Origin of the sequence: Nonomuraea sp. AD125B, assembly GCF_041402765.1 — a bacterium.
Taxonomy (GTDB): Bacteria; Actinomycetota; Actinomycetes; order Streptosporangiales; family Streptosporangiaceae; genus Nonomuraea; species Nonomuraea bangladeshensis.
On sequence record NZ_JBGLOU010000003.1, the window covers coordinates 221,442 to 279,112 of the forward strand.

At 73.1% G+C, this 57,671-nt stretch carries 21 protein-coding genes (2 of these 21 cut by a window edge); 5 read left to right on the top strand and 16 right to left on the bottom strand.

What is annotated here, in order from left to right:
- The 4 genes from ACBR40_RS10285 to ACBR40_RS10300 all read right to left on the bottom strand — a co-directional run.
- On the bottom strand, nucleotides 1–5,268 hold the 5' portion of the coding sequence (locus tag ACBR40_RS10285; protein WP_371248494.1) for an SDR family NAD(P)-dependent oxidoreductase. 696 nt of this gene lie to the left of the window's left edge; the window shows 5,268 of its 5,964 coding nt (coding positions 1–5,268); the start codon lies at nucleotides 5,266–5,268; its stop codon lies off the left edge, out of view.
- A 4-nt stretch (nucleotides 5,269–5,272) separates the two neighbouring features.
- Nucleotides 5,273–20,602 (bottom strand): SDR family NAD(P)-dependent oxidoreductase, encoded by a 15,330-nt coding sequence (locus tag ACBR40_RS10290; protein ID WP_371248495.1) that lies wholly within the window; start codon nucleotides 20,600–20,602, stop codon nucleotides 5,273–5,275.
- An 18-nt stretch (nucleotides 20,603–20,620) separates the two neighbouring features.
- Nucleotides 20,621–32,311, bottom strand: coding sequence for an SDR family NAD(P)-dependent oxidoreductase (locus ACBR40_RS10295; protein ID WP_371248496.1), 11,691 nt, complete (start codon nucleotides 32,309–32,311; stop codon nucleotides 20,621–20,623).
- A gap of 116 nt (nucleotides 32,312–32,427) precedes the next feature.
- Nucleotides 32,428–33,981, bottom strand: a complete 1,554-nt coding sequence (locus ACBR40_RS10300; protein WP_371248497.1) for an AMP-binding protein — start codon at nucleotides 33,979–33,981, stop codon at nucleotides 32,428–32,430.
- Between the two features lie 42 nt (nucleotides 33,982–34,023).
- Between ACBR40_RS10300 and ACBR40_RS10305 the strand changes: the two genes are divergently transcribed.
- A complete protein-coding gene (locus ACBR40_RS10305) occupies nucleotides 34,024–34,269 on the top strand; it encodes an acyl carrier protein (protein ID WP_344206833.1) in 246 nt (81 codons plus the stop codon).
- A gap of 10 nt (nucleotides 34,270–34,279) precedes the next feature.
- Here ACBR40_RS10305 and ACBR40_RS10310 read toward each other — a convergent pair whose 3' ends face one another.
- From ACBR40_RS10310 to ACBR40_RS10340, 7 genes are all read right to left on the bottom strand, one after another.
- Nucleotides 34,280–35,284, bottom strand: coding sequence for an ACP S-malonyltransferase (locus tag ACBR40_RS10310; protein ID WP_371248498.1), 1,005 nt, complete (start codon nucleotides 35,282–35,284; stop codon nucleotides 34,280–34,282).
- 39 nt (nucleotides 35,285–35,323) lie between these two features.
- Nucleotides 35,324–36,616 (bottom strand): methylaspartate mutase, encoded by a 1,293-nt coding sequence (locus ACBR40_RS10315; RefSeq protein WP_371248499.1) that lies wholly within the window; start codon nucleotides 36,614–36,616, stop codon nucleotides 35,324–35,326.
- Between the two features lie 7 nt (nucleotides 36,617–36,623).
- Nucleotides 36,624–37,121: a cobalamin-dependent protein gene (locus tag ACBR40_RS10320; RefSeq protein ID WP_344206830.1), complete on the bottom strand. Its 498-nt coding sequence runs from the start codon at nucleotides 37,119–37,121 to the stop codon at nucleotides 36,624–36,626.
- Between the two features lies 1 nt (nucleotide 37,122).
- A complete protein-coding gene (locus ACBR40_RS10325; RefSeq protein WP_344206829.1) occupies nucleotides 37,123–38,076 on the bottom strand; it encodes a proline iminopeptidase-family hydrolase in 954 nt (317 codons plus the stop codon).
- The gene (locus ACBR40_RS10330) at nucleotides 38,069–39,322 is read right to left on the bottom strand and encodes an activator-dependent family glycosyltransferase (RefSeq protein ID WP_371248500.1); all 1,254 of its coding nucleotides are present in this window, start codon (nucleotides 39,320–39,322) and stop codon (nucleotides 38,069–38,071) included. The genes ACBR40_RS10325 and ACBR40_RS10330 overlap by 8 nt, the downstream gene beginning before the upstream one ends.
- Nucleotides 39,322–40,530 carry a P450-derived glycosyltransferase activator gene (locus ACBR40_RS10335; protein WP_371248501.1) on the bottom strand — a complete coding sequence of 403 codons (1,209 nt, stop codon included), beginning with the start codon at nucleotides 40,528–40,530 and terminating at the stop codon, nucleotides 39,322–39,324. The genes ACBR40_RS10330 and ACBR40_RS10335 overlap by 1 nt, the downstream gene beginning before the upstream one ends.
- Before the next feature lie 150 nt (nucleotides 40,531–40,680).
- A complete protein-coding gene (locus tag ACBR40_RS10340) occupies nucleotides 40,681–42,231 on the bottom strand; it encodes an MFS transporter (RefSeq protein WP_371248502.1) in 1,551 nt (516 codons plus the stop codon).
- A gap of 61 nt (nucleotides 42,232–42,292) precedes the next feature.
- Between ACBR40_RS10340 and ACBR40_RS10345 the strand changes: the two genes are divergently transcribed.
- Nucleotides 42,293–42,931: a TetR/AcrR family transcriptional regulator gene (locus tag ACBR40_RS10345; protein ID WP_371248503.1), complete on the top strand. Its 639-nt coding sequence runs from the start codon at nucleotides 42,293–42,295 to the stop codon at nucleotides 42,929–42,931.
- Nucleotides 42,932–42,961: 30 nt separating this feature from the next.
- Nucleotides 42,962–43,282, top strand: coding sequence for a hypothetical protein (locus tag ACBR40_RS10350; RefSeq protein WP_344206824.1), 321 nt, complete (start codon nucleotides 42,962–42,964; stop codon nucleotides 43,280–43,282).
- Here the strand turns inward: ACBR40_RS10350 and ACBR40_RS10355 are convergent, their stop codons facing one another.
- Together ACBR40_RS10355 and ACBR40_RS10360 are read right to left on the bottom strand one after the other, a co-directional pair.
- Entirely contained in the window at nucleotides 43,283–46,114 is a 2,832-nt protein-coding gene (locus tag ACBR40_RS10355) for an AAA family ATPase (protein WP_371248504.1), read from the bottom strand.
- Nucleotides 46,115–46,849: 735 nt separating this feature from the next.
- Nucleotides 46,850–47,533 (bottom strand): F0F1 ATP synthase subunit A, encoded by a 684-nt coding sequence (locus tag ACBR40_RS10360; protein WP_371248505.1) that lies wholly within the window; start codon nucleotides 47,531–47,533, stop codon nucleotides 46,850–46,852.
- A 521-nt stretch (nucleotides 47,534–48,054) separates the two neighbouring features.
- Here ACBR40_RS10360 and ACBR40_RS10365 point away from each other — a divergent pair.
- Nucleotides 48,055–48,999, top strand: a complete 945-nt coding sequence (locus tag ACBR40_RS10365; protein ID WP_371248506.1) for an acyltransferase domain-containing protein — start codon at nucleotides 48,055–48,057, stop codon at nucleotides 48,997–48,999.
- A 218-nt stretch (nucleotides 49,000–49,217) separates the two neighbouring features.
- Nucleotides 49,218–51,614, top strand: a complete 2,397-nt coding sequence (locus ACBR40_RS10370; protein WP_371248507.1) for a hypothetical protein — start codon at nucleotides 49,218–49,220, stop codon at nucleotides 51,612–51,614.
- Nucleotides 51,615–51,957: 343 nt separating this feature from the next.
- On the opposite strand, the gene ACBR40_RS10375 is transcribed toward ACBR40_RS10370, so the two are convergent.
- From ACBR40_RS10375 to ACBR40_RS10385, 3 genes are all read right to left on the bottom strand, one after another.
- Nucleotides 51,958–52,431: a DUF4189 domain-containing protein gene (locus ACBR40_RS10375; protein ID WP_371248508.1), complete on the bottom strand. Its 474-nt coding sequence runs from the start codon at nucleotides 52,429–52,431 to the stop codon at nucleotides 51,958–51,960.
- 148 nt (nucleotides 52,432–52,579) lie between these two features.
- Nucleotides 52,580–54,691: an FtsX-like permease family protein gene (locus ACBR40_RS10380; protein ID WP_371248509.1), complete on the bottom strand. Its 2,112-nt coding sequence runs from the start codon at nucleotides 54,689–54,691 to the stop codon at nucleotides 52,580–52,582.
- A protein-coding gene (locus tag ACBR40_RS10385; protein WP_371248510.1) for an FtsX-like permease family protein crosses the window boundary here: on the bottom strand, nucleotides 54,688–57,671 show its 3' portion. Its footprint extends 187 nt past the window's final position; 2,984 of the gene's 3,171 nt are visible here — the last part of the coding sequence; the start codon falls outside the window, past its right edge; it ends in the stop codon at nucleotides 54,688–54,690. Before ACBR40_RS10385 ends, ACBR40_RS10380 begins: the two co-directional genes overlap by 4 nt.

Genomic DNA, 57,671 nt, shown 5'->3' on the forward strand with positions numbered 1-57,671 from the left:
GGCGCGGGCCGGAACGTCGGCCGCGCCGTACTGGGGACGGACCGCGGCGGCGGCGTGCAGCAGCAGCATCCCCTCCTCGATCTTGCCGGCGGCGACCGCCGCGCGGAACAGGCCGCTCAACGTCTCCGTCGCGCCCTGCAGGTCCGGTGCGGGGGGTGCGTCGCCGTGGGCCGTGGCCGGTACGGCGGCCGGAGCCATCTCCTCGTCCAGCAGCCGGGCCAGCGCCCTGACCGACGGGTAGTCGAAGGCCGCGGTGGCCGGCAGGCGGACGCCGGTGGCCGAGTTGAGCGCGTTGCGCAGCTCCATGGCGGCCAGCGAGTCCAGGCCCAGCCCGACCAGGTCGGCGTCCGGTTCGACGGGCTCCGGGTCCGCGTGTCCGAGCACCTGGGCCGCCCGTTTGCGTACCAGCTCGACCAGGCGCTCCAGGCGCTCCTCCGGGGGCAGCGCGGCCAGCGGTTCCAGCTCGTTCCCGCCCTGCGCGGCCTTCTGCCGTACGGCGGGTGCCAGGTCCTCAAGCAGCGCGGGGACGCCGTCCGCGCGGGCGCGCACGGCGGCCGGGTCCAGCCGGATCGGCGCCAGCACGGCGGCGTCCGACCGCCGCGCCGCGTCGAACAACGCCAGCCCCGCGTCCACCGGCAGCGGCAGCATGCCCCAGCGGCGGATCCTGGCCAGGTCGTCGTCACGCAGCAGGCTCTGCATGCCCGCCTCGCCGCCCCACAGGCCCCAGGCCAGCGTCCGCGCCGGCAGCCCCGCCGCCCGGCGCTGCTCGGCCAGCGCGTTGAGGAAGGCGTTCGCCGCCGCGTAGTTCCCCTGGCCGGGGTTGTCCACGAGCGATGCCGACGACGAGAACAGCACGAACTCGGCCAGGTCGTGCTTCTGGGTGAGCTCGTGCAGGTGCCAGGCGGCGTCCGCCTTGGGGCCGGCCACCTGGTCGACCAGCTCGGGCGTGAGGTCGGCGAGGACCGCGTTCGCGCTCGTCCCCGCGGTGTGCACCACGGCGCGCAGGTCGGGGATGCCCTCCAGCAGTGCGGTGAGGGCGTCCCGGTCGGCCACGTCACAGGCGGCGATGGTGACCTCGGCGCCCTGTTCGGTGAGTTCGTCGCGGAGCTCGGCGGCTCCGGGGGCGTCCAGGCCGCGCCGGGAGACCAGCAGCAGGTGCCGTACGCCGTGCTCGGCGACCAGGTGCCGGGCCGTCAGGGCGCCCAGGCCGCCGGTGCCGCCGGTGATCAGCGTGGTTCCGTCGGTCGGCCAGGGCGCCTCCGGCTCGTCGCCGAGGCGGGCCCGCTCCAGGCGCGGCGCCCAGAGGCGGTCGCCGCGCAACGCCGCCTGGGGCTCCCCGCTCCGTAGTGCTGCGGCCGACGCGCTGTCGGCTGTCTGCGCGTCTGTTTGGTCGGGGTCCAGGTCGATCAGGGTGATTCGGCCGGGTTCCTCTGACTGGGCGGCCCGTACCAGGCCCCAGACCGCTGCCTGGGCCGGGTCGGGCGTCTCCGCGCCGGTCACGGCGACGGCGCCGCGGGTCACCACCACCAGCGGTCGCGTTTCCCCGTTCGTCAGCCAGGTCTGGAGCTCGTCCAGCGCTTGGCCGACAGTTCGCCGTACGCGCACCGGCTCTGTGCTTTCGGCTCCTGTCGAAGGAGCGACATTCAGCACCTCGGGAGTAACCCCTACGGTCTCGGCACCGCGCTCGCCCACCGGCCGCCAGGCCACCTCGTACAGCCATTGGGCCGGGACCCCGCCGCTCAACTGGCCGGGAGCAAGCGGTCGCGCGGTCAGCTCCTCCACCGACACCACCGGGCGGCCGGACCCATCGGCCACGTCCAGCCGGGTGACGGCGTCGCCGTCCAGGCGGCGCAGGCGTACTCGTAGGGTGTCGGCGCCGGCGGCGTGCAGGGTGACGCCGTTCCAGTTGAACGGGATCAGCGGGCCGCTCTCCCCCGCTCCCTGTGCGGCCAGCATGCCCACGTGCATCGCCGCGTCGAGCAGCGCCGGGTGCACGCCGTAGCCCGCGGGATCTGCGACGTCGGTCGGTAGTGAGACCTCGGCGTAGAGGTCGTCGCCGTGTTCCCAGGCGCGGGTGAGGCCGTGGAAGGCGGGGCCGTAGCCGTAGCCGTGATCGACCAGGCGGTCGTACAGGCCGGTGACGTCCAGCGGCTGGGCGTCCGGCGGCGGCCAGGCGTGGCGCAGGTCGGCGGGGATGGCTGGGGTGGGGGTGAGGGTTCCGGTGGCGTGCCGGGTCCAGTTCCCGTGGTCGTCCTTGGAGTGGATGCCGATCTGGTGCCGGCCGTCCTCGTCGGGTGGGCTCAGGATGATCTGGAGAGTGATGCCGTCGGAGTCGGGGATGGGCAGCGGGGCGTGCAGGGTGAGCTCGTCGATGGCCGGGCAGCCCACCTGGTCGCCGGCGCGCAGGGCGAGCTCGACGAAGGCGGTGCCGGGCAGGATCGCGGTGCCGTTGATGACGTGATCGGCCAGCCACGGCTGGGCGGCGACCGACAACCGGCCGGTCAGGATGGCGCCGCCGTCGGGCTGCTCCACCACCGCACCCAGGATCGAATGATCGACGGAGGTCTGGCCGAGCGCGACCGGGTCACCGGTCGAAGGCAGCTGCAGCCAGAAGCGGCGGTGCTGGAAAGGGTAGGTGGGCAGTTCCAGGTGGCTGCTGCGGGCACCGGTGGTCCAGTCCACGTGGGTGCCGCACGTCCAGGCCCTGCCCAGTCCGGCGATCAGTTGGGTGGTCTCGTCGCGGTCGCGGCGCAGCAGGGCCACCGCCGAGGGCTCTTCGTCGATGAGGGTTTGCTCGATCATGGGGGTGAGCTGCGCGTCGGGGCCGGCCTCCAGGAAGTGGGTGACCCCGCGCTGCCGCATGACGTGGACGCCGTCGGCGAACCGGACCGGCCGCCTGACGTGCTCGACCCAGTAGCCGGGCTTGGTGATCTCCTCGCCGGCCAGCTCGCCCGAGACGTTCGACACCAGCGCCAGCTCCGGTCGCCGCAGCGTCAGTCCGGCCACGACCTGTTCGAACTCGGCCAGCATCGGCTCCATGAGCGGCGAGTGGAACGCGTGCGACACCCGCAACGGCCGGGTGCGGTGACCCTGCTGCCGTGCCCATTCGATGACCTGTTCCACCTGGTCGGCGGCGCCGGAGACCACTACCGCGCCGGGCGCGTTCACCGCCGCGATAGCCACTTGGTCGTGCCCGGACAGCACGGGGGCGATCTCGTCTTCGCCGCAGCCGATCGCGGCCATCGCTCCGCCGGTCGGCAGTGCCTGCATCAGCCGGCCGCGAGCGGCCACCAGCCGACACGCGTCCGCCAGATCCAGCACCCCGGCCACATGCGCCGCGCTGATCTCACCCAGCGAATGCCCGGCCACGAAATCCGGCCGGACCCCGAACGACTCCAGCAACCGGTACAGCGCCGTCTCGAAGGCGAACAGCCCGGCCTGCGCGAACACCGTCTGATCGAGCACCCCATCGGCGCCACGCTCGCCGAGGATGATCTCCCGCAGGTTCCCTGCGGCATCGAGTTCGGCCTCCAGGAGCGCACACGCTTCGTCGAAGGCGCGAGCGAACACCGGGAAAGCCGCATACAAGCCGCGGCCCATCCCAGGCCGCTGAGCACCCTGACCGGAGAACAGCACCGCCACCCCGCCCGGCCGCGCCCGGCCCACGACCGCAGCCGCAGGCTCACCGGCGGCCAGCGCTCGCAGCTCGGCCAGCAGACCCTCTCGGTCCGTCGCCGGCAGCGCGGCCCGGTACTCCAGGGCGGCCCGGCGCGTCAGCCCGGCCGCCACCTCTGCCGGAGCGGCGTCGTCGTGCTCGGCCATGAAAGCGGCCAGTTGGTCGGCCTGCGCCCGCAGCGCGGCCTCGCTCTTGGCCGACAGCAGCACCGGAAGCGTGTCCGGCGCGCTCGCCGGCGACGGCTCCTCAGCGGGCGGCTCTTCCACGATCACATGAGCATTGGTGCCGGAGATGCCGAACGACGACACACCCGCCCGGCGCGGCCGACCCTCGATCTGGGGCCAGGGCTGCGGTTCGGTCAGCAGCTCCACCGCCCCGCCGGACCAGTCCACTTTCGACGACGGCGCGTCCACGTGCAGCGTCTTGGGCAGCAATCCATGCCGCATCGCCAGGATCATCTTGATGATGCCGGCGACTCCAGCCGCTGCCTGGGTGTGGCCGAGGTTCGACTTCACCGACCCCAGCCACAACGGCGACTGCCTGTCCTGACCATAGGCGGCCAGCAGCGCCTGCGCCTCGATCGGGTCGCCCAGCGCCGTCCCCGTACCATGCGCCTCGACCACGTCCACATCACCCGGCGCGAGCCCGGCAGCCGCCAACGCCTGAGCGATCACCCGCTCCTGAGAAGGACCGTTCGGCGCCGTAAGCCCGTTGGAAGCCCCATCCTGGTTGACCGCGCTACCGCGCAGCACCGCCAGGACCTGGTGCCCGTTGCGGCGGGCGTCGGACAACCGCTCCACCACCAACACGCCCACGCCTTCGCCCCAGCCGACACCATCAGCCGCCTCGGCGAACGACTTGCACCGACCATCAGCAGCCAGACCCCGCTGCCGCGAGAACTCCACGAACGCATCCGGCGTGGCCATCACCGTCACGCCACCGGCCAGCGCCAGATCACACTCACCCGAACGCAACGCCTGCGCCGCCAGGTGCAACGCCACCAGCGACGACGAACACGCCGTGTCCACCGACACCGCAGGCCCTTCCAGGCCCAACGTGTACGCCACGCGGCCCGAGATCGTGGCCCCGCCCGTGCCCGACGGCGCATAGTCGTGATACATCACCCCGGCGAACACCCCGGCACTGCTCTCCCGCAGCGACGTCGGATCAATCCCCGCCCGCTCCAGCCCCGCCCAGCACACCTCCAGAAACTGCCGCTCCTGCGGATCCATCTCCGCCGCCTCACGCGGACTGATCCCGAAGAACGCCGGATCAAACTCCGCCGCCCCGTACAGGAACCCACCCTCCCGCGCATAACTACGCCCCGGCTTCCCCGGCTCCGGATCGTAAAGACCGGCGACATCCCAGCCACGATCACCCGGGAAGCCACCCACCGCGTCGACACCATCGACCAGCAACCGCCACAACCGCTCCGGGTCATCCACCCCACCCGGATAACGACAGGCCATCCCCACGATCGCGATCGGCTCCCGAGCGCGGGCCGTCAGCGCACGGTTCTGCTGGCGCAGCTTGGCCGTCTCCCGGAGAGAAGCGCGCAGTGCCTCGACGAGCTTTCCGTCACCCTCCGCCATCTCCTCAGCCCTCCTCGATCTCGTCATCCGGTTCCCCGTTGTTCAGGGCCATCCTGATCAGGCTTTCGGCGTCCAGTTCGTCGATCGCGTCGAGGTCCGCCGTCTCGTCCGGGGCTGCGGCTCCGTTCGTACCCTCGGGGTGCGCTCCGGCGAGCTCCAGCAGCGCGTCCAGCAGCCCGGCGGCGCGCAGTGTCGCCAGCGGCACGGTCTGCAGCGCTGCGCGGATCGCCGTCTCGTCCCGGCCGTTGGCGGCGCCGTGACCCCCGCCGTCGGTCTTCGGCGCGATCCGCTTGATCAGGTAGTCGACGACCGCCCGGACCGATGGATGGTCGAACACCAAGGTGGTCGGTAGCCGGAGCCCCAGCGCGGAACCGAGCCCGTTGCGCAGCTCCACCGCCGCCAGCGAGTCGACGCCCAGCTCCTGGAATGCCTGATCCACCGGCACGGACGCGGGCGTGTCGTGGCCGAGCACGGCCGCTGCCCGTGCACGTACGAGTTCCATGACCGCTGCCTGGCGCTCAGCGGCAGACAAGTCGGCCAGCCGCTCGGCGAACGAGCCACCGCCGGTCGGAGCATCCGCCGCGGCCCTGCGACGCACACCCACCAGATCACGCAACAACGCCGGCAACCGCTCCGCCGACCCCGCACGCAACGTCCCCAACGACCAACCGGCCGCCACCACCACACCCCGACGACCCTCGGCCACCACCCGATCCAGCACCGACAGAACCACACCAGCCGACAGCGGGATCAAACCCTCCCGCACCATCCGCTCGCGCTCCCGATCGGACAACCGACCGGCCATCCCCTCCTCGGCATCCCACACACCCCACGCCAGCGAAACCGCCGGCAAACCAGCCCCAACCCGGGACACCGCCAACGCATCCAACGCAGCGTTCGCCGCCGCGTAGTTGCCCTGCCCCGCCGCGCCCAACGTGCCCGCCAGCGAAGAGAACACCACAAACCGCGCCACATCCCGCTTACGCGTCAACTCATCCAGATGCCAGGCCGCATCCACCTTCGGCCGCAACACCCCCTCCACCCGCTCAGCCGACAACGAACCGATCACCCCGTCATCCACCAGCCCCGCCGCATGCACCACCGCACGCAGGTCGGCGACGTCCTCCAGCAGAACGGCCAGAGCATCCCGGTCAGCCACATCACACGCGGCAACCGTCACCTCGGCACCCTGGCCGGCCAGCTCGTCGCGGAGTTCGGCCGCGCCAGGCGCGTCCAAGCCTCGGCGGGAGACCAGCACCAGATGCCGCACGCTGTGCTCGGCGACCAGATGCCGGGCCACCAGGGCACCCAGCCCACCGGTGCCCCCAGTGATCAGCGTGGTCCCATCGACCGGCCACACGACGTCGGCATCCTGGCCGGCAGCCCCTGGCGAGGGGAAGGCTCCACCGGGGGATGCGATGTGCGTCATCCGGGACGCCCACAGCCGGCCGCCGCGCAGCGCCACCTCCGGCTCGCCAAGTGCCAGCGCGGTACGCACACCGCCCTGAAGGCCGTCCTCGCCGCCGTCCGTGGTGACCGGAACAGCACTCGCCTGCGCGCCTTCGAGCTCTGGGTCGAGGTCGATCAGGGTGATCCGGCCAGGCTCCTCCGCCTGAGCGGCCCGTACCAGGCCCCAGACCGCCGCCTGCGCCGGATCCGGCACCTCGCCATCGGCCACGGCCACCGCGCCTCGGGTCACCACCACCATCGGCCGCGTGTCGCCCTCGGCCAGCCAGGTCTGCAACTCACCCAGCACGTGTCCGACGGCCCGCCGTACCCGCACTGGTACGTCACCGTCCACCGCCCTGCCGTCACCAGCCCCCGCACCTCGGGCAGCAGATCCCGCTCCCACCGCAGAAGCGGCATCCAGCATCGTGACATCCAGCGCCCCGGCGGCGGCCTCACGCTCGTTCGTCGCCAGCGGCCGCCAGGCCACCTCGTACAGCCACCTGTCCGGGATCGCGCCGCTCAACTGCTCGGGAGTCAGCGGTCGCGCGGTCAGCTCCTCCACCGACACCACCGGGCGACCGGACGAGTCGGCCACGTCCAGCCGGGTGACCGCTTCGCCCTCCAGCCGACGCAGCCGCACCCGCAAAGAGGTGGCACCGGCGGCATGCAGGGCGACGCCGTTCCAGTTGAACGGGATCAGCGGACCGGCCTCTTCCTGTCCGGCGTCCTGCCCGGCCAGCATGCCGACGTGCATCGCCGCGTCGAGCAGCGCGGGGTGCACGCCGAAGCCCGAGGGATCTGCGACGTCGGTCGGCAGTGAGACCTCGGCGTAGAGGTCGTCGCCGTGTTCCCAGGCGCGGGTGAGGCCGTGGAAGGCGGGGCCGTAGCCGTAACCGTGATCGACCAGCCGGTCGTACAGGCCGGTGACGTCCAGCGGCTGGGCGTCCGGCGGCGGCCAGGCGTGAAGCAGGTCGGCGGGAACGCTGGGGATGGGGGTCAGGGTGCCGGAAGCGTGCCGGGTCCAGTTCCCGTGGTCGTCCTTGGAGTGGATGCCGATCTGGTGCCGGCCGTCCTCGTCGGGTGGGCTCAGGATGATCTGGAGAGTGGTGCCATCACTGTCGGGGATGGGCAGCGGGGCGTGGAGAGTGAGCTCGTCGATGGCCGGGCAGCCGACCTGGTCGCCGGCGCGCAGGGCGAGCTCGACGAAGGCGGTGCCGGGCAGGATCGCGGTGCCGTTGATGGCATGATCGGCCAGCCACGGCTGAGCGGCGACCGACAACCGCCCCGTCAGGATGGCGCCACCGTCGGGCTGCTCCACCACCGCGCCCAGGATCGGATGATCAGCGGCACCCAGACCAAGCGCGGCCGGGTCCCCAGCCGGAGCCGTGTGCAGCCAGTAACGGCGGTGCTGGAAGGGATAGGTGGGCAGATCCAGATGGCGAATGCGGGTGCCGGCCGATCCGTTCCCGGTGGTCCAGGCGGTCCAGTCCACGCTGAGGCCACGCGTCCAGGCCAGACCCAGTCCGGCGACCAGTTGAGCGGTCTCGTTCCGGTCGCGCCGCAGCAACCCCACCACCGTGGGGTCATCGCCGTCAGCACTGCCGGCGTCACCGTCTTCGTGGTGGGCTAGCGTCTGCTCGACCATCGGGGTGAGCTGGGCGTCCGGACCGGCCTCCAGGAAACAGCCGACCCCGTGCCCGCGCAGGGTGGCGACGGTAGCGGCGAACCGCACCGGCCGCCGCACGTGCTCCACCCAGTAGCCGGGCTCGGTGATCTCTTCGCCGGCCAGCTCGCCCGAGACGTTCGACACCAGCGCCAACTTCGGACGCCGCAAGGTCAGCCCCGCTACGACCTGCTCGAACTGGGCCAGCATCGGCTCCATGAGCGGCGAGTGGAACGCGTGCGACACTCGCAACGGCCGGGTGCGGTGAGCCTGCTGCCGTGCCCATTCGATGACCTGTTCCACCTGGTCGGCGGCGCCGGAGACCACGACCGCGCCGGGCGCGTTCACCGCCGCGATAGCCACTTGGTCGTGCCCGGCCAACACGGGGGCGATTTCTTCTTCGCCGCAGCCGATCGCGGCCATCGCGCCGCCGGTCGGCAGTGCCTGCATCAGCCGGCCGCGAGCGGCCACCAACCGGCACGCGTCCGCCAGATCCAGCACCCCGGCCACGTGCGCGGCGCTGATCTCACCCAGCGAATGCCCGGCCACGAAGTCAGGCCGGATTCCCAGCGATTCCAGCAGCCGGTACAGCGCCGTCTCGAAGGCGAACAGCCCGGCCTGCGCGAACACCGTCTGATCCAGCACGCCACCAGCAGCAGTGCCAGACGCGGCAGCCTCAGACCCGTCGGTCTGGCCGAGGATGATCTCCCGTAGGCGCACACCACCGGCCAGGCCGCTCACCACCTCTGCGGCATCGGCGGCGGAGAACTCGGCCTCCAGCAACGCACACGCCTCGTCAAAGGCGCGAGCGAACACCGGGAAAGCCGCATACAGCTCGCGGCCCATACCCGACCGCTGAGCACCCTGACCGGAGAACAGCACCGCCACCCGGCCCGGCCGCGCCCGGCCCTCGACCGCAGCCGCCGGCTCACCGGCGGCCAGCGCTCGCAGCTCGGCCAGCAGACCCTCCCGGTCAGTCGCCGGCAATACCGCCCGGTACTCCAGGGCGGCCCTGCGCGTCAGCCCGGCCGCCACCTCCACCGGACTTGCCTCGTCGTGCTCAGCCACGAATCCGGCCAGCTGGCCGGCCGCCGCCCGCAGCGCCGCCTCGCTCTTGGCCGACACCACCACAGGGACCGTCACCGGCGAGACCGCAGGGTCGCCCTCGGCCGCTGTGGCCGGGCGGCCGTCCTGCTCGCCCGACGGGTCCCTCGAGAGCGGCTCGTCCTCGGCCGGGGGCTCTTCGAGAATGATGTGGGCGTTGGTGCCGGAGATGCCGAACGACGACACTCCCGCCCGACGCGGCCGGTCCGCAGCGCGTGTCCAGGGCTGGGGTTCGGTCAGCAGCTCCACCGCCCCGCCCGACCAGTCCACCTTGGACGACGGCGCGTCCACGTGCAGTGTCTTAGGCAGCACGCCGTGCCGCATCGCCAGGATCATCTTGATGATGCCGGCGACCCCGGCCGCTGCCTGGGTGTGGCCGAGGTTCGACTTCACCGATCCCAGCCACAACGGCGACTGCCGGTCCTGACCGTAAGCGGCCAGCAGCGCCTGGGCCTCGATCGGGTCGCCCAGCGCGGTGCCGGTGCCGTGTCCTTCGACCACGTCCACCTGCGCGGGACCGATCCCCGCCGAAGCCAGCGCCTGAGCGATCACCCGCTCCTGAGAAGGACCGTTCGGCGCGGTCAGCCCGTTGGAGGCACCGTCCTGGTTGACCGCGCTGCCGCGCAGCACCGCCAGGACCTGGTGCCCGTTGCGGCGGGCGTCGGACAACCGCTCCACCACCAGCACGCCCACGCCTTCGCCCCAGCCGACACCATCAGCCGCCTCGGCGAACGACTTGCACCGACCATCAGCAGCCAACCCCCGCTGCCGCGAAAACTCCACAAACGCATCCGGCGTCGCCATCACCGTCACGCCACCGGCCAGCGCCAGATCACACTCACCCGAACGCAACGCCTGCGCCGCCAGATGCAACGCCACCAGCGACGACGAACACGCCGTGTCCACCGACACCGCCGGCCCCTCCAGGCCCAACGTGTACGCCACCCGGCCCGAGATCGTGGCCCCACCCGTGCCCGACGGCGCATAGTCGTGATACATCACCCCGGCGAACACCCCGGCACTGCTCTCCCGCAGCGACGTCGGATCAATCCCCGCCCGCTCCAGCCCCGCCCAGCACACCTCCAGAAACTGCCGCTCCTGCGGATCCATCTCCGCCGCCTCACGCGGACTGATCCCGAAGAACGCCGGATCGAACTCCGCCGCGCCGTACAGGAACCCACCCTCCCGCGCATAACTACGCCCCGGCTTCCCCGGCTCCGGATCATAAAGACCGGCGACATCCCAGCCACGATCACCCGGGAAGCCACCCACCGCGTCCACACCGTCGACCAGCAACCGCCACAACCGCTCCGGGTCATCCACCCCACCCGGATAACGACAGGCCATCCCCACGATCACGACGGGATCGTCGGTGACCGCCGCCGGACGCCGCGTCCTCCGCTGGTCGGCCTGCCCGCCCACCAGCCGGCGCAGTACGAACTCCGTCAGCGCCTTCACCGACGGGTGGTCGAAGATCAGCGTCGCCGGCAGGGTGAGGCCGACCGCCCGGCCCAGCCGGTTCCGCAGGTCCACTGCCATGAGCGAGTCGACGCCCAGCTCCTGGAAGGCCCGGTCCACCGGGACCGACTCGGCCGCGCCGTACCCCAGCACGGCGGCGGCCTGTGCGCGTACGAGTTCCATGACCGCTGCCTGGCGCTCAGCGGCAGGCAACTCGGCCAGCCGCTCGGCGAACGAGCCACCGCCCACCGGAGCATCCGCCGCGGCCCTGCGACGCACACCCACCAGATCACGCAACAACGCCGGCAACCGCTCCGCCGACCCCGCACGCAACGTCCCCAACGACCAACCGGCCGCCACCACCACACCCCGACGACCCTCGGCCACCACCCGATCCAGCACCGACAGACCCACACCAGCCGACAGCGGGATCAAACCCTCCCGCACCATCCGCTCGCGCTCCCGATCGGACAACCGACCGGCCATCCCCTCCTCGGCATCCCACACACCCCACGCCAGCGAAACCGCCGGCAAACCAGCCCCAACCCGGGACACCGCCAACGCATCCAACGCAGCATTCGCCGCCGCGTAGTTCCCCTGCCCCGCCGCGCCCAACGTGCCCGCAAGCGAAGAGAACACCACAAACCGCGCCACATCCCGCTTACGCGTCAACTCATCCAGATGCCAGGCCGCATCCACCTTCGGCCGCAACACCCCCTCCACCCGCTCAGCCGACAACGAACCGATCACCCCGTCATCCACCAGCCCCGCCGCATGCACCACAACGCGCAGGTCGGGGATCTCCTCCAGCAGAACGGCCAGAGCATCCCGATCGGCCACATCACACGCGGCGACCATCACTTCAGCACCCTGGCCGACCAGCTCGTCACGGAGTTCGGCCGCGCCGGGGGCGTCCAGACCACGGCGGGAGACCAGTAGCAGGTGCCGCACGCCGTGCTCGGCGACCAGATGCCGGGCCACCAGCGCACCCAACCCACCAGTGCCGCCAGTGATCAGCGTGGTCCCATCGACCGGCCAGGCCGTTCCGGACTCCTCGCCGAGGCGGGCGCGCTCCAGCCGGGGTACCCATGTCCGGTCATCGCGGATGGCCACTTCTGGCTCGTCGCCGGGTAGCGCCAGGCTCTCCAGTGCGGCGGGCCCTCCCGTGCGCGCCGGCTCCAGGTCGACCAGCGTGATCCGGCCGGGGTGTTCCTGCTGGGCCGCACGTACCAATCCCCAGACCGCCGCGCCCGCCGGGTCCGGCGTCTCTCCGTCGGCCACGGCGACCGCGCCCCGGGTGGCCACCAGCACCGGTCGCTCATCCTCCTCGGCGAGCCGGTCCTGGAGCTCCGCCAGCACCGCTGCGACGCGGCGCCGTACCCTGTCGGGCAGGTCGCCGGCGTCGTCGTCGCCGGTGGCGTCCACGACGACGGTGCCGTCACGCAGCGCCGGCTCTCCCCCTTCGCCGGTGGAGGCTCCGGTCAGCGGTCGCCACACGACCTCGGTGAGCCAGCGCGCCACCGACGCCGCGGTCGGTGCCGACGGATCCGTCTCGGCCACCGGCCGGGACGCCACCGTCTCCACGGTGGCCACCGGCCGTCCGGTGGGGTCGGCCAGGTCCAGCCGGAACCCGCCATCCGGCTCCGGGTGCAGCCGTACGCGCAGCGCGGTGGCTCCGATGGCGTGCAGGGTGACGCCGTTCCAGTTGAACGGGATCAGCGGGACGCCCTCCCCGGCGTCCTCTCCGGCCAGCAGCACCACGTGGGTCGTCGCGTCGAAGAGGGCGGGGTGCAGGCCGTATCGGGCTGTTTGTCCGGCTGCTTCGGGGAGGGTTACTTCGGCGTAGAGGTCGTCGCCGTGTCTCCAGGCGTTGGTGAGACCGTGGAAGGCGGGGCCGTAGCCGTAGCCGTGATCGACCAGGCGGTCGTACAGGCCGGCGACCTCCAGCGGCTGAGCGTCTGGCGGTGGCCAGGCGTGGCGCAGGTCGGCGGGCATGAAGGGGGTCGGAGTGAGGGTGCCGGTGGCGTGCCGGGTCCAGTTCCCGCGCTCGTCCTTGGAGTGGATGCCGATCTGACGACGGCCGTCTTCGTCCGGTCCGGTCACGGTGATCTGTACGACTACGCCGCCGCTGGTGTCGTTGGTGGTGTCGGGGATGGGCAGCGGAGTGTGCAGGGTGAGCTCGTCGATGGCCGGGCAGCCCACCTGGTCGCCGGCGCGCAGGGCGAGCTCGACGAAGGCGGTGCCGGGCAGGATCGCGGTGCCGTTGATGGCGTGATCGGCCAGCCAGGGCTGGGCCGTGGCCGACAACCGGCCGGTCAGGATGGCGCCGCCGTCGGGCTGTTCCACCACCGCACCCAGGATCGGATGATCGGCGGCCGTCTGGCCGAGCGCGGCCGGGTCGCCGGATGGAGCCGACTGCAGCCAGTAGCGGCGGTGCTGGAAGGGATAGGTGGGCAGGTCCAGATCGCCGGTGCGGGCGTTGGCCGGCCCGGTCGGCCAGGCGGTCCAGTCCACGGCGGTGCCGCAGGTCCAGGCTTGGCCCAGTCCGGTGACCAGTTGGGTGGTCTCGTCGCGGTCGCGGCGCAGCAGCGCCACCACCGAGGGCTCGTCGTCGATGAGGGTTTGCTCGATCATGGGGGTGAGCTGCGCGTCCGGGCCGGCCTCGATGAAGCAGCTGACTCCGTGCTCGCGCAGGGTGGTGATGGTGTCGGCGAACCGCACCGGCCGCCGCACGTGCTCCACCCAGTAGCCGGGCTCGATGACTTCCTCACCGGCCAGCTCACCCGAGACGTTCGACACCAGCGCCATCTCCGGCCGCCGCAGCGTCAGCCCCGACACGACCTGCTCGAACTCGGCCAGCATCGGCTCCATCAACGGCGAGTGGAACGCGTGCGACACCCGCAACGGCCGCGTCCGATGCCCGCGCTCCCGCGCCCACTCCACGACCTGATCCACCTGACCGGCCGCACCCGAGACCACCACCGCGCCCGGCGCATTCACCGCAGCCACAGCCACCTGGTCGAGCCCGGACAGAACGAGGGCGATCTCGTCTTCACCGCAGCCGATCGCCGCCATCGCGCCACCAGCCGGAAGCGCCTGCATCAACCGGCCGCGAGCGGCAACCAGCCGACACGCGTCCGCGAGATCCAGCACCCCGGCCACGTGCGCGGCGGTGATCTCGCCCAGTGAATGCCCGGCCACGAAGTCGGGCTGGACCCCTAGTGATTCCAGGAGCCGGTACAGCGCCGTCTCGAAGGCGAACAGCCCGGCTTGCGCGAACACGGTCTGATCGAGCACCCCATCGGCGCCACGCTCGCCGAGGATGATCTCCCGCAGGTTCCCTGCGGTATCGAGTTCGGCCTCCAGGAGCGCACACGCCTCATCAAAAGCCCGGGCGAACGCCGGGAAAGCCGCATACAGGCCGCGGCCCATCCCGGGCCGCTGGGCACCTTGACCGGAGAACAGCACCGCCACCCGGCCCGGCCGCACCCGGCCCACGACCGCAGCTGCCGACTCCCCAGCCGCCAGCGCTCGTAGCTCGGCCAGCAGCTCCTCCCGGTCCGCTGCCGGCAGCACCGCCCGGTGCTCAAGCGCGGCCCGGCGCGTCAGCCCGGCCGCCACCTCCACCGGAGTAACCTCGTCGTGTTCAGCCACGAACCCGGCCAGCTGGTCGGCCTGCGCCCGCAACGCCGCCTCGCTCTTGGCCGACACCACCACCGGAAGCGCGACAGTGTCTTCGGAGACTGCGTCGGGGATGGCCGCTCGCTCTTGCGTGGGCTCCTCATCGTCCCGCACAGTGCCGACGGCCGATGGCTCTTCAACTGGCGGTTCTTCCAGGATGACGTGGGCGTTGGTGCCGGAGATGCCGAACGACGACACTCCCGCCCGACGCGGCCGGTCCGCAGCGCGCGTCCAAGGCTGGGGTTCGGTGAGCAGCTCCACCGCGCCGCCGGACCAGTCCACCTTGGACGACGGCGCATCGACGTGCAGTGTCTTGGGCAGCAGCTCGTGCCGCATCGCCAGGATCATCTTGATCACACCGGCCACACCGGCCGCCGCCTGGGTGTGACCCAGGTTCGACTTCACCGACCCCAGCCACAACGGCGACTGCCGGTCCTGGCCATAGGCGGCCAAGAGCGCCTGGGCCTCTATCGGGTCGCCCAGCGCCGTTCCCGTACCGTGCGCTTCGACCACGTCCACATCGCCCGGCGTGAGCCCAGCGGCCGCCAGCGCCTGAGCGACCACCCGCTCCTGAGAAGGACCGTTCGGCGCGGTCAGCCCATTCGACGCCCCGTCCTGGTTGACCGCGCTACCGGCCAGCACCGCCAGCACCCGATGCCCATTGCGGCGAGCGTCCGACAACCGCTCCACCACCAGCACACCGACGCCTTCGCCCCAGCCGACACCGTCAGCCGCCTCGGCGAACGACTTACACCGCCCATCAGCAGCCAGACCCCGCTGCCGCGAGAACTCCACAAACGCATCCGGCGTCGCCATCACCGTCACGCCACCGGCCAGCGCCAGATCACACTCACCCGAACGCAACGCCTGCGCCGCCAGATGCAACGCCACCAGCGACGACGAACACGCCGTGTCCACCGACACCGCCGGACCCTCCAGGCCGAACGCGTACGACACCCGCCCGGAAACCACACTCCCCTGTGTTCCGGTGGCCACCAGGCCCTCGGCCTCCGGTGTGGCGACCGCGCCGGAACCGTAGTCGTTGGCCATGACTCCGGCGAACACCCCGGTCGGGGTGCCGCGCAGTCCGGCTGGGTCGATGCCGGCGTGCTCCAGGGCCTCCCACGAGGTTTCCAGGATGAGCCGCTGCTGGGGATCCATCGCCACCGCTTCGCGGGGGCTGAGCGCGAAGAACTCCGGGTCGAAGTCGGCGGCACCGGACAGGAACCCACCAGTGCGTACGTACGACGTTCCCGCATGGTCGGGATCCGGATGGAACAGCGATCCCAGGTTCCAGCCTCGGTCGGTGGGGAAACCCGTGATGCCATCACGGTCGTCGATCAGCAGTTGCCAGAGGTCCTCGGGGCTGGTGACCTGGCCGGGGAACCGACAAGCCATCCCGACAACCACGATCGGATCACCAGCAGGACCATTGGACGGGGCGGCCTGGACCGGGCGGCGGGCCACGGTACCCGACAGGGCCGCGTCCAGGTGCGTGGCCAGCGCACGCGGAGTGGGGTGATCGAACACCAGCGTGGGAGTGAGCCGCAGCCCCGTTACCGCGTGCAGCCGGTTACGCAGCTCCACCGCGGTCAGCGAATCGAACCCGAACTCCTGGAAAGGCCGGTCGGCATCGATGGCCTGAGCACTGTCATGGCCGAGGGTGGCCGCCGCCTCGCCGCAGACCACGTCCAGCAACCGCCGCTGCCGCTGCTGAGCCGACAGATGCGCCAGCTCCGCCACCACCGGCCGCACCCCACCATCCGCGTCATCGGCCGAGGCCTCGGAAGGGGCGGCGGGACGCGCGGCAGGACCCGCAAGTTCACGCAACAGAGCCGGCAGATCGCCACGCCGGCCCAGCGCGGCGGGATCGAACCGCGCCGACACCAAAAACGGCTGGCCGGCTTCCAGGCCGGCGTCCAGCAAGGCCAGGCCCTGCCCCGCGGTCAACGAGATGTGCCCCGCCGCCCGCATCCGCGCCTCATCCCGCGCACTGACGCGGCCGGCCATGCCCCGCTCCTCCGACCACGGCCCCCACGCCAGCGAAACCGCCGGCAAGCCAGCAGCCGCCCGCGCCACCGCCAGAGCATCGACGAAGGCGTTGGCCGCCGCGTAGTTCCCCTGCCCGGCCCCATCCACCACCCCGGCCAGCGAGGAGAACACCACGAACCGAGCCAGACCGGAATCACGGGTCAGCTCGTGCAGATGCCAGGCCGCGTCCACCTTCGGCCGCAGCACCGACTCCACCCGCTCAACCGACAACGACGTGATCACCCCGTCATCGACCACCCCCGCCGCATGCACCACGGCACACAGGTCGGCAATGTCCTCCAGCAGCACGGCGAGCGCATCCCGATCGGCCACGTCACAGGCGGCGACGGCGACCTCGGCACCCCGCCCGGCCAGCTCCTCACGCAGCTCGGCAGCCCCAGGGGCATCCAGACCACGCCGGGAGACCAGCACCAGCCGCCGCACACCATGCTCAGCCACCAGATGCCGCGCCACCAGCGCACCCAACCCACCGGTGCCACCAGTGATCAGCGTGGTCCCATCGACCGGCCAAGCCGCCACGCCCTCCTCGCCCTCCAAGGGCGACGAGGAAGCTCCACCATCCGGATCGACAGATTCCACATGCGACAACCGCGGCACCCACAACCCGCCGCCGCGCAGCGCCACCTCCGGCTCGCCACAAGCCAGCGCGGCCCGCACCTCATCCGCAAGGCCGTCCTCACCACCGTCGACGGCGGCCAGCACAGCACTCGCCGACGCCTCCTCCTCACCGAGAGCGGCCTGCGCGCCTCCCGGCTCCGGGTCGAGGTCGATCAGGGTGATCCGGCCGGGCTCCTCCGACTGGGCGGACCGCACCAGACCCCAGACCGCCGCCTGCGCCGGGTCCGGCGTCTCCCCGTCGGCCACGGCGATCGCGCCCCGGGTCACCACCGCCACCGGCCGCGGGTCCCCCTCGGTGAACCAGCCTTGCAAGTCGCCCAGGACCGTACGCAGAGCGCTACGCACCCGTTCGATCACATCGCCGGCGTCCTGGGCTCCGTCGGTGGCGTCGATGACGAGTGTGTCACTGGCGTCCGCCGCACCGAGGGGTGCCGATGCCGTTCTTAATTGCCGCCACGCCATTTCGAACAAGGAAGGCCGGTCGGTGCCGGCGGCTCCACCCGATTGCGGACGGCCCGGCGGGAGCAGCCAGTAATGCCGCCGCTGGAAGGCATAGGTGGGCAGGTCCAGATCGCCGATGCGGGCGCCGGCCCTTCCGGCCCCGGTGGCCCAGGCCGGCCAGGCGGTCCAATCCACACCGGTGCCCAACGTCCAGGCCTGGCCCAGCCCGGCGACCAGCTGGGCGGTCTCGTCCCGGTCGCGGCGCAGCAGGGCCACCACGGAGGGCTCTTCGCCGTCCTCATAGGCGAGGGTCTGCTCGATCATCGGGGTCAGCTGGGCGTCCGGACCGGCCTCCAGGAAGCAGCCGACCCCGTTCCCGCGCAGGGTGGTGACGACGTCGGCGAACCGCACCGGCCGCTGTACGTGCTCCACCCAGTAGCCGGGCTCGGTGATCTGCGGCCCGGCGAGCTGCCCGCTCACCCCTGACACCAGCGCCACGGCCGGCGGGTGGAACGCAAGCGAGGACGCCACCGCGGCGAACTCGGCCAGCATCGGCTCCATCAACGGCGAGTGGAACGCGTGCGACACCCGCAACGGCCGCGTCCGATACCCGCGCTCCCGCGCCCACTCCACGACCTGATCCACCTGACCGGCCGCACCCGAGACCACCACCGCGCCCGGCGCGTTCACCGCAGCCACAGCCACCCGGTCGAGCCCCGCCAGCACGAGGGCGATCTCGTCCTCGCCACAGCCGATCGCCGCCATCGCGCCACCAGCCGGCAACGCCTGCATCAACCGGCCACGAGCCGCCACCAACCGGCACGCGTCCGCCAGATCCAGCACCCCGGCCGTATGCGCCGCGCTGATCTCCCCCAGCGAATGCCCGGCCACGAAATCAGGCCGGACCCCGAACGACTCCAGCAACCGGTACAACGCCGTCTCAAAAGCGAACAGCCCCGCCTGCGCGAACACCGTCTGATCCAGCACCCCATCGGCACCACGCTCGCCGAGAATGATCTCCCGCAGGTCCCCTGCGACATCGGCGGCGGAGAACTCCGCCTCTAGGAGCGCACAAGCCTCATCAAAAGCCCGGGCGAACACCGGGAAAGCCGCATAAAGCTCACGACCCATCCCCGCCCGCTGAGCACCCTGACCGGAGAACACCACCGCGACCCGGCCCGGCCGCACCCGCCCCTGCACCACCGAAGCCGCCGGCTCACCGGCAGCCAGCGCCCGCAACCCGGCCAGCAGACCCTCCCGGTCCGCAGCCGCGACCGGCACCACCACTCGATGCTCCAGGCCGGCCCTCCGGGTCAACGCGACGGCCACATCCAGCACATCGACCTGACCATGCTCGGCCACGAACCCGGCCAGCCGCCCGGCCTGCGCCCGCAACGCCGCCTCACTCTTGGCCGACACCACCACAGGCACCGGCACCGGCACGGCCGGGCCTGACGACGCCTCCTCAACCGACGGCTCCTCGGCAGGCGGCGGCTCCTCCAAGATCACATGGGCGTTGGTGCCGCTGAACCCGAACGACGACACCCCGGCCCGACGCGGCCGCCCCTCGACCCGCGGCCACTGCCGGGCCTCGATCAGCAGCTCCACCGCGCCACCGGACCAGTTCACCTTGGACGACGGCGCATCGACGTGCAGCGTCTTGGGCAACAGCCCGTGCCGCATCGCCATGACCATCTTGATGACACCGGCCACGCCGGCCGCCGCCTGCGTGTGCCCCAGGTTCGACTTCACCGACCCCAGCCACAACGGCGACCGCCGCCCCCGCCCATACGTGGCCAGCAGCGCCTGCGCCTCGATCGGATCGCCCAGCGCGGTCCCCGTACCGTGCGCCTCGACCACGTCCACGTCCGCGGACACCAACCCGGCAGCGGCCAACGCCTGAGCGATCACCCGCTCCTGGGAAGGACCGTTCGGCGCGGTCAGCCCGTTCGACGCCCCGTCCTGGTTGACCGCGCTGCCGCGCACCACCGCCAGCACCCGGTGCCCGTTGCGGCGGGCGTCGGAAAGCCGCTCCACCACCAGCACCCCGACGCCCTCGCCCCAGGCGGTGCCGTCCGCGGCGTCGGCGAACGCCTTCACCCGGCCGTCCGGGGCCAGCCCCCGCTGCCGGGCGAACTCGGTGAACGTCTCCGGCGTGGACATGACGGTCACGCCGCCGACCAGCGCCAGATCGCACTCGCCCGAACGCAGCGCCTGCGCCGCCAGGTGCAACGCCACCAGCGACGACGAACACGCCGTGTCCACCGACACCGCCGGCCCCTCCAGGCCGAACGCGTACGCCACCCGCCCCGACACCACACTCCCGTGCGATCCGGTGCTGAGCAGGCCCTCGGCCTCGGGCACGTCCCGGCCGTAGCCGATCGCGTAGTCCGGGGCCATCACCCCGACGTAGACCCCGGTACGGCTGCGCCGCAGCCCGGACGGGTCGACGCCGGCGTGCTCCAGGGCCTCCCATGAGGTCTCCAGGATGAGCCGCTGCTGCGGGTCCGTGGCGGTGGCCTCGCGCGGGCTCATCCCGAAGAAGTCGGCGTCGAACTGGCCGGAGCTCTCCAGGAACCCGCCACGGTTCACGTAGCTGGTTCCCGGGCGGGACAGGTCCGGGTCGTAGAGCGCGTCCACGTCCCAGCCCCGGTCGGTCGGGAAGCCGGAGAAGCCCTCCCGACCGTCCGCCACCAGGGTCCACAGCTCCTCCGGGGTGGCCACCCCGCCCGGGTACCGGCAGGCCATGCCGACGATCGCGATCGGCTCCCGGGCCCGCTCCGTCACCTCGCGCAGCTGCCGCCGGGTCTCCTGGAGATCCGCGGTGGCCCTGCGCAGGTAGTCACGCAGCCGGTCATCGCCCGACATGAGTCATCTCCCCCGTGTTCAGGACGTCCCGTCCGGGCCGCCCAGCTCGCTGTCCAGCATCGCGAACAGCTCCTCGTCGGTCGCCGCGGCGAGATCCCGCACCTGGTCGCGCGGAGCTCCGTCGCCGTCGGTACGGCGGTGCGCCTCCCGCCACCGGCGGGCCAGCGCCTCCAGCCGGGCCGCCACCGCCTCCACGTCGGCCTGCGCGGCCGGGGCCTCGGCGAGCGGTTCGGCCATGGTGGCCTCCAGCCGTTCGAGTTCGTCGAGCACGGCGCGCGCCGGGTCGGCGTGCTCCGGGTCGAGTTCCTCCAGGAGGAACGTCACCAGCGCCTCCGGGTTGGGGTGGTCGAAGACCAGCGTCGCCGGGAGGCGCAGCCCTGCCGCCTCGGCCAGCCGGTTCCGCAGCTCGACCGCGGTCAGCGAGTCGAAGCCCAGCTCGGCGAAGGCCCGATCCGCCGCGACCGCGTCCACGCTCGCGTGCCCGAGCACCGCCGCCACGTGCGAGCGGACCAGGTCGAGGAGGATGCGGCGCTGTTCGGCCGGGAGCAGCCCCGCCAGTCTGTCGGCCAGCGACTCCTCGGCCGTGGGCGCGTCGGCCGCGGCCCGTCGCCGGGCCGGCGCGGCCACCAGGCCACGCAGCACCGGCGGCACCGGCCGGCCGGACAGCGCGTCCGCGTCCACGTCCGCGGCGAGCACCACGGGGGCGTCCCCGGAGACGGCGGCGTCGAAGCGGCGCAGTCCGGTCTCGGTGTCGAGCTCACGCAGCCCGCTCGCGGCCAGCCGCGCCGAGTCGCCCGTGCCCACGTGGGCGGTCATCGCGCTGCGTTCCGCCCACAGCCCCCAGGCCAGCGAGTGGCCGGGCAGGCCGAGGTGGCGGCGGTGCTGGGCGAGGGCGTCCAGGAAGGCGTTCCCCGCGGCGTAGTTGCCCTGCCCGGGAGAGCCGAGCAGCCCGGCGGCCGAGGAGAACATGACGAACAGGGCGACGTCGTGCCTCCGGGTCAGGTCGTGGAGGTGCCAGGCGCTGTCGGCCTTGGGGCGCAGCACCGCGGCGAGCCGGTCAGGGGTGAGCGAGGCGATCGTGGCGTCGTCGAGCACGCCGGCCGCGTGCACCACCCCGGTGAGCGGGTGCTCCGCCGGGATGCCGGCGAGCAGCGCGGCGAGGGCGTCCCGGTCGGCCACGTCGCAGGACTCGACCCGTGCCGAGGCGCCCAGCCCGGCCAGCTCGTCGCGGAGCTCGGCGGCTCCGGGCGCGTCGATGCCGCGCCGGGTGACCAGCAGGAGGTGCCGCGCGCCGTACCGGGTCACCAGGTGGCGGGCGACGTGGCCGGCGATGACGCCGGTTCCGCCGGTGATCAGTACGGTGCCGTCCGGGTCGAGCTCCCGAGGCACGGTCAGCGCGAGCTTGCCGACGTGACGGGCCTGCTGGAGGTGACGGAAGGCGTCCTTGGCGCGCCGGGCGTCCCAGACGGTGACGGGGGACGGCCGCAGCACCTCGTGCTCGTACAGCCGCACGACCTCGGCGAGGATCTCCTGGACGCGCTCCGGGGTGCCCTCCGGGTGCTGGGTGCGTGACTGGGCCACCATGTCGTACGCCCGGTAGACGACCCCCGGATGGGCGGCGGCCACCTCGTCCGCCTGCCTGATGTCGGTCTTGCCCATCTCCAGGAAGTGGCCGCCGCGAGGCAGCAGCTCCAGCGAGGCGTCGACGAACTCCCTGGCCAGCGAGTTGAGCACCACGTCCATCCCCGCGCCGCCGGTGACGGCCAGGAACTTCTCACGGAAACCGAGGTCTCTGGAGGAGGCCAGGTGGGCCTCGTCCAGGCCGAGCGCGCGCAGCACGGGCCACTTGGCGGGCGACGCGGTCGCGTAGACCTCCGCGCCCAGGTGCTGGGCGAGCTGGATCGCGGCCAGGCCGACTCCGCCCGCGCCCGCGTGGACCAGCACCCGGTCCCCCGGGCTCACGCCGGCCAGGTCGACCAGGCCGTAGTAGGCGGTGAGGTTGACGATCGGCAGCACCGCGGCCGTGGTGAACGACCAGTCGTCCGGGATCGGGACGAGCAGCCGCCGGTCGCTGATGGCCACGGTGCCGGCGCCGCCGTCGACCAGGCCGGTCACCCGGTCGCCAGGGCGCAGGTCGGTGACGGCGGAGCCGACTTCGAGCACGACGCCGGCGGCCTCGCCGATCAGGCCGTCGTCCTCCTCGGTGATCATGTCGAGGGCGACGACCAGGTCGTGGAAGTTGATCCCGGCGACGCGGGGCGCCAGCCGTACCTCGGTGGGAGCCAGCGGGCGGTTCGCCTCCGGCGCCGGCAGCAGGGCGAGGTTGGACAGCGTGCCCTTGCCGGTGGTGGCCAGCCGCCACGGCCCGGCCGGGGGCACGAGCGCGTCGGCGTCGCGGGCCAGCCGCGGCGCGTGAACCGTGCCGGCGCGCAGCGCCAGCTCCGGCTCGCCCGCGTCGATGGCCGCCCGTACCGCCGCCCACGCCGGCTCCTGCCCGTCGGTGTCGACCAGGACGAACCGGTCGGGATGCTCCGCCTGCGCGGCACGCACCAGGCCGGCGGCCGCCGCGTGCGCCGGGTCGGCGTCCTCTCCGGGGAGGACCGCCGCCGCACGCTGGGTGACCACGGCCAGCCGGGCGCCGTCCGGCCGGTCGCCGGACAGCCACCCGCGCAGCGCGGCCAGGGTGGCCCCGGTGGCCGCGTGAGCGGCGGCCACCGGGTCCTCGCCGCTGTCGCGGGGAACGTCGAACACCTCAAGATCCGGGGGTACGGCGCCGTCGGCCCGCAGGAGGGCCGCTCCGTTGGCCGAGCCCGCTCCGTTGGCCGAACCCGCGCCGTTGACGAGCGGCTCGGGCGCCGACGCCGCCGAGGGCAGTGGTGTCCAGGTGAGCCGGGGCAGCGCGACGTTCACCGCCGCGGCGTGCGCCAGCTCTCCATCGGTCACCGCGCGCACCACCATGGCGTCCACCGAGGCCATCGGGGCCCCTGCGGAGTCGGCCAGCTCGATGGCGAAGCGGTCCGTCGTCCCCGGGTCGGAACCGGGCCGGTCGGCGACGCCACGCAGCCGTACCCGTGCCGCCGTGGCGCCTGTGGTGCGCAGCCGTACGCCGCGCCAGGTGAACGGCAGCCGGGGCGCGCCGGAGGCGTCGTCGTCGAGGAGCCCGGCGGTGTGCAGCGCGGCGTCGAGCAGCGCCGGATGGATCCCGAACCGGTCCGCCTCGGCGGCGACCGCATCGGGCAGCGCGACCTCGGCGAAGATCTCGTCGCCACGGCCCCAGGCACGGCGCAGACCGCGGAACGCCGGCCCGTAGCCGTACCCGCCGGCGTCCAGGGTCTCGTACAGCTCGTCGACGTCCAGCTGCCGCGCGTCCGCCGGCGGCCAGGCCGAGCCGGGCTGCTGTGTGGCGGGCGGCTCGGCGTCGGCGGTCTTCGCGAGGGTTCCGGTGGCGTGCCGGGTCCACGCGGTGGTCGCCGCGGCGGCCGGGTCGGCCGAGGCCGGCGCGGCGTACACGGAGATCTGCCGGTGGCCGTTCTCGGCGGCGCCGACCACCACGCGCACCCTGGTCGCGCCGTCGTCGGGCAGCACCAGCGGGCGTTCCAGGATCAGCTCCTCCAGCAGGTCGCAGCCGGCCCGGTCGGCGGCGTGCAACGCCATCTCCACCAGCGCGGCGCCGGGCACCACGATCCGGTCGGCCACCTTGTGGTCGGCGAGCCACGGCTGACCCGCGACGGACAGCCGGCCGGAGAAGACCAGCCCGTCGCCGTCCGGCTCGTCCAGCACGGCGGCGAGCAGCGGGTGGTCGGCGGAGTCCAGCCCTGCGGCGCTCAGCCCGGCCGGTCCTGCCGGGGTGGCCGGCTTCCAGTACCTGTCGTGCTGGAAGGGATAGGTGGGCAGTTCCGCGCGCCGCCGCGCGGCCGGCAGGACCTTCTGCCAGTCCACCGGCACGCCGCGCAGCCACGCCTCGGCCAGCGCCGTGGTGAACCGGCCGCCCTCGTCACGGCGCAGCGTGCCCAGCGCGGCCACGTCCACGCCGTCCGCTGCGGCGGTCTCCTCGATCGCCGGAGTGAGCATCGGATGGGGGCTCATCTCCAGGAACAGCCGGCGGCCGCGGGCCAGCAGCGCCCGGGTGGTCTCCGCGAACCGTACGGTCCGCCGCAGGTTCGTGTACCAGTACTCGGCGTCGAGCCCGGCGGTGTCCAGCTCGGCCGCGACCACCGTCGAGTAGAAGGGCACCCGGGCGGTCTGCGGGCGCAGCCCCGCCAGGTCGCGCAGCAGCGGTTCGCGCAGCACTTCCACCTGCGCGCCGTGCGAGGCGTAGTCCACGGCCAGCCGCTTGACGCGGACGCCCTCCGCCCGCAGCCGGGCCTCCAGCGCGTCCAGCGCCGCGCCGTCGCCGGCCAGCGCCACCGAGCCGGGCCCGTTCACCACGGCCACCGACACGGCGTCGCCGTACTCGGCGAGCAGCTCGGTCACCCGTTCGGCGGGCAGCGCCACCGACATCATGCCGCCGTTCTGGCCGGACAGGCGTTCGGCGACCGCGCGGGCGCGCGTCACCACCACCCGCGCCCCGTCGGCCAGCGACAGCGCCCCGGCCACGCAGGCGGCGGCGATCTCTCCCTGCGAGTGGCCGACCACCGCGGCCGGCTCGACGCCGGCCGCGCGCCAGGTCTCCGCCAGCGCCACCATGACGGCCCAGAGCACCGGCTGGACCACGTCGACCCGGTCGAGCATCCGGGCGTCGCCCAGCGCCTCGCGCACCCGCCAGTCCACCAGCGCCTCGACCTCCGCGGCGCAGCGCTCCAGAGCCTCGGCGAACGCGGGCGAGGACTCCAGCAGCTCGACCGCCATGCCGGGCCACTGACCGCCCTGCCCGGGGAAGACGAACACCGGCTGGTCGGCGCCGTCGTGCACGAGACCGCGGACGAGCTCCGCGGCCTGCTCACCGGCGGCCAGCGCGCGCAGCCCCGCCACCGCGGCGTCCCGGGACTCGCCCAGTACGGCCGCGCGCCGCGGCAGGCCGGCCCTCCGGGTCAGCTCGGCGGCCACGTCCAGCAGCTCGGCGTCGTCGTGCTCATCCATGAAACCGGCCAGCCGGTCGGCCTGCGTCCGCAGCGCGGCCTCGCTCTTGGCCGACAGCAGCACCGGAAGCAGCGGGAGCGTGTCCGGCACGCTCGCCGGCGACGGCTCCTCAGCGGGTGGTTCTTCCAGGATCACGTGGGCGTTGGTGCCGGAGATGCCGAACGACGACACTCCCGCCCGGCGCGGCCGGTCCGCGGCGCGCGGCCAGGGCTGAGGTTCGGTGAGCAGTTCCACCGCCCCGCCCGACCAGTCCACCTTGGACGACGGCGCGTCCACGTGCAGCGTCTTGGGCAGCACGCCGTGCCGCATCGCCAAGATCATCTTGATGATGCCGGCGACTCCGGCCGCCGCCTGGGTGTGGCCCAGGTTGGACTTCACCGACCCCAGCCACAACGGCGACTGCCGGTCCTGGCCATAGGCGGCCAGCAGCGCCTGGGCCTCGATCGGGTCGCCCAGCGCGGTGCCGGTGCCGTGTCCTTCGACCACGTCCACCTGTGCGGGACCGATCCCCGCCGAAGCCAGCGCCTGAGCGATCACCCGCTCCTGAGAGGGGCCGTTCGGCGCGGTCAGCCCGTTGGAGGCACCGTCCTGGTTGACCGCGCTGCCGGCCAGCACCGCCAGGACCTGGTGCCCGTTGCGGCGAGCGTCCGAAAGCCGCTCCACCACCAGCACACCGACGCCTTCGCCCCAGCCGACACCGTCAGCCGCCTCGGCGAACGCCTTGCAGCGGCCGTTCGCGGCCAGGCCCCGCTGCCGCGAGAACTCCACGAACGCGCCCGGGGTGGCCATCACCGTCACCCCGCCCGCCAGCGCCAGGTCGCACTCGCCGCGCCGCAGCGCGTCGGCGGCCAGGTGCAGCGCCACCAGCGAGGACGAGCAGGCGGTGTCCACGGAGAGCGCGGGGCCGCGCAGGCCGAGAGTGTAGGAGACCCGCCCGGAGACCGTCGCGCCGCCGGCGCCGGCCGGCACGTAGTCGTGGTACATCACGCCGGCGAACACCCCGGCGCTGGTCTCCCGCAGCGACGTCGGGTCGATCCCGGCCCGCTCCAGCGCGGTCCAGGACACCTCAAGGAACTGCCGTTCCTGCGGGTCCATCTCCGCCGCCTCGCGCGGGCTGATCCCGAAGAAGTCCGGGTCGAAGTCGGCGGCGCCGTACAGGAAGGCGGCCTCCCTCGCGTACGAGGTCCCCTCGTGCGCGGGGTCCCGGTGGAACAGCGAGCCGAGGTCCCAGCCGCGGTCGGCGGGGAACTCGCCCACGGCGTCGCCGCCCTCGGTCAGCAGCCGCCAGAGGTCTTCCGGGGACTCCACGCCGCCCGGATACCGGCAGGCGAGCCCCACGATCGCGATGGGATCGGCCGTGACGGCGGGTGCCGCCACCGGCGCCGGTTCCGGCTTCTCCCCGGACCGGTCGGCCAGGAAGGCCGCCAGGGCGGTCACCGTCGGGTGGTCGAAGACCAGCGTCGCCGACAGCGCCACGCCGACCCGCCGGCCCAGCCTGTTGCGCAGCTCCACCCCGGACAGCGAGTCGAAGCCCAGCTCCTGGAAGGCCCGGTCCACCGGCACCGACTCGGCCGTGTCGTACCCCAGCACGCCGGCGGCCTCGGCGCGGACCACGCCCAGCAGCAGCTCGCGCCGCTCCGCCGGGGACATCCGGTCCAGCCGGTCGGCGAGCGAGCCGGGCGCGGCCGCGGCGGCACGGGCGGGCCGGCGGCCGGCGAGCGCGCGCAGCAGCGCGGGCGGCTCGGTGTCCCGGCCGCGCAGCGCGGCGAGGTCCAGCCGGCAGGCCACGGGCGCGGGGTGCCCCGCGGTCAGCGCCGCGTCGAACAGGGCCAGCCCCTCCGCGGCGGTGAGCGGTCGCATCCCGGAGGCGGCCAGACGGGCGGTCTGACGGCCGTCCAACCGGCCCGCCATGCCGCGTTCCGTCTCCCACGCCCCCCAGATCATCGAGATCGCCGGGAGCCCGTCGGCGGCCCGCCGTACGGCGAGCGCGTCCAGCGCGGCGTTGGCCGCCGCGTAGTTGCCCTGCCCGGCGGAGTCCATCAGCCCGGTCGTCGAGGAGAACAGCACGAACGCCCGCAGGTCGTGGTCGCGGGTCAGCTCGTGGAGGTGCCAGGCGGCGTCCACCTTGGGCCGCAGCACCCGCGTCAGCCGCTCGTCGTCGAGCGCGGGGACGGTGCCGTCGGCCAGCACTCCGGCCGCGTGCACCACGGCGGCGAGCGAGGGAACCTCGTCCAGGAGCGCGGCGAGCGCGGCGCGGTCGGCCACGTCGCAGGCGGCCACGGTCACTTCGGCGCCCAGCCCGGTCAGCTCCTCGCGCAGCTCGGCCGCGCCGGGCGCGTCGAGGCCGCGGCGGCTGGTCAGCACCAGGTGCCGCACCCCGTGCTCGGTGACCAGGTGCCGGGCCAGCAGTGCGCCCAGGCCGCCGGTGCCGCCGGTGATCAGCGTGGTGCCCTCGGCGGGCCAGGCCGCGCCGCCGGTCCCGGCGTCGAGGCGGGTCAGCCGGGGCGCCCAGAACCGGCCGGCGCGGACCGCAGCCTCGGGCTCTCCGGCGTGCAGCGCGGCCGCCGCGGCCTCGTCGATCGCGGCGCGGTCCGGGTCCAGCTCGGGGTCCAGGTCGACCAGGACGATCCGTCCCTGGCTCTCTTCCCTGGCGGCCCTGGCCAGCCCCCACACCGCCGCCTGCGCCACGTCCGGCGCCGCGCCGTCGAGGGCGACCGCGCCCCTGGTCGCGATCACCAGGGTGTCCTCGGCGGAGGGCTCGGCGGCCAGCCAGCTCCGTACGCGCTCCAGCGTGGCCGCCACGGCGTGGCGTACCCGCTCGGGCGTGGCCGCCACGGTGTCGTCGCAGGCGGCCACGTGCACCTCGGCCGCGGCGACGGCGTCCCGCGCGGGCGTGCCCTCGGGCGCGGCCAGCGGCCGCCACTCCACCTCGTAGAGCGGGCGCGTCGCCGTCCCGACGCCGGCCGGGAGGTCGGCGGCGAGCGGGCGGGATTCGAGCGAGGTCACCGTGGCCAGCGGGCTGCCCGTCGCGTCGGCCAGGTCCAGCCGTACGGCTCCCGCGCCGGCGCTGTCGTCGGGGCGCAGCCGTACCCGGGCCGCGGCGGCGCCGGTGGCGTGCAGCTCGACCCCGCGCCAGGCGAACGGGACCACCGGCCGCCCTTCGGGCGTCTCCGCGTCCATCTCGGGCAGCAGGCCCACCCGCAGCGCGGCGTCCAGCAGCGCGGGGTGCGCGCCGTACCCGGCGGACTCCACCCCCTCCGGCAGCGCCACCTCGGCGTAGAGCTCGTCGCCGCGTCGCCAGGCGGCGCGCAGCGCGCGGAACGCGGGGCCGTACTCGTAGCCGCGCTCGGCCAGCCGGTCGTCGAGCCCGTCGACGTCCACGGGCCGCGCGTCCGGGGGCGGCCACGCGGTGAGGGTCGCGCCGTCGGCCGTGGCGGGGGCCAGCGTGCCCTGGGCGTGCCGGATCCAGCCTTCGCCGGCCGTCGAGTGGATCTCCACGGTGCGGCGGCCCTCATCGTCCGGGGCCCCTACGGCGACCTGTACGGCCACGCCGTCCCCGGTGTCGGTGGGGACGACCAGCGGGGTCTCCAGGACGAGGTCGTCCAGCCGGCCGCAGTCCACCTCGTCGCCGGCGCGGATCGCCAGCTCCACGAAGCCGGTCCCGGGGAAGATCACGGTGCCGTTCATCGTGTGGTCGGTCAGCCAGCGCTGGGTACGCGGGGACAGCTGCCCGGTGAGGGTGACGGCGCCGTCCGGGTGGGTCACCGCGGCGGCGAGCAGCGGGTGCTCGACAGGCGACTGACCGACCGCCGACACGTCCCCCGACCGGTGCGCCTCCAGCCAGAACCGGCGCCGCTGGAACGCGTACGTGGGCAGGGTGACGGGCCGGGGCGGGGTCTCCCGGTCGGCGAACCAGGGAGCCCAGTCCACGCCCACGCCGCCGGCCCAGGCCGCGCCGAGCGCGGCGCCGAAGTGGGCCACCTCGTCGCGGTCGCGGCGCAGCAGCGGCACCACCGGGGCCGTTCGGCCGCCGTCAGCGAGGATCTCCTCGACCATGGGGGCGAGCTGCGCGTCGGGGCCGACCTCCAGGAAGTGGGTGACCCCGCGCTGCCGCATGACCTGGACGCCGTCGGCGAACCGCACCGGCCGCCGCACGTGCTCCACCCAGTAGCCAGGCTCGATGACTTCGTCACCGGCCAACTCACCCGAGACGTTCGACACCAGCGCCAGCTCCGGCCGCCGCAGCGTCAACCCCGCCACGACCTGCTCGAACTCGGCCAGCATCGGCTCCATCAACGGCGAGTGGAACGCGTGCGACACCCGCAACGGCCGCGTCCGGTACCCGCGCTCCCGCGCCCACTCCACGACCTCGGCGACCTGATCGGCCGCACCCGAGACCACCACCGCACCGGGCGCGTTCACCGCCGCCACCGAGACGTCGCCGTGCAGCACCGGGACGATCTCGTCCTCGCCACAGCCGATCGCCGCCATCGCGCCACCAGCCGGCAACGCCTGCATCAACCGGCCACGAGCCGCCACCAACCGGCACGCGTCCGCCAGATCCAGCACCCCGGCCACATGCGCCGCGCTGATCTCCCCCAGCGAATGCCCGGCCACGAAATCAGGCCGGACCCCGAACGACTCCAGCAACCGGTACAACGCCGTCTCAAAGGCGAACAGCCCCGCCTGCGCGAACACCGTCTGGTTCAGGGCGGCGGCCGTCTCCTCGTCCTGGGACGCGGGCGCCAGCACCTCACGCAGCCCGAGCCCGGGCGACCCGCCGGAGAACGTGCCCAGCTCTGCCGTCAGGAGCTCGGCCGCCTCGTCGAAGGCCCGCGCGAACACGCCGAAGCGCGCGTACAGGCCGCGGCCCATGCCGAGCCGTTGCGCGCCCTGTCCGGAGAACACCAGGCCCAGCCGCCCGGTCCGAGCCGTCTCGACGGTCACGCCGGACGGCGGCTCGCCCGCGGCCAGGCCGCGCAGCGCGGCGAGCAGAGCGTCCCGGTCGTCGGCCGCCAGCGCGGCGCGATGCGGCAGCGCCGCCCGCCGGGTCAGCGCCGCCGCCACGTCCGCCAGGTCGGCGTCGGCGCCGGCGCCGGGCTCGGCGAGGAAAGCGGCCAGCCGGTCGGCCTGTGCGCGGAGCGCCGCCTCGGACTTGGCCGACACGACCACCGGCAGCACGGCAGGCGTGCGGTCAGCGGGCTCCGCCGGGGCGGCCTCGTCCGGCGCCTCTTCGAGGATGACGTGGGCGTTGGTGCCGCTGACCCCGAACGCGGAGACCCCGGCGCGGCGCGGACGGCCGTCGCGGGTCCACGGCCGGGCCTCGGTCAGCAGCTCCACGGAGCCGGCGGACCAGTCCACTTCCTGGCTCGGCGCGTCCACGTGCAGCGTCTTGGGGAGCGTGCCGTGCCGCATCGCGAGCACCATCTTGATGACGCCGGCGGCGCCGGACGCCGCCTGGGCGTGGCCGATGTTCGACTTCACCGACCCCAGCAGCAGCGGCCGGTCGCGGCCCTGCCCATAGGTCGCCAGCAACGCCTGGGCCTCGATGGGGTCGCCCAGCCCGGTCCCCGATCCGTGCCCTTCCACGACGTCAACGTCCGCGGGCGTCAGGCCCGCCGCGGACAGCGCGGCGCCGATGACCCGCTCCTGGGAGGGGCCGTTCGGCGCGGTCAGGCCGCTGCTGGCGCCGTCCTGGTTCACTGCGGAGCCGCGGATCACGGCCAGTACGGGGTGCCCGTGCCGCCGCGCGTCGGAGAGCCGTTCCAGCAGCAGCAGGCCGACGCCTTCGCCCCAGCCGACCCCGTCGGCGGCGTCGGCGAACGACTTGCAGCGGCCGTCCGGGGAGAGCACGCCCTGCCGGGCGGAGTCGACGAACAGCTCGGTGGTGGACAGCACAGTGGCGCCGCCGGCCAGCGCCAGCTCGCACTCGCCGCCGCGCAGCGCCTGCGCCGCCAGGTGCAGCGCCACCAGCGACGACGAGCACGCGGTGTCCACGGTGACCGCGGGCCCCTCGAAGCCGTACAGGTAGGAGATCCGCCCGGACGCCACGCTGTGGTGGCTGCCGTGCGCGATGAAGCCCTGCACGCCGCGGGGTATCCGGTCGCTGCGCGAGCCGTAGTCGCCGTACATGACGCCGACGAACACCCCGGTACGGCTGCCGCGCAGCGCCGTCGGGTCGATCCCGGCGCGCTCCACCGCCTCCCAGGTGGTCTCCAGCAGGAGCCGCTGCTGCGGGTCCATGGCGGTGGCCTCGTTGGGGCCGATGCCGAAGAACTCCGGCTCGAAGTCGGCCACGTCGCGGAGGAAGCCGCCCTCGCGGGTGTAGGTCTTGCCCGGTTTGCCGCGCTCCGGGTCGTAGATCGCGTCGACGTCCCAGCCGCGGTCGGCGGCGGGCATGGGCGTGACCGCGTCCACCTCGTCGGTGAGCAACCGCCACAGGTCCTCGGGCGCGGTCACCCCGCCCGGGTAGCGGCAGGCCATGCCGACGATCGCGATCGGCACGCCGCCGTCCGGGCCTGCGCCCAGCTCCCGCAGGCGGTCCTCGGCGGCCTGCAACCGCCGCCTGGACTCCCGCAGATCCGCCGTCGCCCTTTTCAGGTAATTGACAAGTTTCTCTTCGTTGTCCATTACCAACCTAGGATTATCAGGAGCGTTGAGCTCACCGGGCTTGATGGTTCTCACCCTTTCGGTTGCGCCACCAAACTACGTAAGTGTTGGGAGTCCGACTAACCCCTAGCCGCCCCCTAAGACCAATTGTTGTCGGCGTGTAGCAGTTCGCCTGCGCGCTCGGTGAGCGCCTTTCTGTCCACCTTGCGGTTGGCGTTCAGCGGGAGTTCGTCGAGGTGGTGATAGCGCTTGGGCACCATGCCGTGCGGCAGCGTGCGGCGCAGCCGGTTGGCCAGCTCGACCGGCGGGCGCGGCTCGCCGGTGTAGAACACCACCAGCTCCGTGCCGGCCGCGCCGTCCACCCCCACCGCGGCCGCCTCGGCCACCCCGTCGCCGGCGGCCAGCAGCGCGTGCTCGATCTCCGCGAGCTCCACCCGCCAGCCCTGCACCTGCACCTGGGCGTCCCGGCGGCCGAGGTAGCACAGCTCGTCCCCGGGGAGCCGCCGCACCCGGTCGCCGGTGCGGTACCAGGTGTGCCCCTCGTGCTCCAGGAAGCGGCCCGCGCCGTCCTCCGAGTCGAGGTAGCCGGGGGTGAGCTGCGGTCCGGTGACGCACAGCTCCCCTTCCTCCTCCTCGGTCGGCCGGCCGTCCTCGGTGACGAGCAGGACCTGGTGTCCGGGGTGCACGGCGCCGATCGGCACGACGCCGTTGACCGCGAGCTTCGGGGAGCCCTCCGGCGACCAGCGGTGGCCCGTGATCGTGACGGTCAGCTCGGTCGGCCCGTACAGGTTCTCGACCGTCGCGTAAGGCGCCGCCCGGGTCCAGTCCTCGACGTCCTGGCAGCGCAGCGCCTCTCCGGCGAAGAAGCTCCACCGCAGGCCGGGCAGGGTGTCCGGGCGCAGGGAGCCGAGCCGGCGGGCCAGGCTGATGCCGCTGGGCGTGGAGAACCACACGGTCACCCGGTGACGCTCCAGGAAGGCGGGCAGGTCGGCGTGGCCGCGCGGGGGCACCGGCACCGCGGGGGCGCCCGCGCCCCAGGCGCAGAACAGGTCGAAGATCGCGCAGTCGAAGGTGAGGTCGAAGGTCTGCGAGAAGGCGTCGTCGGGGGTGAAGTCGTAGCGTCCGTCCAGCACGCCGAAGTAGTGGTGCAGGTTGCCGTGGGTGAGCACGACGCCCTTGGGCCGGCCGGTCGAGCCGGAGGTGAACAGGATGTAGGCGGGGGCGTCGGGCGGCACCGCGACCGGTTCGGCCGACGCGTACGCGGCCGACACCGGGATCCCCCCTTCGCCGCCGCCCTCGGGCAGCAGCGCGGCCCCGTAATAGCCGCGTTCCCGCAGCTCGGGCAGCAGGGCGGCGCCGCGGCCGTCGGCGATCAGCGCGGTGACGCCGGCCGCCGCCATCATCCGCGCCGTCCGGTCGGGCGGGAAGTCGACGTGCAGCGGCACCACCGTCGCCCCGGCGTACAGCGCCGCGAGCACCCCTGCGTAGGAGGTGGTCCCCTTCTCCGCGAGCACCCCTACGCGGCCCGTGACGCCGCCGTGGAGCAGCGACCCGGCCCAGACGAGGGCGAGCTCGTGCAGCTCCTCGAAGGTGACCGCGCGCTCGCCGAGCCGCAGCGCCGCTCCGCGCGGCGCGGCGGCGAGGCCGCCCAGAAATCGCCCGTGGAGGTTCCGGTGAATTTCTTCGCCCATTTTCTTTTCCTCAGCGCGAGTTATTGAGGCATAATGCAGGCCATGTGGGACAAACAGTTTGAGGCGCTGCTGCGGCACCGCCTCCCCTTGCTGTCTTCCGGCGACGAACTCACCGCGGACACCAACCTCCGGGAATTCGGATTGGATTCCATGGGCGCGGTGGAACTGTTGAGCACGCTGGAAGCCGACTACGCCGTACAGTTCGACGAGGAGGCACTCGTCCTGGACACCTTCACCACCCCCGGGGCTTTGTGGGCGGCGCTCAGCGCGGCCCGTTCAGGCTCCTGAGGCCGCCGGGTCACCCCGCCGCCGAGCCACGCTCCGCACCGGACTCAGCGCCGCGCGACGAGCGGGGCTCGGCACCGCGGGCCGCGGCGACGAGCAGCGGCCGCTTCGGACCGACCGGCACCACCTCGAAGTTCCGCGCGGTGGCCGGCACCCGGCTGAACAGGGCGTCGGGCCCGGCCACGCAGACCGTCCGCACTCCCCTGGCGCGCAGCGCCTCGACCGTTCCCGGCCAGTGCATCTGGCGGACGAAGCCGTCCAGGAGCAGGTTCCGCACCTGCTCCGCGGTGGTCAGCAGCGACCCGTCGTGGTCGGAGATCACCGGCAGCCGCGGCTCGGCGAACTCCAGCTCGTCCAGGACCTCCTTCTCCGCTCGTCGCCGCAGCCCGGCGAAGGCCGGGCTGTGCATCGGCGGCCGCATCGTGTAGAGCGACAGGCCGCCGGCGGCGCGGATCCCCTTCTCCAGGCCCGGCAGGTCGTCCGCCGACAGCGTGACCATGAAGAAGTCCCTGTCCACGCGGCAGGCCACGTCAGCGACGCGGTCGCGCGCGGTCAGCTCGCCGAGCAGCTCCTCCGCCACCTCGGGTTTCACCCGGACGAACGAGTGGGTGACGAGGTTCCGGTGCTCCCGGCTGAAGTAGTCCGCCACGCACCGGGCCAGCCGGGCGGTCATCCACACCGCGTCGGCGAAGCTCAGCGAGCCCACGTAGGCGGCGGCCGCCTTGCCCCCGAAGCTCGGCCCGGTGCACAGTCCGGGGCGGGCGGGCAGCGCCTCCTGCTCCGCCCACTCGGCCAGGGCCAGGCAGGTGACCAGGAAGGCCACCTGGGCGTACTCGGAGTAGTCGCCCTCCGTCTGGCGGAACCGGTCCAGCACCTGGTAGCCGAGCGCTTCGTCGGCCTCGGCGAACAGCCGCCACGCCACCGGGACCTCGGTGGCGAACCGCTCGATGTCGGCGAACCCGGTCGGTCCCATTCCTGGAAAAACCATCGCGATCTCGTGACTCGATGCGTTGTCCACCAGGGCACGCTAACCGCGGCCGACCGGCCGGCCCCACCCCTAGTACCCCTCATCGTGATCCGGCCCGCCCCCACCATCCGCGTACGCCCGGCCGTCGTGCCTGCGCTGGATGTAGTGGAGCGCGTCCAGCAGCTCGGCCGAGCCGACGGGGCGGGAGCGGCGCCGCGCCACCAGCCCGTCGAGCGGCAGCGCCCCGACGTCCGCCCAGCGCAGCGCGCCGTCGTCGTCGATGTGGCTGCGCGCCGCACCCCTGTTGTCGGGGTGCACGCAGTAGGGGATGTCCAGGTAACCCCGCTTGAACGCGCGCAGCAGCGCCCTGCCCACGTCCTGGTGCAGCTCCAGCGTGGCCTCGACGAGCCGCCGCGCCTCGGCGTACACCTGCGAGTCGGTACGGCTCGGCGGCGGCGTCACCGGCCGCGCGGCGCGCGCGGCCGTGCCGGCCAGCTCCAGCGCGGCCACGTTCTCCTCGATCGTGGGGATGCGCCGGGACTCCGCCTCGGTCTTGACGATGAGCCGCTCCGCCCCGGTGCGCACGGCCAGCTCGGCGGCGGCGGTCAGCAGCGACGCGGCGCCGCGCGGGGTCTCCGGGTAGACCCCCATGTACGCGTAGACGACCACGTGCCAGCGCACGCCGGCGAGGAACTCCTCGGCCAGCGCGCGCAGCGCGAGCACCGCCTCGACGTCCTGCTCCGGGCTGGTCTGCTGGGCGTAGCTCAGCGAGATGTCACGCAGGCCGTGCGCCTGGAAGAAGATCCCCTCCAGGATGCTGAGCGCGACGAGCTGACCGGGAGGGCAGAGCTGGCCCAGCACGCAGCCGCCGAAGGTCTCCAGGTGCGGCTCCCTCCCCGCCGCCTGCCCCCGGGTGGCCAGCAGCTCGCAGCCGCGGGCCCAGTGGTCGACCGCCTGGCTCAGCGGGATCCGGCTGTACGGCAGGCAGTAGGAGACCGGGCCGCCCTCGGTGGCGTCCAGGCCGGCGTCCAGCAGCGCCTCGAAGATCTTGACGGGGTTGGCGGAGCCGTGCCGCACCTGCACGGGGAAGGTGGCGTCCCGCACCCCGCTCAGCAGCTCCCGGTTGACCGCGACGCCCTGGCTGACCAGGGGGTAGCCGTTGAGCGCGGCGCCGGAGGCCAGCGCCGCCGCCGCCGAGTCGAGGTCGCCCACCCGGGTGTAGCTGTCCACGGTGATCGTGCCGGCGGTGGCCGCGCGGGCGCGCTTCGTGGCGAGCAACCCGGCGCGCATGGTCGCCACGTCGCCGAACCCCATCCGGGGCTGCACCACCAGTTCGCCGCTCGCGGCGGTGTCGGTCACGAAACCGCCGAATTCCGCGGCCACCGTGGACTCAGCCGAACTGGACGGGCGTCCGCGCCGCGGCGTCGTCCGCCTTCCAGGCCACCGCGGCGGCCAGCGTCCTGAACTCCTCGATGTCCTCGGGGCCGCCGCGGTCGAAGACCCGGTCACAGCCGGCCGCGGTGAGCTCGTCGGCGAGGTCGTCCTCCCGCCGCCCGGTCACCCCGAGGCGGCCGCCCATCACGATCGGGACGCCGGCCAGCTCCGGCCGGGCCCGCAGCTTGGGAAGGACCCGCAGGCCCTCCCGGTAGCCGTGCCCGTTGACGGTGCTGAGCACGACGAGGTCGGGGCGCTGGTCCACGCACTCGGTGACCAGCAGCTCGTCCGGGACGCACGGGCCCAGGTTCACCACGTCCAGGCCCTCCTCCTCGCAGACCAGCTGCAGGAAGACCAGGTTCCAGGTGTGCGAGTCGGAGGCCACTCCGCTCACCAGGGCGCGTGGGCGGCCCGTACGGGGGCTCGGGTTCAGGTCGGGTAATACGCGGGGCATGTCAACTCCCTGTCGCGGCGTCGCTTGCGCGGGTCCCGGGTTGGGTCCCGTCAACAGTGGCGAGGTAGGCCAGCAGCACTTCACGCAACCGGTCGGGTTCCTCCAGGTGCGGAAGGTGGCTGGAGTTCTCGAGGATCTCCCAGCGGGAGTCCGGGATGAGGTCGTCGAACGGGCGGACGGTCTCGGGGGTCGCCTCGTCGTGCCGCCCGGAGATGATCAGGGTCGGCACCTCGATGGACGGCAGCAGCTTCTCGACCGACCAGTCGCGCAGCGTGCCGACGACGTGAAACTCGGTCGGCCCGTTCATCGTGTAGTAGACGGTGGGGTTGTTGTGCATCTCCATGAAGGACGCCTGATACTCCCGCGGCCACGGGTTCACCAGGCACACGTACCGGTCGAAGAAGACGCGCATGGCGTCGAAGTAGGCGCGGGTGCCGGTGGTGCCCGCGGCCTCGTGCCGGGCCAGCGTCTCCTGCACCTCGGGCGGGAGCGTGGCGCGCAGCCGTACCATCTCCGCGCGCCAGGTGGTCATGGAGGCCGGCGAGTTCGCGATGACCAGCCCGCGCAGGCCGGGCGGGCGGGCCGCGGCGTGCGTGGCGCCGAGCATGCCGCCCCAGGAGTGGCCGTAGAGCAGGTAGTCGCCGGCCACGCCGAGCCGCGTGAGCAGGTTGTCCAGCTCGTCGAGGAACAGCTGCACGGTCCAGAAGTCCGCGCCCTTGTCCGGCAGGTGGGTGGAGCCGCCGTTGCCGAGCTGGTCGTAGAGGATCACCGGGTGGCCGGCGTCGCTCAGGTCGCACAGCGGCACCAGGTAGTCGTGCGTGCTGCCGGGCCCGCCGTGCAGCACCACCAGGGGCGGGCGCCCGCCGGACAGGTCGCCGCTCACCCGGTACCAGGTGCGGTACTCCCCGAACGGCACGGTGCCCTTCGCGGTCGGCCGCCGGCTCGGCTCAGGCACCGCGGTGCTCCGCGACCAGGCGCTCCAGCCGGGGTACGAGCTCCGCCGGGGTGGGCTCCGCGAGCATCTCCTTACGCAGCCGGTCGGCGGCGGCCCTCGGGCCGGGGTCGTGCACCAGCGACGCCACCGCGTCCCTGAAGCCGTCGGCGTCGAGCTTCGGCGGCGGGATGTAGATGCCGGCGCCCTGGTCGGCCAGCCGCTTGGCCTTCACCGGGGTGTCCCAGGTGTTCGCGACCATCAGCTGGGGCACCCCGTTGAGCAGCGCGGCACTGAACGTGCCGGCCCCTCCGTGGTGCACCACGGCCGCGCAGGTCGGCATCAGCAGGTTCATCGGTACGAAGTCGACGATGCGTACGTTGTCCGGCACCTCGCCCAGGCGGGCGCGCTGCCCGGCGTCGAGCGTGGCCACCACCTCGACGTCCAGCTCGGCCACCGCGCTCACCAGCTCGGCCGGGCCGAGCGCCCAGTCGTGCAGGAAGTCGCCGCCGGTCCCGCCCAGCGTGAAACAGACGCGGGGGCGGGTGGGCGGCTCGGCCAGCCAGTCCGGCATCACCGAGCGGCCGTTGTACGGCAGCGTCCGCATGCCCACCACCGGCACCCCGACCGGCAGCCGCAGGCTGGCCGGCATCGTGGTGTCGATCGTGAGCCGCCCGGTGGTCACCTCCTCGGTGTACGGGCGGGAGAAGCGCGCCAGGGTCAGCGTCAGCCACTCGGCCACCGGGTCCTCCCAGTGCGCCTTCGGCTGCCGGGCCCGCAGATCCAGGAGGGCACGGCGGGCGCTGCCCAGCACGTCGAGGCCCCACAGCGCCCGGACGTGCACCGCCCCGCACGCCTCGGCCGCGATCGCGCCGGCCAGCGTGAACGGCTCCCAGATCACCAGGTCGGGCTGCCAGCTCCGGGCGAAGGCGACCAGCTCGTCCACCATCTCCGTGTTGTTGGTGGCGGCCAGCAGCAGCGGCGCGATCACCAGGTCGAAGTCCAGAGCCTGCTCCCAGGTGACCGGCTCGTCGCGGTCCTCGTGCACCTGGGGCGGGCCCATCGCCGCGGCCGGCCGCTCCCGCACCTCCTCCAGCTCAGGATCGGTGCCGACCGGGACCGCGGTCAGCCCGGAGGCGGTGATCGCGTCGGTCAGCGAGGGCTGGCTGGCCACCCGGACCTCGTGTCCGGCGGCGGCCAGCGCCCAGCCGAGCGGCACCAGGCAGTTGTAGTGCGAGGCGAGGGCGAACGAGGTCAGCAGGACACGCATCAGGACTCTCCAAGCCCGAGCACGGGCAGCTCGACGGGGCCGCGCACCACGGGAGCGCGCCGCCGGTACACCGGCGGGCCGGACGGCCGCAGGTTCGGCCGCGCCTCGGCGAGAATCCGCAGCGCCACCTCGGCCTGCGTACGCGCCGCCGGGGCGACCGGGAGGTGGTGGAGCCCGCCGGCGAAGGTGAGCGGCTCCGGCTCGGCCCGCCGGTCGAGGCGGAAGCGGCCGGGCTCCGGGTGCCGGGTCTCGTCCCGGCCGGCGGCCGCGGTGATCATCACCAGGTGACCGCCCGCCGGGAGTTCCGCCCCGGCCAGTTCGACGGGGGCGGCGGCCACCCGGATCTCCGCCTGCACCGGCGGGTCGTAGCGCAGCGTCTCCGCGACGGCCGCCTCAGCCAGGTCGGGATCGCGGCTCAGTGCCGCCCATCCTCCGGGCTCGGCCAGCAGCGCGTGGACCGCGTTGCCCACCAGGTGCGCGGTGGCCGGGACGGCGGCGACGGACAGCAGCACCCGCACGGCCCGGTCGGAACCTTCCGCCCCTGCCGCGCCGAACAGCTCGTCGAGCCCGGCCACGGCGTCCTCGATCCGGCGGACCAGGGCCAGCGGCTGGGCGGCGAGCAGGGAGTCCTGCAGCGCCTCCGCGTCCGCGCAGAGCTCCGCGTACCGCGGCAGCGCCTCGGCGGGGACCCCGAGCAGCGCACCGGTGGCGGCGGTCGCCACCGGCCAGGCGTAGCCGGCCATGAGGTCGGCCACGAGATCGCCGCCGGCGAGCCGGTCGAGGCGGGCCAGGCACTCCCGCTCGACGGTCTTGCGGTGGGCGGCCAGCGCCTCCGGGTCGACCAGGGGCTGCCAGTGGGGGCGCAGCCGCGTGTGCTCGTCGGCCTCGGCGCCGGGCGTGCCGTACCCGTAGAAGGGCAGCGGCTGCTCGGGGGCCGGCGAGCCGTCCGGGCCGGACATCCGCCACCGCGGGTCCGCCAGGACCTCGGCGATCACCCCGGGGTCCGCGGTCACCCAGCTGCCTGTCGTGCTGCGGTGGATCGGGCCGCGCTCGCGGATCGCCGCGTAGAGCGGGTAGGGATCGTCGGCGCCGCGCAGGACCAGGGCGTAAGGGTCGCCCATGCTGCCCAGGACCCGCTGCATGGCGCGGGCGTTGAGCAGGCGCAGTCCCAAGTCGTAGTCGGCTGCCGGGTTGGCGCCTTCGGGCATGGTGCCTCCACCTAGCCGGCGATCGTATGGACGATCGCCACGGTAGAGGCGGACATTCCCCCTAGATCAACCCCTAATGGACCTCGCCCCGGCCCGGCGAACCACGTATGGGGCCGGGGCGTCCGGCGGAGCAGCCCGCGTACCTGCGCCTCAGTGCGCTTCGGACGGCTCCTCGTCCGCGTGCTTGATGTCGGCGCGGCGCAGCGCGAACAGCGCGACGGCGGCCAGCGCCAGCATGAGCGCCGCGGTCAGGTAGAGCGGCACCTGCATGCCGAGGGTGAACGCGGAGCGGGCCGCGTCGGCGAGCTGGGCGCCGACCTGCCCGGGCAGGTCGGCGGCGACCGCGAGCGCCGCCGACAGGGTTTCGGACGCCGCCGCGCTCTCCGTCTCCGGCACCCCCTGCGGCATCGTGTCCAGCAGCGTACGGCTGTAGACGACGGTGCTGATCAGCCCCATGAGCGCGATGCCCATCGCGGTCCCCAGCTCCAGACTGGTCTCCGAGAGCGCGGAGGCCCGCGCCGACCGTTCCTGCGGCACGCTGCCGAGCACGATGTCCACCGCCACCGTGGCCACGATCCCGGTGCCCGCGCCCACCAGGATCATCCCCGGCACCAGCACCGCCAGCCCGGAGTCCACCTGGACCTGCGACATGACCAGCAGGCCGACGGCCATGAGCAGGGGGCCGGCCGCGAAGATCAGACCGGGCCTGGCCCGCTGCGCGAGGTAGCCGGCGACCACCGCGGCGACGATCACCCCGACCCCGGCGGGCATCTGCCACAGCGCCGCGGGCAGCGGGCTCAGCATCAGCACCTGCTGCAGGTACGGCGAGGCGAGGAAGGTGCCGCCGGTGAGGGCGAACATGACCAGCGCGTACCCTCCCACCGCGGTCGCGAAGACCGGCCGCCTGAAGAGGTCGATGTCGATCATCGGGTCGGCCCGCCGGCGCTGCTGGTACATCAGCGCCACGCCGAAGGCGATGCCCGCGAGGAGCGTGACGATCGACGGGACCGACGGCCCCTCCAGGGCCAGCTGCTTCAGCCCGTAGATCAGCGGCAGCATCGCGGCCAGCGACAGCACCACGCCGAGCAGGTCGAAGCGGCCCTTCTTGCTGGGGTCCTTGGACTCCGGCAGCAGCATCGGCCCGGCGACCAGCAGCAGCAGCATGAACGGCACGTTGAGCAGGAAGACGGAGCCCCACCAGAAGTACTCCAGCAGGAAGCCGCCCAGCGGCGGCCCCAGCACCACGCCTCCCGACGAGCCGGCGGTCCAGATGCCCACCGCCATCTTGCGTTGCGCGGGGTCCTGGAACAGGGTCCGGATGAGCGCCAGCGTGGACGGCATGAGGGTGGCGGCGCCGACGCCCAGCAGCGCCCGCGCGGCGATCAGCAGGTCGGGCGAGGAGGCGTACGCCGCGGCGGCCGAGCCGATGCCGAAGAGCACCGCGCCGCCCAGCAGCACCCGCCGCCGGCCGATCCTGTCGCCCAGCGCGCCCATCGGTATCAGCAGCCCGGCCAGCACGAACGTGTAGATGTCCATGATCCACAGCAGTTCGGACGCACCGGGCCTGAGCCCTTCGGTGATCCAGGGAACCGCGAGGAACAAGATGGTGATCGAGTTGGACAGCAAGATCACGGGAAGGGTGAGTACGACGAGACCGAGCCATTCGCGACGGCCCGCGATGGGGGGATTCATCTGCGTCATGCCCAGAATCATACAAGCGTACAGAACGGACGTATGAATAAACCGTGCTATGATCGACATCATGGGACATCGAGAGCAGCTCCTTGAGGGCGCGAAGCGATGCATCGTGGAGCGGGGTTACGCACACACCACCGCCCGGCACATCAGCGCCGCCTCAGGGGCCAACCTCGCCTCCATCGGCTACCACTTCGGCTCCAAGGAGGCACTCCTTCGCGAAGCCCTCATCGAGATGGTCCAGGACTGGACCGACCTGTGGCAGATCACCGTCCACAACGACGCGGCCGACCCGCTGGCGGGCTTCGAGAGGACCTGGCAGCAGATCGTCGACAGCTTCCAGCACAACCGCCCGCTGCTGGCCGCCAACTTCGAGGCGCTCACCATCGCCGAGCACGCGCCGGACCTGCGGGAGAGGCTCGGCATCGCGCTCGCGTCAGCCGCCGCCCCCGAAGGACTGGCCAAGCTGCTCGGCGCGGACGAATCGCTCGACGAGGAGTCCGCACGCGCGGTGGGCCGGCTCTACCTCACCCTGCTCCAAGGGCTGATGGCGCAATGGCTGATCAATCCCGGACTGGTGTCCGTGACCGACCTGACCGACGGGCTGCGGGTGCTGCTCCGCCAGCCCCCGATCCATCGGCGCGGGAGCGATCCGCACCCCGTACACGAGGCAATCGGCACCGCATCCATGGCGAACAACAGTTGAGTTGATATTTGGGGGACTCCTGTGTTCCAAATGCTCCTTTCGTCGGTCACTGCGCCATCCACCCTCGTCGACAACACCGATATCCCGGACCACTGGACCGGCCGCGACCTGCTGACCTCGGTCATCCTCTGGTACGGGCTGGACCCGGTGCTGGCCGCGCAGCGCGCGGAAGAGCTCCTCGGCCCCTGGGACCTGGCCGAGGCAGAGATCACCCCGGTGCGCGAATACTCACCGGACATGATCAGGAAGATCAGCCTGCTGGTCACCCTTCTGCCGGAGCCGCAGCCGCTGGCGTTCGACACGCTGCTGAGCGACGCCGGCCACTCCTCGAAGTCCTGGATGAGCGTGTGATCAGCGCTCCATTCCGCCGACCGCCCGCCTCGGCTGACCCGTGCCGCGGCCCGTCATGCGGGACACGTCCGTCTCGCCCAGCCCCGTGCCCAGGGACAGCTCGGTCGGCAGGTCGGCGCGCCGCTTCACGTTGAGCTTGCGGTAGACCCGGGTGAGGTGCTGCTCGACCGTGCTGACCGTGATGAACAGGCGCTCACTGATCTCCCTGTTGGTGTAGCCGAACGCGGCCAGCGCGGCGACGCGGCGCTCGGCGTCGCTGAGCGCCGCCGACTCGCCCAGGTCCCCGCCGCCGTCCTCCTCGCGCGGCTGCAGCCGCGCGGACAGCGGGCCGGCCTCGCACGCCTTGGCGATCTGCTTGGCCCGCCTGGCCATCAGCCGCGCCCGGGTGATGTCGCCGAGCTCCTGGTAGGCGTAGCTCAGATCCGCGTATGCCCAGCCGAGCTCCAGCAGGTCGCCCGAGCGTTGCAGCAGGGTCATGGCCTCCTGCAGCCTCGCCGGCCGCTGCCGCAGCTCGGTGACCGACGCCAGCAGCCGCAACGCCCGGCCGTGCACCCGCGGGTGCGTGCCGCCGGGTATGGACAACTGCTCCGTGATCTTCTGCCGCGCCTCCTCGACCGCGCCGATCTGCAGGTACGTACGGGCGATCGCGCACCGCCAGTCCGCGAGCGCGGGGATGTCGAGGTCCCATTCGCGCAGCAGCTCACCGCACTCGTGGAAGTCGCTCAACGCCGCCCGCGGGCGGTTCGTGGCGAGGTAGTAGTCGCCTCTGGCCTGCAGGAAGAGCGGCCACAGCGTGGTCCGCGCCATGTCGGCGGGAACCCCTCGCTTGATGATCTCCCCCGCCTCGTCCAGGTCACCCATGGCGACGGCGGCCCGCAGCAGCACCATCAGCGGCAACCCGAGGACCACCCCCCAGCTCGTCCGCGACATCGCGCCCAGGGCCTGCCGCGCGTACCGCCGGGCCTCGCCCAGCTCGCCGTGCTGGACCGCCAGCCACGACCGGATCGCGGCGAGGGCGGCCGTCCACCGGGGAAGCCCGCGCGCCGCCCCCTCCGTGCCGAGCGACTCGCACCACCGCACCGCCTCCTGGTAACGGCCCGTGTGGCTGAGGGCGAGCAGCGCGACGAAGACCGCCTCCGGCTCCGCCTCGGTCAGGTTGCAGCTCTCCAGCAGCTCCTGGGCGGCGCCGACGATGTCCTCCTCGGCCTTGCCCAGCAGCAGGTTGCTCAGCGAGAACTCCCGGCCGGCCGGGCCGGCCTCGCCCGCCGGCCCGTCGGTCTCGCCCTCGACGAACATGGTCGGGAAGATCAGCCGTACCCACTCCCGGGTGAAGCAGAGCCGGGAGTGCTCCCTGGACGGGGTGTCGCACGGGGACGCCGTCCAGTCGTAGACGACGGCCGCCCGGCGGGTCCACCCGTGCCACAGCAGATAGCGGCTGAGGGCGCGGGCGTCGGCGGTGGCGAGCTGGCCGCGTCCGTACGCGTCCTCCAGCGGGGCGAGGAAGCGCAGCGCCCCGGCGGGCCGATGGGCCCAGTTCGCCTGGGCCAGCTCGGTCAGCATCGCCGCCTTCGCGCCTTCGTCGTCGCTGATGAGCCTGGCCAGCTCCAGGCAGCTGATCGCCCGGTCCTGGTCGTCCTGCACGAGCGCCACCTGGGCGGCCTCGCGCAGCACCGCCACCATCCACGGCTCCGCCTCGGCCGGCGCGGCCGGGCTGGAGGCCAGCAGGTGGTCGGCGATGTCCCCCGGCTCGGCGCCGAGCTGGTACATGATCCGCGCCGCCCGCATGTACATGACGGACTGCCGGTCCGGGCTCAGATCCCGGAGTACGGCCTTGCGCATCGTCGGGTGCCGGAACTGGCAGCCCCGCAGCAGCCCCGCCCCGTCGAGGGCCTCCAGGGCGGGGAGCACGTAGGCGGGCTTCACGCCGAGCAGCTGCGCCACCGAGCCGGTGCTGGCCGAGCGCCCGAGCAGGGCGACGCCGCGGGCCGCGTCCAGGATCCGCGGGTCCCATCGGTGCAGGCAGGACAGGACCGCCTGGTGGAGATGGCGGCCGACGCCCGGCTGGGAGCCCTCCGGCGACCAGCCGCCCTGCGCCACGTCCCAGTAGTCCTGGACCATGGCGTGCAGGAGGAGGGGGTTCCCGCCGCTCAGCCGGTGGTACTCCGGGGCCAGCCGGACCGCGGGCTCGGCGCCCACCGTGTCGCGGAGCAGCTCCTCCACCCCCGCCGGCGACAATCCGGCGACCCGCGTCTGCACGCAGTTGGGCCGCCCGGTGAGCTCGGCGCTGAACAGGGAGTCCACCGCCCGGCGCTGCGCCAGCGAGGTCACGGCCAGCAGCAGCGGCGCGTTCGCCATGCGCCGCTGGATGTAGAGCAGGGCCTGCAGGCTCGGGCCGTCCGCGTTGTGCACGTCGTCGACGGACAGCAGGATCGGCTGTCGTTTGGTGAGCTCCACGAGGACCCCGCACAGCCGCGCCGCGACGTTCGTGAGGTTCTTGCCGAGCATCACCGGGTCGGGCACCCCGGAGATCCCGTTGATCGGCTCCGGAGCGAGCGTCTGCTCCACCTCGTCGGCCAGCTCCGGGGGTAACTCGGCAGAACGGAACAGCTGTCCCAGGGTCCCCAAAGGAAACATTCGTTCCGCACGCGACCCGGCACTTTTCATCAGAAGGAACCCGGCCGCACCGGCCTCATTGGCGCAGGCCTGCAGTAACGCACTCTTACCCATGGCGCCGAAACCGGTCATCACCATGACTCCCCCGGTCCCGCCCACCGCCTTCTCCATAAGGTCACGGAAGTTTGCCAGTGCCTCTGCACGTTCGATGAGCTGCATGGCCCATGCCTCCAGCCAGCCACCCTAGTCGTCGTTCTCGATGAGTTACTTTCTTTTTCAACCGAATTTCAGCGTTCCCTCGGCCTTCTCGGCCCGAGAGAAGGGATTGCGGGGCAGGGTGACACGCGGAGGACAGGTGAATATTCGGCCGTCCGGATTTCGACGTCGGGATGCATGATTCTGGTGCGTGGCCTTACCGTCGCGGACGGTGCATGACGGCCGGGGCGGGCCTCCCGCCCTTGCGGCGGCTCAAGCACTGCCGCCATGAGCTTCGTCTCGGCTACGAGGCATGCCGCCGACGCCACGGTCCTGTCGTCGGCGCGCCCGTCTCTCTCCCGCACGTGCGTGCCCCCGCAATCCTCTTCTTCCACCACATGCTGGAAGAAGGGCATAGAACGCGATATTTGCCGGAGCATCCGGTTCACCGGCAATTGGCGATGTCACTATACGTAGTCACGAGTCCCCCGTCACCCCCGAGGATCGTCCTCCCCTTCCGACGCCACCCTGACAGGCTGCACATTGTTGCTGACATGATTCCTAACAGACTGGCTGAAGAGGGGATCTGTCGGACAACATGACGGCAGTATATGTGGGTAGATCACGCCACGACCCCTAACGCCCCCCCTATCTCCCCCCTCTTGTGATGTGTCAGATGGGACAAGCGGTCGTTTTGGTATACGTTACGTGAATCATGCTCGCGTTCAGCGGCCTGCACGCAGCGTTCACGAATGCCCGTCAGTGCTCTCCGCGCAGCCCGCTGGCGATGAACATCCCGGCCAGCATGGCGAACAGGAACGCCTGCAGGAACTGGATGAACATCTCGAAAGCCGTCATCACGATCGTCATCAGCACGCCGAGGACGCCGAGGCCCGCGCCCAGCGGGGTCAGCCGCTCGAACAGGAACCAGAAGCCCACCGAGCTGAAGAAGGCCACGAGGACGTGCCCGGCGAACATGTTGGCGAACAGCCGCATGAAGTGGGTGAACAGCGACGTGACGAACACTTCGGCCAGGATCAGGGGGGCGTAGAGCACGTACGCCCAGCCGGGCAGCCCGGGCAGGTGCACGATCCCCCTGAGGTAGCCACGCACGCCGTGGTGGCGGACGCCGAGGTAGACCTTGATTCCGTACACGGTGAGCGCCAGCACGAGAGGGAAGGCGATGTGCGCGGCGAGGGGGAACTGGATGAACGGGATGATGCCCATCAGGTTCCAGACGAGCACCGTCAGGAAGACCGTGAAGAGGAAGCCCATCCAGCGGTCGGCGTCCTTGCCGAGGTTGGGCTTGGCGATCTGTTCGCGTACGAACACGTACGCGTACTCGCCGAGGCTCTGCCGGCCGCCCGGGACGATCTTCGGGTTGGCGAACGCGGCCCAGCACAGGGCGATGGCGACGGCCGAGCTCAGCAGGGCGATGAGCACAGGTTTGGTGAACCATTCCGGGCCGCCGGGAAGGATCGGCGGAAACTCGAAGAGTTCCAGTCCGGGAGCAGTCCATTGCCCAGAGGGGTCTTTCAGAGCATGGGAGGTGATCAGGATCGTCGTCCGCACGGCGGTCCTTTCTGGTCCGAGCCAAATAAGAAACTCAGCACCTCTTCCCGGAGTCGCTGGAATCCACTGTCGGACTATCAGGTCAGGCGACATTCGAAGGCACTGAGCTGCGCCTTCGTCCAGCTGGGACTACGGCGCCGCGGGCGCCAGGAGCGGCCGACAATCGACCGCTGTGCGTTTTTCCCGGTATCCGCCCATAGTGTGGATTCTAAAGTACTATGACATCCTTTCGCCAGCCCTTGTCCTGCCGTCGCCCCTGCGGCAATCACCAGCCGCCCAATGGAGCTCGCAAAACCTTTTTCTATTGAGGAACAGGTGGGGCGCAATCGGCCGGCGAGGCGCATCCCACGCAACCTGGAAGGGCGACCCCATCGGCCCGTAGGATCAGCCGCGTGGATCTTGACGAAACCGCCGCCCGGCTCGGGGTGCCCGTCGAGGACGTCGAGCGTGTGCACCGGCTCGCCGGCGACCGGCCATCGGCTCCGTTACCCGCCAAGGCCGACGCGCCCGCGCTCCTGAACCGGCTCGCGGTCCCCCCGGACGACGCCGCCGAGATCATGGAGGGCTGGCCCGACCCCGGCTCCCCTCTGTGGACACCGGAGCTGCGCTGGCTGCTCGACCGCTCGATCGCCCTGGTCAGCGCCGATCTCAGCGGCCACGGCTGGCTGCCGCCCGGCCCGGCGCTGCCGCGCGAACGGGGCCCCGCCTGGCGGCACCTCTACGTGTACGCGTACCTGGCCCTGGTCGACGTCGTCATGAAGTACCACCGCGACCACGGCATCGACGAGTCCGTGTCGTGGGCGACGCTCGCGGACCTGGGCCGCAACCTCGCGGTGGACCGGCGCATGGGCGGCGAGGGCTGGCCGGTCATGCAGAGCTGGCTGACCCTGCACGCGCGCGGCGCCATCTACGAGCTGGGCCGGCTGCAGCACCATCGCGGCGGCGCCACCATCGACCTGCACATCCCCGAGACGGGGCCGCTGACCCCGGAGGCGGTCGAGGCGTCGCTCGACGAGGCCCGCGCCTTCTTCCCGCGCCACTTCCCCGACGAGCGCTACACGGAGTTCGCCTGCGGCTCGTGGCTGCTCGACCCGCAACTGCTGGAGTACCTGCCTGAAGACTCCAACATCGTCCGGTTCCAGCGGCGGTTCGAGCTGGAGCCCTACCAGGAGCCGGAAGGGCAGGACGCCGACGTCGAGGTGCTGCGGTTCGTCTTCCGCACCCTGACGACGCCGCTCGACCAGCTGCCGCGCCGCACCGCGCTCCAGCGCGCGATCATCGACCACCTGAAGGCCGGCCGCAGTTGGCGCATCCGCCGCGGCCGCTTCCCGATGTAGCCACGAGTGCCCCGGCAGGGCGCGCGCGGCGAGGCGATGCCGGAGGCATGATGAAGGTGCAAGACCGCACTCAGTCCGTCAGGCGCCGCCCACCGATCCGGGGCCCGACGTAGGCACGAGCCCAGGCGACCGCCGGGTCATCGGCTTGCTCAACAGCGACACCTGCTGCCTCCTTCCTTCCGGCCTGATGCTCCGTGAGAGAGAGCGAGGTCCGTACGTTGGGCGCGAAAGCCCGCCGCTGGGCCAAGATCTTCGTGTTCGCGACCGCGGCCGTCGCCATAGCCGTCGCGGTGGCCCTGGACAAGATCGACATGGCGAACGGCCTGGCCGGCATCGCCAGCTTGTTCCTCACCCTGCTGGGCCTTGTCGTCAACCCGCAGCAGAAAGCCGTGACCCCGGCCGACCTGCGCGAACGTCTTCGTACCGAGATGAAGAGCGTGCTGCACCGCGACGCCCAGCTACGGGGCCTCCTGCGTCCCGAGCTCCTGCCCGTGCGCCTGCTCGACCGCAGCGGCAGGGACGCCCGGCGCGACTCCGGTGGCCCCGTGTGGGCGGCGGGCGAGTTCCAGAGACATGCCGCCGGTCTCGTCACCGGCGCCACCCCGGGCCGGATGATCATCTACGGTCCCCCGTCCAGCGGCAAGTCGACATTGGCGCTGATGATGGCTCTGGGCCTGCTGTCCGAGGGTTACGTGCCGCTGCTGTTGGACGGCTCCTCGTGGGACCCGGTACGCGACTCGTTCGCCGACTGGTTCGACAAGGAGGTCTCCTCCGTGCTCGGCCCGGGGTACGAGCACAAGGGCAACCTCTACGACGTGCTCGGCCATGAAGCGACCACTGTGGTCATCATCGACGACTTCGACGCCCTGGCCGCGCACGCGAAGGAGGCGGTGGGACAACTGGAGCGGAGTGCCCTGCACACCCGCCCCCTCATCCTGTTCGCCAGGAGCGGCACGATCGATCCGTCCATCCTGCCGGCGGGGTACACCGTCCGTACGCTCGCGCCTCCGAGGCCGGGCCTGCTGCACAAGCACCTGCGACAGCTGGTGGGCAAACCCGCCGCCGATGGCAGGTGGCGTCCGGTGCTGGACCGGATCAACCGGCGACAGGACGACGACCTGACCGCGCTGCTGTCCACGCCGCTGTTCCTGGGCCTGGCACGGCAGGTGTGCGACGACCCCGGGTCCGGGCGCGATCCGGGGCGGCTTGTCACCCTCGTGGACGAGCATGGACGCACCTCCGCCGAGGAATTCCTGCTGAACGAGCAGGTCGCCATGGCCACCAGTACGGCACTCAACCCCGGCCTCCGGTTACGGCTGGACACGCCCGGAGCCCGCCGTTGGCTGCGCAATCTGGCCGCCGTGCTGCGCGGGCGCAAGGACCGGCGCATGGCGTGGTGGGAGGTGCACACCGCGATCCCGCCCGCCGTGCCGATGTTCGCCACCGCGCTGGTGCTGTTGCCCGCCTATCAGCTCGCGCTCGTCATGCCGCTCGGGCTGACCCGCGGGCTGGCCATCGGGCTGGCGGCCGGAGTGGTCATGGGGCTGCTCAGAGGCGTCACACCGGACGCGCGCTCGGTCGTGATCGCCGGGCTCACGGCCACGGCGGGAGTCTGGGGAATCGGTCTGTTCCACCTGTCCCCGGCGCAGGCGGCGGGGGACGCGGTCGAGCTCGGCACGGCCTTCACGCTGGCGCTCGCCTGCCGTCCCCTGCTGATCCGCCGGCATCCCCTGCGCCTTCCCCTCCCACGGGGCCGTGGCCTGGGCGTCCCCGGGCGGGTCGTCGGGACGGCTGCTGTGGCGCTGGTGGCCTGCGGGTCGGCGCTGGCTTGTGAGGTGGCCGGCCGGCTCGGCGCCGAGTTCAAGTACGGCGGCGGCTTCCCGCCCATCTTCGTCTCGATGGCCACGGGCGTCGGCATCGCCACGATGGCCGGGCGGATGATGGCCGTGGACCTGTCCGCGCCGCCCGTCCCGTGCAGGCTCGCCCCGCGGATCCGGGGGATTCTCAGGTCGCCGCTGCCATACCTGCTGAAGGCCATCCCACCCGTGGTGCTGATCGGCGTCATGGCGGGGCTGACCGGCATCTGGCGCGGCGCGGCGTACGGGACGCAAATAGTGATCGTCTTCGGCCTCGTGCTCGGCGTGCCGATCGCGCTGGTCGTCGGCACCATCAACTGGCTCGCCCAGTCGCTGCCCAGCGAGCCTGCCGCCTCGGCCAGGACGATCCGGCGCGGCGACCGGTGGGCGGCGCTGGGCTGCGTGGCCGCGGTCGCCCTGGTGGCCACGGCCGGGATCATGGTGCTGCGCGGCCCCGGCGACAGCCTGATCAAGGTCGTCGAGGGGCAGAGCGGAGGCTTCAGCGTGCAACCCTGGCAGGGCATCCTGTTCGGCCTCACCCTGGGCGTGGTGCTGGCGTCCCTGCACACGGTGTGGCCTGCCGTCGTGGTCGGGCAGCTCTGGCTGGCAGGGAGCAGGAAGCTCCCGTGGCGGACGGTGCTGTTCCTGGAGGAGCTGCACACGCGGCGGCTGCTTCGCCGGACGGGCCCGTACTACCAGTTCACCCATGACCGCCTGGCCGACGTGCTCGACACCGGAAAACGCGCGAGCAGCGAGTAGCGCGCGTCAGGCGTCGGCCGAGCCCGATCAGGCCCGGCCCGAGCCACCACCCCGACATCGCACGCGTGACACCGCAGCACCCGAGTGCCGTCTTCGGGCCGGGACGAAGCCCCGCGAGATCCACACCTCACGGCACCCTTCCCCCGGCCCGATGGTGGCGTGACGCAGACCGCGCCAGTGCCGCCGAGGCCGGTGACCTCGGCCATGCCTTATGGCGGCAGATGTACGAGCGAGCCGACCCTGACCTACTGCGTGAACGCGTCCTGCTCGCCGGCTGTGCCCAGCCCTTCACACGGGATTCGCGCCAGACCCCGTTTTCCGGAAGATGTCTGCCGTGCCGGCGTCATCGGTCGGTGCACTGATAAACGACCCAGCGGCCGCCGCCCGCATTGGCCACGGCGTTCCTCTTCGCCTTGGCAGGCGTGCTCCCCCTGCCGCCCCAATAGACGTTTCGCCTGGCGTTGTAGGCGACAGCGCCACACCCGTTGACGAAGGTGACAAGGACTTTGCAGCTGGAGCGGCCGCACTCTTTCAGCGCCCGCCGTTTGGCGGCAGCCGCACTCGCATAGTTCCAGGACCTGCCGTTACGGCCGCTCGGGGCCACGGCGATGGCACCGTAATAGTAACGTGCGTGACTTGCGCCCGCAGTAGCCGATGTAGCGGCACTGGCGGCTCCGGGAAACGCCGTAGCCAGCACCCCGCTCGCCATAAAGACGCAAGCGGCCATCGCAGTGAGCTTCTTGCCTAGCAGCATGGATGTCTTTCCCTTCGTACCGTCCGAGCGGACGGCAGCGTGCTTGATGAGAAGAGTCTGCATTGTGCCACTTGCAAACCACTTGAACCGATAGATGCCTAAAGGAACGGAAGCCTCGGCCTCCCCGTCCGCAGCTCCTGGACCACGGCGCGCTGCGGGCCAGGGGGCAGGAGTCCGATCCTGTCGCGGGAAACCCGCCCTCCCGGCCGGCTCAGCTGTCGCCCGCGCGGAGCACCTCGCTCAGCCGTCGCCGCCGGCGCAGCGCCGATTCGACGGGCACCACGACGGCGACCGCCGCCAGGAACACGACCGCCACCAGGCCGAGCGCCCACCACGGCACCGCCGGGGCCGGATCGTCGCCGGTGAGCAGGCGCAGGGCGAGCGAGCCGAACGTCAGGCGGGCGAGCAGCACCCCGAGCAGCGGACCGCCCACGGCGGCGACCAGCACCGGCGGCAGCAGTTCTCCCGCGGCGACCCAGCGGGCCTCCCGGGGCCGCAGCCCGAGGGTGCGCAGCCGGGTGAGGGTCTGCCATCGCTCCGGCGCGCCGGCCGCCGTGCCGAGAGCGAGTCCCAGCAGGCCCAGGACCGGCAGGGTCACGGCCGAGACCCACGCCAAGCGCAGCAGTCCCGAGGCCAGCGGCCCCTCCGCGATCCCACGGCCGACGGTGGCGGCGAAGACGAGCGCGTACGACGCCAAGGCCACGGAGGTCACGAGCACCAGCAGCGGCAGCACCCGGGCCGAGGCCACCGCCGCCCGCGCGGCCCCGAACACCGCCAGCGGCCGGCTCGACCGCAGCAGCCGCCTGAGCACGAGGCGCATCGCGAGGGGCAGCGCCCGCACCGGCACGAGCGCGCCCGTGAGCGCGCAGAGGGCGGGCGCGCTCGCGGGCAGCACCCCGCCGCCGATCCCACGCTGGTACAGCGCGACGAGGGCGCCGGCCGCGACCGCCAGCACCCCCAGCTCAAGAGCGGCCCGCCGCAGTCGTACGGTGTCACGCACCCACCGCCGCGCACTCCGGTTGGCAGGGACGCGGCGATCCCGGGTGGCGCGGGCGGCGGCGAGCGTGCCGAACGCCGGCCCGGCGGCGACGGCGGTGACGACCACGGGGAGCGTCCACTCCCAGGAGACCCCCGGCGCGACGGCCCGGGCCAGACCGAGCCCGGCCGCGGCGGCCAGCAGCGCCAGCGCGGCGGATTCGAGCAGCAGCTCGCCGCCGATCACCGGGAGCGACATCCCCCTCTGCCGGGCGGCCGTCAGGGCGGAGGCGCGGCGGCGTACCAGCAGGTCGGCGGCGAGCAGCAGGACCAGGACCGCGACGGCGAGCAGGGTGACGAGCAGGACGGACGCCTGCGCGAACGCGGCCTCGACCTGGGCGCTCACCTTCCGCAACACCCCGTCGAGCCGGGTCTCCCACTTCAGTGAGCCGTCCCGGGCGCCGGAGGAGCCGGAGGACGCCTTGAGCGCGACCACCTTCGCGGCGACCGACGGGACCAGGTCCCAGGTGAGCCGGGCCGGGTCGGGCGTGAACGAGACGGTACGCCGCAACTCGTCCGGCCCGAAGGCGAGCCGCGCGTCGGGCAGCGACTCGCGGGACAGCAGCCCGGCCAGCCGGATGGATCCGGTGCCGTCCGCGCCGGCGACGGGACGGAGCAGCGGGGGGAGGAGCCGCCAGGCGGGATCGGCGCTGTCCCGAGGCCGGAAGACGCCGCTGACCTGGACCTTCTTGACGTTCCCCTGGTCGTCGGTCAGCGGGATGTGGGCGCCCGGACGGAGCTGGAGAGCGGCGGCGTCCGCCTCCGACAGGCCCACCTGCACCGGCCACGGCGGCGCGCCGTAGGGAACCGCCGCCGTCTCGGAGGCGGTGGGCCGGGGTGGGCCGCCCGCGATCCAGGTCACGTCGGGCCCGCCGTCGCGGGCCACGTAGGCGAGCTGGAACGTCCGCAGCACGCTGCCATCGGTGATCTTGAGGGTGGGGCTGGTGACGGTGGCGACCGGTGGGCGCAGGACGGCGCGCAGGCCGGGGCCGAGCTCGTCCGTCGCCCTGGTACGGAAGTCGTCGACGTCCTCGGCGAGGCGGGGGTGCCGGACCCGGCTGCCGTCCGGCCCGTCGTCGCCTTCCATGCGGGAGTGGACCTGGAGGTCGCCGCCGTCCCTGCGTACCGCGTCGCGTACGGCCGCGTCGGCGGTCGCCGACAACAGCGGCGGTACGGCGCCGGCCAGCAACGTGACGACCGCCACCACGACCGCGGCCAGGAGCAACGGCCCGGCGTCGGCGCGGGCGCGGCCGGCGACGCTGGGCCAGTGCGGTCCCGGGACCCTCACGACGCCACCCGCAGATGCGCGGCGTCGGCGAGCCGGGCCTGGACGACGACCACCGCGCTCACCGCCAGCGCGCACCCGGCCAGCAGCCCGGTGAGCAGGACGGCCTCGGCGGCCCACGGCCAGACGGGCAGGACCTCGGGAACGGGCGCGGCGCCGGTGTCGGAGCGGACGAGCAGCGGCGCGACGACGCGGGTGGCCACCGCGCCGACGACGGCCCCCACCGCGAGCAGCGGCACCAGGATGCCGACGTGCTGGCCGAGCAGCACGGCACGGATCTCGCGCCGGGTCATCCCGAGCCCCCGCAGCCGCGCGATCTCGACCGCGCGGGCCCGCAGGTCGAACGTCACGTGCAGGACGATCCCGGCGATCATCAGCAGCACCGCGGCCGGGACGAGCAGCCGGAGCACGGCCGGCAGCCCGGCCCGCAGCGGGCCGCCGGTGAGCCGGGCGGTCTCGGACGCGCGCGTGGTGACGTCGCCGAGGCGGAGACCGGCCGCGTCACCACTGACGGGACGGCCGACCCACCACGCGTCCACGGGCACGTCGAAGTCGCCGCTGACGGCGAGGGCACGGGACAGGGCGTCGAAGTCGGCCAGGATGGCCGCCGCGCCCGGAGCGGACGGCACGGCCGGCAGCACCTCGGCCACGTCGACCTGTACGGGGGTGAGGCCGACGGTGAGGTCGAGCCGGGAGCCGCGCCGGGCGCCCACCTCGTCGGCGAAGCGGGCGGAGACGGCCACGGGCACCGGTCCCGGGGCCGGGAAGGCGGTGGCGATGAGGTTCCTGGCGGCCTCCGGCGGGCCCTTCAGCGCGACGGTCGTGGTCATCCTCAGCTCGGTGCCCGCGGAGGTGCTGGTCAGGGCGACGGCCGGACTGCCGAGCTGCCCGGGGGCCGGCCCGGCTGAGGTCGCGGTCCAGGGCGACGCCCCGGAGCCTGTCCCCGCGACGGTGAGCGTGACGGCGACGCGGCTGTCCCCCTCGGGGGCTTCCGCCAGGGCGTCGGAGTAGCCGGTGCCCACGTTCCCCGTCGCGATCGCGAACGGAAGGGACACCGCGACCAACTGGAGCCCTTCGGCCGTCGCGCAGTCCGGCAGCGGATGCGCCGCGCCGTCGAGCGGGACGGGCGCGCCCGTGCACGGGGTACGCAGCCCGGTCGCGTCCTGCAGCAGCAGCCGGGGCGTCACGGTGAGCGGCGTCGGACCGGTCGCCTTCCCGGTCAGGGAGAGCGCTGCCCCGGCCGGGACGGGAACACCGGCGGCCCGCGCCTGCGGCGCGAGCAGGGCGCCCACGTCGCTCCAGGTGCGGCCGTCGTCCAGCCGCCCGCGCAGCAGCGCCTCGGCACGCGTGGTGTCCACGGCGATCAGCCGGGGCGGGTCACCGGCGCCGCCGAGCCACTGCCCGACCGCGATGCCGCGATCGGTGGCCGGGCTCACCTCTCCCCCACTGGCCGCGCCGACCAGGCTGCCCTGCCCGGCGGCGGGCGGGGCGGTGAGGGTGAGCGCGAGATCGGTGCCGACGGACAGATCGGCCTGGTCCTGCTGGGAGCGCTGCCACGTGGCGTCGAACCCGACCCCGTACGTGGCCGCCGCGCACCCCAGCCCGATCAGCAGCCCCGCCGCGACCGCCTGTGGCCTGCGGGCGGCCTCGAACGCGGCCAGCGCGACCATCAGCCCGCGAGCCCGTCCGGCCAGCCTTTCCACCAGACGCAACGCGGGCCACACCAGGCGCAACGCCAGCGCGGATCCGGCGATGAGCAGCAGCGCGGGAGCGAGCACCCGTACGGCGTCGACGGCAGAGCCCGAACCGGCCGGCTGATCGCGCAACTGCCACCAGCCGACGGCGGCGAACGCCACGAGCAGCAGGTCCGCGCCGGAGCGGGCGAGCAGCTCCCGCCGCCCGCGCACACCTCCCGAGGGGGTCCGCAGCGCGGGCACGACGAGCACCGCCGCCAGCGCCAGCGCGCCGCCGGCGACGGACAGCACCTGTACGGCGTTCACGGAGAAAGGCGTGGCGAGCCCGGCCCCGGCCATGGGCGGCAGCCGGGTCAGCCCGGCGTGCAGGGCGGACGAGGCCGGGATCGCGACCGCGGCGGCGAGCACGGCGAGCGCGCCGGCCTCGACGAGCGCGGCGCCGGCGAGCTGGCCACGGCCGAAGCCCAGCGCGGACAGCAGGGCGGTCTCGTCGCCGCGCACACCGGCGCTGAGCCGGCCGGCGAGGGCGAGGGCGGTCGCGGTCAGGACGAGTCCGATGGCGGCGACGGCGAGCACGGCGGCCGTGGTGACCCGCTGCTGCTCGTGGGCGGACAGCAGGGTCGCGGGCAGCCGGGAGGCGACGCGCTGGATGCGTACCCGGTCGCCGAGCGTCCGCCCCAGGCGGCGGTCGGCGCCGAGCACGGCCTGGGTGACGGCGTCGAGGTCGCGGACGGCCGGCGCGGACAGGTCGGGGCGGGCGGCGATCTCCAGCCGGTCGAGGGTGGAGCCGCCGCCGAGCAGGTCGGCGAGGTCGACGAGGAACGGCCCGTACGCGTGGACCGGATGGGCGGAGCGGCCGTCGCGGTAGGCCGGGTCGTAGCCGGCGGCGGCGAGGGGGTCACGCTCCCAGCCGGCGCCCGGCAGCGGGCGTACGATCCCGACCACGCGCACCTCGGCCTCCTGGTCGGGATCGTCGGCCAGCTCTCTGCCGAGGCGGACCCGGCTGCCGGCGGTCAGGCCGAGCTGCCGCGCGGTGCTCTCCAGGACGACCGCCTCCGCCGGCGCGGCGCCCGCCCGCGGCAGGCGTCCGGCGGCCAGCTGGGTGCGGGCCGGCAGGTCCTCCACCCCCGACAGGTACGCCACAGCCGGGACACCGGAGCCGGGCAGCGACCGCATCGCGGACGACGCACGCGCGGCCGTCGTCGTCGCGAACGGGGCGAGGGCCGAGGTCAGCACGGCGCGGGTGTCGTCGGCGACGGATCTCGCGTGCTCCCCGCGGATGGTGACGG

Excerpts from the sequence above, each read along its gene's own strand:
- ACBR40_RS10300 (WP_371248497.1), bottom strand. The coding sequence starts at position 33,981 with ATGGGCGAAGAAATTCACCGGAACCTCCACGGGCGATTTCTGGGCGGC.
- ACBR40_RS10335 (WP_371248501.1), bottom strand. The coding sequence starts at position 40,530 with ATGCCCGAAGGCGCCAACCCGGCAGCCGACTACGACTTGGGACTGCGC.
- ACBR40_RS10320 (WP_344206830.1), bottom strand. The coding sequence starts at position 37,121 with ATGCCCCGCGTATTACCCGACCTGAACCCGAGCCCCCGTACGGGCCGC.
- ACBR40_RS10290 (WP_371248495.1), bottom strand. The coding sequence starts at position 20,602 with ATGTCGGGCGATGACCGGCTGCGTGACTACCTGCGCAGGGCCACCGCG.
- ACBR40_RS10350 (WP_344206824.1), top strand. The coding sequence starts at position 42,962 with ATGCTCCTTTCGTCGGTCACTGCGCCATCCACCCTCGTCGACAACACC.
- ACBR40_RS10305 (WP_344206833.1), top strand. The coding sequence starts at position 34,024 with ATGTGGGACAAACAGTTTGAGGCGCTGCTGCGGCACCGCCTCCCCTTG.
- ACBR40_RS10345 (WP_371248503.1), top strand. The coding sequence starts at position 42,293 with ATGGGACATCGAGAGCAGCTCCTTGAGGGCGCGAAGCGATGCATCGTG.
- ACBR40_RS10355 (WP_371248504.1), bottom strand. The coding sequence starts at position 46,114 with ATGCAGCTCATCGAACGTGCAGAGGCACTGGCAAACTTCCGTGACCTT.
- ACBR40_RS10340 (WP_371248502.1), bottom strand. The coding sequence starts at position 42,231 with ATGACGCAGATGAATCCCCCCATCGCGGGCCGTCGCGAATGGCTCGGT.
- ACBR40_RS10375 (WP_371248508.1), bottom strand. The coding sequence starts at position 52,431 with ATGCAGACTCTTCTCATCAAGCACGCTGCCGTCCGCTCGGACGGTACG.
- ACBR40_RS10295 (WP_371248496.1), bottom strand. The coding sequence starts at position 32,311 with ATGGACAACGAAGAGAAACTTGTCAATTACCTGAAAAGGGCGACGGCG.
- ACBR40_RS10330 (WP_371248500.1), bottom strand. The coding sequence starts at position 39,322 with ATGCGTGTCCTGCTGACCTCGTTCGCCCTCGCCTCGCACTACAACTGC.